59 protein-coding genes (1 of these 59 cut by a window edge) are annotated in these 54,864 nt (G+C 64.4%); 19 read left to right on the forward strand and 40 right to left on the reverse strand.

Translation table 11 applies throughout. From position 1 onward, the window contains the following. A protein-coding gene (locus ACZ50J_RS22325; RefSeq protein ID WP_464301430.1) for a DUF932 domain-containing protein crosses the window boundary here: on the reverse strand, positions 1 to 337 show its 5' portion. The gene continues 734 nt to the left of window position 1, outside the view; the window shows 337 of its 1,071 coding nt (coding positions 1-337); it begins with the start codon at positions 335 to 337; its stop codon lies off the left edge, out of view. A 582-nt stretch (positions 338 to 919) separates the two neighbouring features. On the opposite strand from ACZ50J_RS22325, the gene ACZ50J_RS22330 reads away from it, so the two are divergent. Further along, positions 920 to 1,657: a hypothetical protein gene (locus tag ACZ50J_RS22330; protein ID WP_464301431.1), complete on the forward strand. Its 738-nt coding sequence runs from the start codon at positions 920 to 922 to the stop codon at positions 1,655 to 1,657. Beyond that, complete coding sequence (locus ACZ50J_RS22335; protein WP_464301432.1) at positions 1,647 to 1,874, forward strand: ribosome modulation factor; 228 nt, start codon at positions 1,647 to 1,649, stop codon at positions 1,872 to 1,874. Before ACZ50J_RS22330 ends, ACZ50J_RS22335 begins: the two co-directional genes overlap by 11 nt. A 280-nt stretch (positions 1,875 to 2,154) precedes the next feature. Here ACZ50J_RS22335 and ACZ50J_RS22340 read toward each other — a convergent pair whose 3' ends face one another. The 3 genes from ACZ50J_RS22340 to ACZ50J_RS22350 all read right to left on the reverse strand — a co-directional run bounded on the left by ACZ50J_RS22340 (position 2,155) and on the right by ACZ50J_RS22350 (position 3,636). Continuing rightward, complete coding sequence (locus tag ACZ50J_RS22340; RefSeq protein ID WP_464301433.1) at positions 2,155 to 2,670, reverse strand: SprT-like domain-containing protein; 516 nt, start codon at positions 2,668 to 2,670, stop codon at positions 2,155 to 2,157. Positions 2,671 to 3,016: 346 nt separating this feature from the next. Beyond that, positions 3,017 to 3,253: a DUF6927 domain-containing protein gene (locus tag ACZ50J_RS22345; RefSeq protein WP_464301434.1), complete on the reverse strand. Its 237-nt coding sequence runs from the start codon at positions 3,251 to 3,253 to the stop codon at positions 3,017 to 3,019. A 65-nt stretch (positions 3,254 to 3,318) separates the two neighbouring features. After that, positions 3,319 to 3,636, reverse strand: coding sequence for a hypothetical protein (locus tag ACZ50J_RS22350; RefSeq protein WP_464301435.1), 318 nt, complete (start codon positions 3,634 to 3,636; stop codon positions 3,319 to 3,321). A 145-nt stretch (positions 3,637 to 3,781) separates the two neighbouring features. Here ACZ50J_RS22350 and ACZ50J_RS22355 point away from each other — a divergent pair, with 145 nt between their 5' ends. From ACZ50J_RS22355 to ACZ50J_RS22365, 3 genes are all read left to right on the forward strand, one after another. Next, complete coding sequence (locus tag ACZ50J_RS22355; protein WP_464301436.1) at positions 3,782 to 4,699, forward strand: hypothetical protein; 918 nt, start codon at positions 3,782 to 3,784, stop codon at positions 4,697 to 4,699. Positions 4,700 to 4,893: 194 nt separating this feature from the next. Continuing rightward, positions 4,894 to 6,078 carry an HD-GYP domain-containing protein gene (locus tag ACZ50J_RS22360; RefSeq protein WP_464301437.1) on the forward strand — a complete coding sequence of 395 codons (1,185 nt, stop codon included), beginning with the start codon at positions 4,894 to 4,896 and terminating at the stop codon, positions 6,076 to 6,078. 245 nt (positions 6,079 to 6,323) lie between these two features. Continuing rightward, positions 6,324 to 7,391 (forward strand): HD-GYP domain-containing protein, encoded by a 1,068-nt coding sequence (locus tag ACZ50J_RS22365; protein ID WP_464301438.1) that lies wholly within the window; start codon positions 6,324 to 6,326, stop codon positions 7,389 to 7,391. Positions 7,392 to 7,549: 158 nt separating this feature from the next. On the opposite strand, the gene ACZ50J_RS22370 is transcribed toward ACZ50J_RS22365, so the two are convergent. The 5 genes from ACZ50J_RS22370 to recG all read right to left on the reverse strand — a co-directional run bounded on the left by ACZ50J_RS22370 (position 7,550) and on the right by recG (position 11,994). After that, a complete protein-coding gene (locus tag ACZ50J_RS22370; protein WP_464301439.1) occupies positions 7,550 to 7,858 on the reverse strand; it encodes a hypothetical protein in 309 nt (102 codons plus the stop codon). After that, positions 7,855 to 8,043 (reverse strand): hypothetical protein, encoded by a 189-nt coding sequence (locus tag ACZ50J_RS22375; RefSeq protein ID WP_464301440.1) that lies wholly within the window; start codon positions 8,041 to 8,043, stop codon positions 7,855 to 7,857. Before ACZ50J_RS22375 ends, ACZ50J_RS22370 begins: the two co-directional genes overlap by 4 nt. A gap of 159 nt (positions 8,044 to 8,202) precedes the next feature. Beyond that, complete coding sequence (locus tag ACZ50J_RS22380) at positions 8,203 to 8,529, reverse strand: hypothetical protein (RefSeq protein WP_464301441.1); 327 nt, start codon at positions 8,527 to 8,529, stop codon at positions 8,203 to 8,205. A gap of 174 nt (positions 8,530 to 8,703) precedes the next feature. Next, on the reverse strand, positions 8,704 to 9,228 hold the full coding sequence (locus ACZ50J_RS22385; RefSeq protein WP_464301442.1) for a DUF6927 domain-containing protein: 525 nt from the start codon (positions 9,226 to 9,228) through the stop codon (positions 8,704 to 8,706). A 117-nt stretch (positions 9,229 to 9,345) separates the two neighbouring features. Beyond that, entirely contained in the window at positions 9,346 to 11,994 is a 2,649-nt protein-coding gene (gene recG, locus ACZ50J_RS22390) for an ATP-dependent DNA helicase RecG (RefSeq protein ID WP_464301443.1), read from the reverse strand. A gap of 174 nt (positions 11,995 to 12,168) precedes the next feature. On the opposite strand from recG, the gene ACZ50J_RS22395 reads away from it, so the two are divergent. Continuing rightward, a complete protein-coding gene (locus ACZ50J_RS22395; RefSeq protein WP_464301444.1) occupies positions 12,169 to 12,381 on the forward strand; it encodes a DUF7455 domain-containing protein in 213 nt (70 codons plus the stop codon). Positions 12,382 to 12,459: 78 nt separating this feature from the next. On the opposite strand, the gene ACZ50J_RS22400 is transcribed toward ACZ50J_RS22395, so the two are convergent. From ACZ50J_RS22400 to ACZ50J_RS22460, 13 genes are all read right to left on the reverse strand, one after another. After that, on the reverse strand, positions 12,460 to 13,167 hold the full coding sequence (locus tag ACZ50J_RS22400; RefSeq protein WP_464301445.1) for a hypothetical protein: 708 nt from the start codon (positions 13,165 to 13,167) through the stop codon (positions 12,460 to 12,462). Between the two features lie 494 nt (positions 13,168 to 13,661). Further along, a complete protein-coding gene (locus tag ACZ50J_RS22405; RefSeq protein WP_464301446.1) occupies positions 13,662 to 14,111 on the reverse strand; it encodes a DUF6573 family protein in 450 nt (149 codons plus the stop codon). A gap of 458 nt (positions 14,112 to 14,569) precedes the next feature. Then, positions 14,570 to 15,310 (reverse strand): DUF6011 domain-containing protein, encoded by a 741-nt coding sequence (locus tag ACZ50J_RS22410; protein WP_464301447.1) that lies wholly within the window; start codon positions 15,308 to 15,310, stop codon positions 14,570 to 14,572. A gap of 81 nt (positions 15,311 to 15,391) precedes the next feature. Further along, a complete protein-coding gene (locus tag ACZ50J_RS22415) occupies positions 15,392 to 16,075 on the reverse strand; it encodes a hypothetical protein (protein WP_464301448.1) in 684 nt (227 codons plus the stop codon). A 65-nt stretch (positions 16,076 to 16,140) separates the two neighbouring features. Beyond that, positions 16,141 to 16,452, reverse strand: coding sequence for a hypothetical protein (locus ACZ50J_RS22420; RefSeq protein WP_464301449.1), 312 nt, complete (start codon positions 16,450 to 16,452; stop codon positions 16,141 to 16,143). Between the two features lie 428 nt (positions 16,453 to 16,880). Continuing rightward, positions 16,881 to 18,245 carry a DEAD/DEAH box helicase gene (locus ACZ50J_RS22425; protein WP_464301450.1) on the reverse strand — a complete coding sequence of 455 codons (1,365 nt, stop codon included), beginning with the start codon at positions 18,243 to 18,245 and terminating at the stop codon, positions 16,881 to 16,883. Between the two features lie 404 nt (positions 18,246 to 18,649). After that, on the reverse strand, positions 18,650 to 18,871 hold the full coding sequence (locus tag ACZ50J_RS22430) for a hypothetical protein (RefSeq protein WP_464301451.1): 222 nt from the start codon (positions 18,869 to 18,871) through the stop codon (positions 18,650 to 18,652). A gap of 329 nt (positions 18,872 to 19,200) precedes the next feature. After that, complete coding sequence (locus ACZ50J_RS22435) at positions 19,201 to 19,365, reverse strand: hypothetical protein (protein ID WP_464301452.1); 165 nt, start codon at positions 19,363 to 19,365, stop codon at positions 19,201 to 19,203. 93 nt (positions 19,366 to 19,458) lie between these two features. Further along, complete coding sequence (locus ACZ50J_RS22440) at positions 19,459 to 20,016, reverse strand: hypothetical protein (protein ID WP_464301453.1); 558 nt, start codon at positions 20,014 to 20,016, stop codon at positions 19,459 to 19,461. Positions 20,017 to 20,049: 33 nt separating this feature from the next. Beyond that, on the reverse strand, positions 20,050 to 20,334 hold the full coding sequence (locus ACZ50J_RS22445) for a hypothetical protein (RefSeq protein ID WP_464301454.1): 285 nt from the start codon (positions 20,332 to 20,334) through the stop codon (positions 20,050 to 20,052). After that, positions 20,334 to 20,591 (reverse strand): hypothetical protein, encoded by a 258-nt coding sequence (locus ACZ50J_RS22450; RefSeq protein ID WP_464301455.1) that lies wholly within the window; start codon positions 20,589 to 20,591, stop codon positions 20,334 to 20,336. The genes ACZ50J_RS22445 and ACZ50J_RS22450 overlap by 1 nt, the downstream gene beginning before the upstream one ends. A 111-nt stretch (positions 20,592 to 20,702) precedes the next feature. Then, positions 20,703 to 21,740, reverse strand: coding sequence for a hypothetical protein (locus ACZ50J_RS22455; RefSeq protein ID WP_464301456.1), 1,038 nt, complete (start codon positions 21,738 to 21,740; stop codon positions 20,703 to 20,705). Between the two features lie 42 nt (positions 21,741 to 21,782). Beyond that, positions 21,783 to 22,358, reverse strand: coding sequence for a hypothetical protein (locus tag ACZ50J_RS22460; RefSeq protein ID WP_464301457.1), 576 nt, complete (start codon positions 22,356 to 22,358; stop codon positions 21,783 to 21,785). 230 nt (positions 22,359 to 22,588) lie between these two features. Between ACZ50J_RS22460 and ACZ50J_RS22465 the strand changes: the two genes are divergently transcribed. Together ACZ50J_RS22465 and ACZ50J_RS22470 are read left to right on the forward strand one after the other, a co-directional pair. Then, positions 22,589 to 23,026, forward strand: a complete 438-nt coding sequence (locus tag ACZ50J_RS22465; protein ID WP_464301458.1) for a hypothetical protein — start codon at positions 22,589 to 22,591, stop codon at positions 23,024 to 23,026. Beyond that, entirely contained in the window at positions 23,026 to 23,340 is a 315-nt protein-coding gene (locus tag ACZ50J_RS22470) for a hypothetical protein (protein WP_464301459.1), read from the forward strand. Before ACZ50J_RS22465 ends, ACZ50J_RS22470 begins: the two co-directional genes overlap by 1 nt. Before the next feature lie 305 nt (positions 23,341 to 23,645). On the opposite strand, the gene ACZ50J_RS22475 is transcribed toward ACZ50J_RS22470, so the two are convergent. From ACZ50J_RS22475 to ACZ50J_RS22485, 3 genes are all read right to left on the reverse strand, one after another. Beyond that, positions 23,646 to 25,472 (reverse strand): phage tail tip lysozyme, encoded by a 1,827-nt coding sequence (locus ACZ50J_RS22475; RefSeq protein WP_464301460.1) that lies wholly within the window; start codon positions 25,470 to 25,472, stop codon positions 23,646 to 23,648. After that, on the reverse strand, positions 25,472 to 26,131 hold the full coding sequence (locus ACZ50J_RS22480) for a hypothetical protein (protein WP_464301461.1): 660 nt from the start codon (positions 26,129 to 26,131) through the stop codon (positions 25,472 to 25,474). The genes ACZ50J_RS22475 and ACZ50J_RS22480 overlap by 1 nt, the downstream gene beginning before the upstream one ends. Positions 26,132 to 26,271: 140 nt before the next feature. Next, positions 26,272 to 28,284: a VWA domain-containing protein gene (locus ACZ50J_RS22485; RefSeq protein WP_464301462.1), complete on the reverse strand. Its 2,013-nt coding sequence runs from the start codon at positions 28,282 to 28,284 to the stop codon at positions 26,272 to 26,274. Between the two features lie 309 nt (positions 28,285 to 28,593). Between ACZ50J_RS22485 and ACZ50J_RS22490 the strand changes: the two genes are divergently transcribed. Then, on the forward strand, positions 28,594 to 29,739 hold the full coding sequence (locus tag ACZ50J_RS22490) for an ATP-binding protein (RefSeq protein ID WP_464301463.1): 1,146 nt from the start codon (positions 28,594 to 28,596) through the stop codon (positions 29,737 to 29,739). 1,534 nt (positions 29,740 to 31,273) lie between these two features. Here the strand turns inward: ACZ50J_RS22490 and ACZ50J_RS22495 are convergent. The 7 genes from ACZ50J_RS22495 to ACZ50J_RS22525 all read right to left on the reverse strand — a co-directional run bounded on the left by ACZ50J_RS22495 (position 31,274) and on the right by ACZ50J_RS22525 (position 39,320). After that, positions 31,274 to 31,753 (reverse strand): hypothetical protein, encoded by a 480-nt coding sequence (locus ACZ50J_RS22495; protein WP_464301464.1) that lies wholly within the window; start codon positions 31,751 to 31,753, stop codon positions 31,274 to 31,276. 284 nt (positions 31,754 to 32,037) lie between these two features. After that, positions 32,038 to 33,231 carry a hypothetical protein gene (locus tag ACZ50J_RS22500; RefSeq protein WP_464301465.1) on the reverse strand — a complete coding sequence of 398 codons (1,194 nt, stop codon included), beginning with the start codon at positions 33,229 to 33,231 and terminating at the stop codon, positions 32,038 to 32,040. A gap of 1,886 nt (positions 33,232 to 35,117) precedes the next feature. Then, positions 35,118 to 35,384: a hypothetical protein gene (locus tag ACZ50J_RS22505; protein ID WP_464301466.1), complete on the reverse strand. Its 267-nt coding sequence runs from the start codon at positions 35,382 to 35,384 to the stop codon at positions 35,118 to 35,120. Positions 35,385 to 35,728: 344 nt separating this feature from the next. Then, positions 35,729 to 36,826 carry a ParA family protein gene (locus ACZ50J_RS22510; protein ID WP_464301467.1) on the reverse strand — a complete coding sequence of 366 codons (1,098 nt, stop codon included), beginning with the start codon at positions 36,824 to 36,826 and terminating at the stop codon, positions 35,729 to 35,731. Positions 36,827 to 37,915: 1,089 nt separating this feature from the next. Beyond that, complete coding sequence (locus ACZ50J_RS22515; protein ID WP_464301468.1) at positions 37,916 to 38,401, reverse strand: hypothetical protein; 486 nt, start codon at positions 38,399 to 38,401, stop codon at positions 37,916 to 37,918. Between the two features lie 177 nt (positions 38,402 to 38,578). Beyond that, a complete protein-coding gene (locus ACZ50J_RS22520) occupies positions 38,579 to 38,851 on the reverse strand; it encodes a hypothetical protein (protein ID WP_464301469.1) in 273 nt (90 codons plus the stop codon). Between the two features lie 49 nt (positions 38,852 to 38,900). After that, the gene (locus ACZ50J_RS22525; RefSeq protein ID WP_464301470.1) at positions 38,901 to 39,320 is read right to left on the reverse strand and encodes a hypothetical protein; all 420 of its coding nucleotides are present in this window, start codon (positions 39,318 to 39,320) and stop codon (positions 38,901 to 38,903) included. A 2,052-nt stretch (positions 39,321 to 41,372) separates the two neighbouring features. On the opposite strand from ACZ50J_RS22525, the gene ACZ50J_RS22530 reads away from it, so the two are divergent. From ACZ50J_RS22530 to ACZ50J_RS22550, 5 genes are all read left to right on the forward strand, one after another. Then, positions 41,373 to 42,218, forward strand: coding sequence for a hypothetical protein (locus ACZ50J_RS22530; protein ID WP_464301471.1), 846 nt, complete (start codon positions 41,373 to 41,375; stop codon positions 42,216 to 42,218). A gap of 21 nt (positions 42,219 to 42,239) precedes the next feature. Next, positions 42,240 to 42,530 carry a hypothetical protein gene (locus ACZ50J_RS22535; protein WP_464301472.1) on the forward strand — a complete coding sequence of 97 codons (291 nt, stop codon included), beginning with the start codon at positions 42,240 to 42,242 and terminating at the stop codon, positions 42,528 to 42,530. A gap of 117 nt (positions 42,531 to 42,647) precedes the next feature. Then, on the forward strand, positions 42,648 to 43,028 hold the full coding sequence (locus ACZ50J_RS22540; RefSeq protein ID WP_464301473.1) for a hypothetical protein: 381 nt from the start codon (positions 42,648 to 42,650) through the stop codon (positions 43,026 to 43,028). A 181-nt stretch (positions 43,029 to 43,209) separates the two neighbouring features. Next, on the forward strand, positions 43,210 to 43,416 hold the full coding sequence (locus ACZ50J_RS22545) for a hypothetical protein (RefSeq protein WP_464301474.1): 207 nt from the start codon (positions 43,210 to 43,212) through the stop codon (positions 43,414 to 43,416). Positions 43,417 to 43,563: 147 nt separating this feature from the next. Beyond that, positions 43,564 to 44,529 (forward strand): hypothetical protein, encoded by a 966-nt coding sequence (locus ACZ50J_RS22550; protein ID WP_464301475.1) that lies wholly within the window; start codon positions 43,564 to 43,566, stop codon positions 44,527 to 44,529. On the opposite strand, the gene ACZ50J_RS22555 is transcribed toward ACZ50J_RS22550, so the two are convergent. After that, positions 44,526 to 45,053, reverse strand: a complete 528-nt coding sequence (locus ACZ50J_RS22555) for a hypothetical protein (protein ID WP_464301476.1) — start codon at positions 45,051 to 45,053, stop codon at positions 44,526 to 44,528. The two genes, ACZ50J_RS22550 and ACZ50J_RS22555, sit on opposite strands and share 4 nt — an antisense overlap. A gap of 302 nt (positions 45,054 to 45,355) precedes the next feature. After that, on the reverse strand, positions 45,356 to 45,682 hold the full coding sequence (locus ACZ50J_RS22560; RefSeq protein ID WP_464301477.1) for a hypothetical protein: 327 nt from the start codon (positions 45,680 to 45,682) through the stop codon (positions 45,356 to 45,358). Positions 45,683 to 45,861: 179 nt separating this feature from the next. On the opposite strand from ACZ50J_RS22560, the gene ACZ50J_RS22565 reads away from it, so the two are divergent. The 3 genes from ACZ50J_RS22565 (at position 45,862) to ACZ50J_RS22575 (ending at position 49,060) form a co-directional block, all read left to right on the forward strand. Beyond that, a complete protein-coding gene (locus ACZ50J_RS22565) occupies positions 45,862 to 46,218 on the forward strand; it encodes a hypothetical protein (protein ID WP_464301478.1) in 357 nt (118 codons plus the stop codon). 174 nt (positions 46,219 to 46,392) lie between these two features. Further along, complete coding sequence (locus ACZ50J_RS22570) at positions 46,393 to 47,187, forward strand: helix-turn-helix domain-containing protein (RefSeq protein WP_464301479.1); 795 nt, start codon at positions 46,393 to 46,395, stop codon at positions 47,185 to 47,187. A gap of 64 nt (positions 47,188 to 47,251) precedes the next feature. Then, entirely contained in the window at positions 47,252 to 49,060 is a 1,809-nt protein-coding gene (locus ACZ50J_RS22575; protein WP_464301480.1) for an ATP-binding protein, read from the forward strand. A 26-nt stretch (positions 49,061 to 49,086) separates the two neighbouring features. Here ACZ50J_RS22575 and ACZ50J_RS22580 read toward each other — a convergent pair whose 3' ends face one another. Further along, positions 49,087 to 49,908 (reverse strand): hypothetical protein, encoded by an 822-nt coding sequence (locus ACZ50J_RS22580; protein ID WP_464301481.1) that lies wholly within the window; start codon positions 49,906 to 49,908, stop codon positions 49,087 to 49,089. Positions 49,909 to 50,210: 302 nt separating this feature from the next. Here ACZ50J_RS22580 and ACZ50J_RS22585 point away from each other — a divergent pair, with 302 nt between their 5' ends. Both ACZ50J_RS22585 and ACZ50J_RS22590 read left to right on the forward strand, forming a co-directional pair. Next, positions 50,211 to 50,816, forward strand: a complete 606-nt coding sequence (locus ACZ50J_RS22585) for an HD domain-containing protein (protein ID WP_464301482.1) — start codon at positions 50,211 to 50,213, stop codon at positions 50,814 to 50,816. 648 nt (positions 50,817 to 51,464) lie between these two features. Then, positions 51,465 to 52,502 carry a hypothetical protein gene (locus tag ACZ50J_RS22590; protein ID WP_464301483.1) on the forward strand — a complete coding sequence of 346 codons (1,038 nt, stop codon included), beginning with the start codon at positions 51,465 to 51,467 and terminating at the stop codon, positions 52,500 to 52,502. A gap of 57 nt (positions 52,503 to 52,559) precedes the next feature. Here the strand turns inward: ACZ50J_RS22590 and ACZ50J_RS22595 are convergent, their stop codons facing one another. The 5 genes from ACZ50J_RS22595 to ACZ50J_RS22615 form a co-directional block, all read right to left on the reverse strand. Beyond that, positions 52,560 to 52,829: a hypothetical protein gene (locus ACZ50J_RS22595; protein ID WP_464301484.1), complete on the reverse strand. Its 270-nt coding sequence runs from the start codon at positions 52,827 to 52,829 to the stop codon at positions 52,560 to 52,562. A 373-nt stretch (positions 52,830 to 53,202) separates the two neighbouring features. After that, positions 53,203 to 53,559, reverse strand: coding sequence for a MazG-like family protein (locus tag ACZ50J_RS22600; RefSeq protein ID WP_464301485.1), 357 nt, complete (start codon positions 53,557 to 53,559; stop codon positions 53,203 to 53,205). After that, complete coding sequence (locus tag ACZ50J_RS22605; protein WP_464301486.1) at positions 53,552 to 53,767, reverse strand: hypothetical protein; 216 nt, start codon at positions 53,765 to 53,767, stop codon at positions 53,552 to 53,554. Before ACZ50J_RS22605 ends, ACZ50J_RS22600 begins: the two co-directional genes overlap by 8 nt. Further along, positions 53,764 to 54,153, reverse strand: coding sequence for a hypothetical protein (locus tag ACZ50J_RS22610; protein WP_464301487.1), 390 nt, complete (start codon positions 54,151 to 54,153; stop codon positions 53,764 to 53,766). Before ACZ50J_RS22610 ends, ACZ50J_RS22605 begins: the two co-directional genes overlap by 4 nt. A 91-nt stretch (positions 54,154 to 54,244) precedes the next feature. After that, entirely contained in the window at positions 54,245 to 54,481 is a 237-nt protein-coding gene (locus ACZ50J_RS22615) for a hypothetical protein (protein ID WP_464301488.1), read from the reverse strand. Between the last annotated feature and the right edge of the window lie 383 nt (positions 54,482 to 54,864).

The raw sequence follows: 54,864 nt of genomic DNA on the forward strand, positions 1-54,864 counted from the left end.
GGGACTTGACGACAGCCAGTGGGGTCACGCTGCCGTCTTTGTCGCGGCGCACTGTCCCGAAGTGGCCGTCGAACCCCACGACGCGGTCGTTGTTGAGGTTGTCGCGGCCGAACATGTCGATCAGGGTGACCGTGTAGTCCAGGCCGCTTTTGACGACTGCGTCGCGGACGCTCATCCCCGGCTCGCTGACCACGATCCCGTTTGCGTATCGCGCCCAGCGCATGAACGAGGGCACCGCGGCCGGTGCCGTGGCAGATGATGCCGGTGAGGTTGGGGCTGCTGCGGCGAAGGTGTGCACCGGGTGTGAACTCGGTGCCAGTGTTGCGGTGGTGCTCATGGTGGGTCCTCCACAGGTCTAGGTGTTCCGACACGACCCACAGTAGTGGAGTTATCAGACATGCGGGACCCCTGTTTTCATACCCGCTCAGATCGGTCACTGCGCCTTGTCTTTGAAGCGAAAATGAGACTTACTCTCCAGTTCGGTGAGACTTTGAGACTGATGTCGAAGTCTAGGTGAGACATGGCGGACAGCTGCCTCGTAATGCGTGCGCAGATGCCCTGTGTCTCCTACAGTGCCCGTTGTTGGCCTCCTGAGTTTTACCTTTCGATTCCTCGGCGGGTCAGCACCGAGGGCGCACCCCTGGCCGGTCAAAAGTGGGGTGCGCCCTCACCTCCGAGCAATGCATCCCATCTCGACCAGTGCGCTGAGTGGGTCGTTCCGATATTCCAGACACTATTTGCGCACATCCGCCGCGCAGAACCGGCCGATGGTGCATCCTGGGGTAGGCCAGCATCGAGTTCCGGTCCCCTACGTCGAGGTCCCAGCATGTGTCGCAGCAGGAGTGAGCGCTCGGGTGGCAAACGGTGCCCGTGCCACAGCGATCCCTACAAGGTGAAGGGGTCTCGCATACGGCAGCTGATGTCCCGCTACGCCCGGCAGGCCGACGCGGCAGAAGCTGTCGGCAACGAAGAAGCCCTCACCCACTCGCTGGGGCTATTCCAGGATCAGTGCGACCGGCTGGCGGAGCACGAAGGCGCCGTCCGAACCCGGCGCCCGAAACCTCCGACCCGCGCTGTTGAGTTCACTCCGGAGTCGACGGCGCATTTGTCCGATGAGGAGCTGGTCAACCAGTTGCACTCACTCGACACCGACCCCGAAGCGATCGACGCGGTGTTGGCCGTGCTTGAACACCGCGACCAAGCACGCGACCGTGCCAGAGCCGAAGACGAAGCCCGGCGCGCTGCTGCCGCGCAGCGGACATGGTCCGCTGCCGCCGACAACGACGCATGGGGCGTGACCGCACCCACCGACCCACTGAACAACCCCGCCCGCAGACCGGCGCGTGGCCTCACCAAAGAGCAGCAGACGCAGGAGGAGTACGCGTGCGCGTTGCACGCGAAGTTCCTTGCAGCCGAAGAAGCGACCAACGGCAACATGGTCAACGCCCGTGGCCGCGCATTGGGCATCGACCCCTACACCCTGTTCTCCGGCCCATCCCGGCGCGCCATCGCCTACGGTTCAGACGAGCTGCTGTCATTCTTCCGAGACAACGGCCGCCTCACCTACAGGTCATACCGGTACGCCCGACTCGGATGGGAATCAGACTCAAAGGCAGCACGCGCAGCACAATTGGAGGACTTCGGACATGTCGCCTAATCCCCGCAGACCTGCGCTACCCACGGACCCCGACCAACTCGACACCGCCACGCTGATCGCCGAACAACGTGCTGGGTATGACGCCGGGTGGAAAGGTCAACCCCGAACAGCGTGCCCGCACAAGGGCTCCGACGCAGACCTACGCAAACAGGCAGCGTGGATCGCGGGGTACAACGCTGCCCGCACCGACCTGCGCCTCAACCGCAAACCTGGCTAACTGCCGGAGAGCGCGTCAACGCAGTTACTGCACAACGCTCCCGGCGTTCCTGGCACGTGGGACTCTCGGAACGCCTTGGCTTCATCTACGTTGTAGATAGCCCCGGTGTGCCAGCCTTCGATATCCCGCCCACACAAGGACCGGACGTTGAGCCCGCCGCCTCGGAGCAACGGAACACCGGGTGCGTGCCGGACCAGGTGGCTCGGAGTGATCGGTCCAGCGGTACTCGATTCACACTCGGCATACAAGACATCAGCTGGTCCTGTGCTGCGACCAAATCTCATGAGACACCTTGGTTTTCGTTGCCTGCCAACCGGTTCCGCACTCTTGTCAGGTACAGCTCGAACACGTCTGCTGCGTCCGGCGACAAGTGCTGTCGATAAAGCGCTGCCACCACTGTCTGAAACTCGGGTCCGTGTCCGCCGCCATTCGGGTAGTCGGTGGCGTAGCGCAGGATGTGCGCGCACTCGTGCAGCAACGTCACGTCGTTGGTTTCTTCTCCTGCGAGGCCGATCTTGTTCAGCCCGTCCGTAATCGCCTGCCCCGAGCCGGACTCACGCAAGTCCCAGTCGCACGGCATGACGTGTATGTGCCGCCAGTCGTTCTCGCCGTCCGGGCGAGCTTCGCGCAGCACGTGCCGCACGAACTCGTTGACCGGGCGGTGCACTTCGACTCGTGTGGGGTCTTCCCACCGCAGTTTCGGCACATGCCATGTGCGCCCGACGTGCCCGAGCGTCTCCATGGTCAGCTCTGCGGTAGAGACAGCCATGCTCTCGTCGTCCTCATGCAGGTTCATCGCTCCTCGCCCCTCGGGGTGGTGTAGACGTACACCCACGTCGGGATGAACCGGTGCCTGGCCTCACGACCGAGCATGGTTCTCTGGCCCGTGTCGTCTCCTTCGACTGCGAGGTCCATGTCCCGATTCTCCGTCCTGGTTTGCGCTACTGGGTGTTCCTGTTCCGACAGCTCTTATGCAACCAGGGTCTGGTGATCCGCACCAGAGGGGCGTCTGCTGTGCCAGCAGCAGCCAGCGTTGGTGGCGCAGTTGTCGTGTTCCGCCAGGGACACAGGTGTCCGTCCGGGTGCTCGGGAGTCCAGCGACGCGGGGCCATCACGGGTGCTTGACGGCCCCGCATCGGGACTCAGAGGCCGTGGCAGACGATCAGGAAGTCTCGGCCTCGCCAGTCGGCAGCCGTGACGATTGTGCCGTCTGCTGCTGTGAGCTGGTCGCTGTCGGCTAGGTGGACGGTAAACGTGTCCTGCCCGGCTCCGTCAAGGAACCGGATCGGCTGCGCGAACCGGACCTGAGTACCCGGGCGGATGTTGGCGGCAGCCCACTGCCGCTGGGTGGCCGCCCGGTCGAGGATAAGCGTGTCCATGGGATACCTCCTGGTGCCTGTTGTGGTGCCCGGCCCGCTCCTGGTGCCTTGCGATCGAGCGCGCCTCAATTCGTTGCTGCGGCGTTGGCGGGCTGGTTGGTGATTTCGGTTCCAACGATGCTGCGTTCGGTGACAGCGACCACAGTTGAGTCTCCGATCTTGTCGACCACGCCAGGGTGGTCGCCGTCCCACGTGTCGCGCAGGAAGTCGGCAACCCCGAATCGGTCGTTGGCATACCCGGCCTGCACAGCATTCTTCGCCAGTTCGGGTGTGACGGTGACGGGGATGTGATGCGTGGCGGTCTCTTCCACGATGACATGAACGACGTATGACATTGGTGTTGCTCCGGTTTCGTTGGTTGTGGTGGGTCCGACGTTGTTCACGGTACCCGCGCTCTCTGACAGACCGCACCGCAATATTCCGGGTACAGGGCCGGACAGCTCACGCGCGCCGTGGCTGTCGCACACACCAGTTAGTGTGTGCATGTCGGAACACACGCAACCAATGACTGAGGATGAGGTTTCCGCGATGACGTCTCCACAACTCGCGACCGCAACCGAGCACGGGCGCATGTACGCGCGGACCCGTGGGGGCACCCCGCAGGTGCCATCAATCACGACCGTGATGGGTGTCCTCAACGAGAACATGGACTGGTGGGATGCGCTGTGTGCTGCGAAGGCCGCGATGAAGCACGCAGACCGGCTCGTCGCGATCCAGCAACTGCCCCAAGGTCGCGAACGGTGGTCAACAGAGCGTGTCGCGTCCGACTGGCTGATGGAAGCCGCCGAACGTGACCGCAACCAGCGCGGCCATGAGGGCGACCTGATGCACGACTACGCCGAGCAGGTTGCACGCCACCAGCTCGGCGAGGCCACCACCGCCGATGTCGCAGCTGCCCGGGCGACCGCTGAGGCTGGCGGCGCCGGGAAACTGTTGCCCGCCTTCGACCAGTTCTGGTCCGACTGGAAACCACGAGTGCTCAGCCCTGAGGCCACCGTCTGGGGCCATGAGGTCGGGTATGCCGGGACCACCGACCTGATCTGCGAACTCGACGTCGGCGACACCACTGTGACGGGAATCCTGGACTACAAGGGCAAACGGGCGCTGTTTAAGCGCAACGGGCAACGCAAGGACTCTGACCTGCGTGATGTCACCGGCATGCAGTTGACCGCAGGCGCGCACGCCGACGAACTATGGGTCCCTGGGCCTACCCCGGCCGAAGACTCCTGGGTTCCGTTCCCGTACCGCATCGACATCGGACTCGCTGTCGGGGTCGCCCCCGACGGTTACGTCGTGCGCCAGTACGACATACATGACCCACTGCTGTGGGCCACGTTCACTGCCCTACGGCAAAGTTGGGACTGGTACGGCAACGGTGCAGACCGTATGTCGGGAATCCTTAACTCCCCCACCGATGTACGCCTGTCCACCGCCCAGAGCGTCTGACGATCCGACAACGCCTCGGAACAGGGGGGTGGGCCACCCGTCGTACCGTGTGGTTGCACCTACGCTTCGCGCGTGCCGTTTTCGAGTTTGGATGAGCCAGGCAAATGACTCCTCGCGGCGATCAAAGGCCCTCCCGTTTCTCCCGGGCAGCCTGGGCCTACGCCTTGGGTATCTCGCTGTTGCTGGCAGCGATAGTGACCGTGCTGATCTTGCAGAACATCACGGTTCACAATCCGTGGGCGGTCCTCGTATTCGTCCTCTTGGGCGTCCTATCGGAGTACCACCGGTCCCGAACAACGCGTGAGACGTCGATGTCACTCTCGGGGCTGCTCATGGTTATCGCAATAGCCGTGTCTGGGCCGATCGCCACGATCGTGGTGGGGGTCGTGCCTTCCATCATCATGGGCCGGACCCGGGCCCGTGCCGTGCTCCCCCGCATATTCAACCCAGCCATGTCAGGTCTTGCAGGCGGCGTCGGCGCATTGTGCTACCTCTGGCTCGGCGGACAACTCCCCGTTGGGGCGCACACCCGAGGCGTCGACTTGGTGTTCCTCGTCCTCGTCCCGTTGGTGTTGGCGAACTTCGTCACAATGCTGACCAACTACCTCGTTGTGTCCGGGATGATCCTCCTGACATCGTCGGAGCGTGTGTCCTACACGCTGTGGCGGATGATCCCGGCCACCGCGGTCGTCTACGGCGAATACAGCTTCCTCGCTTTCATCATCGTTGTCCTGTGGGGTCCTGTCGGCCTTGGCATCACCTCTCTGGTCATCGCCGCGCTTCCACTCCTGGCGGCGCAGTGGGACATGTCCCAGATGGCTCACCTGCGATTGTCCCAAGCACGCACGTTGTCAACCTTGCGAGAGATGATTGACGCCCACCAGCCCGGCAACGGCGACCGTGGGCAGCGGGTCGCCGCGACCGCTGTCAGCCTCGCCGAGGCCGTCCACGTTCCAGTCGGTCACATGCAGGATTTGGAACACGCCGCACAGCTGGCCGACCTGCGCTCGGTGACCCCCTATTCGAACCAAGGTGTTTCACCAGAGTCCACGCTCGACCCCACCGCGGCGATCGACTCCGTGGAGTTCTTGGAAGGCGCCAGCGCCTTCCTGTCCAAACAAGATGAATGCTGGGATGGGTCCGGCCCGGAGGGGCTACAGGGTGAGGACATCCCGTTAGTCACCCGCGTCGTCACGGTCGCCCATGCCTACTGGGTGTTCCGAGACCGTTACAGCCCGGAGCAGGCCCTGGGCGCTGTCGATGAATTGAACGGGTCATGGTTCGACCCGCAGTGCGTCGAAGCGCTCCGAGACATACACGACCGTGTGGAGAGCAATCCCGGGCAATCCGACGACACCGCAATCGAGGACAAGCGGTGAAGCTCAAACGCCGCCGTCTCCTCTCCCGTCGATCGCGGTCACTGACTTACTCACTACTCGCAGCCCTCATCACCGCAGTCGTTGCCGGTGCCACTCTGAGCAGCTCCGCGCGCCCAGGCTGGTCGCACCTGGGTGTCCTGACAGTCTTTATCGCTGGAATGGTCATCGGGTCCTACCTTCGGGCCGACCATTCTCACGACACTGGTGCCACCCCGATCACTCTCGCGCTGGCTTACGCGACTCTCTTGAACACCGACACCCCTCGCGGCTCTCACGCACACGATTACGCAGTCGCGTTCCTCACCGCTGTTGCGGGCCTCAGTGCCGCCGCGTTATTCGGTCCTCGCACGCACGGCCTCAGGACGGTGTTCTCTGCTGTCCCACCTGCCGTCATCGGCCTCACCGCAACGACGGTCGCTTACTGGGCGATACCGGTTGGGAGCAGTGATAGCGCCGCAGAGGCATCGGTCAGATGGTTGCAAACACCGTGGTGGACAGCTATTGCGATGGTCGCCGCGGTAGCGATCGGCGTCGCCGTCTACGGAGGGCTGCAAGCCAGCCTCGGTGGATCGCTGATGCCCGGGTTCCCTAGAGGCCGCGGCGAGACTGCAACAGTTGGTGCATCCGTCGTTGTCACTGCTGTCGCGATCGCCCTTGGTTGCGGAGTCCTTGGTGCTCTTGCGATCCCGCTGATGACCGTGCCGCTGATATCAATGTTCGTTGCCATCCGCCGCCGCGTAGACGCCGTGGCAACACGAACGCAAACGATCGTCGCCTTGGCCCGCCTTGCTGAACTCGCCGGGTACATTCCCGTCGGGCACTCGGCCCGGGTCGCTGCCCTCTCCCAGCGGGTAGCAGCTGCGCTCGACCTTCCACGTCACGAACTACCCGCTCTCAACGAAGCGGCTCTCACTCATGACATCGGACAAGTGATGCTGCGACGCCCGGTCCCCGATGGTTCAACTATCGACCTTGCACCCAGTGACCAGCAGGCGATCGCGTCCGAGGGCGCTCGGATCATCCAAGCGGGTGAGGTATTCGAGGACGTCGCTGAGGTTCTCCGTGCGCAAGCAACGCAGTTCCGTCGCGTTCAAGAACTGCACGAGCCGGTTCCGTTGCACAGCCGAATCGTCAAGGTTTGCAGTGCATATGACGACGTGTGTCATGGGGATGCGCGTAACCACCACGTCGCGATTGAACGACTGTCGCTTGGTGTCGGCTACGAATACGACCCCGATGTGCTCAACGCGCTCGAAGCGGTGACACCCGTTGGACCCGACCCATCGTCCACGCGTGAGCGGTCACCGAGGTGAGCGCACCTAAGCCCGGACAGCCGCGCTTTGCGTGCAGACTCGTCGGACGGTGCGGTTCTCACTCGTCGTCCCTGGTGCCTTCATCCGGCATGTTGTCTACGAACGCGCTGACCTGGTCGTTGAGCTTGGCAAGCGCACGCTGCGCCACCCTTTGTGCCTCACTCGGCATGATCTGCGTCCAAGCAATCCCGTCGGTCCACTTGCCGACCATTCGCCCAGCGCGAACCTGCCGCCTCCTGACCACGCGTCACGCTTCCCCTACGAGCCAGGGTGCGTGCGTCGAGCAGTCCGGCCAAGACGCGATCCGGGTTCGTCGCAAGCTGTGCCGGGCTCACGCTGTCCCACTCCTTGCGGCGAGCCCATTTCAGCGGGTGGTTGTTGCTCACGATGAAGTAGCCGTCGTGGACCACCTCGTCGCTTTCGGTGATCTTGTGGGTCTCGACCACGCTCAGGATTCGCGTGCTCACGGTGCGGTCACCTTCTCGACCTGGTCGTGGTGGTCGTCAGCCATGGCCTGCGCAGCGTGCCGGGCGACGTATCCGCGCGAGACCCAGCCGCAGGTCAAGCAGGTCGCGCGGTGCGGGTAGCCGTGCTGGCCCGTGGTGCGCGTCTCGATGGTGACGATGTGCCCCGCGGTGGCCTGCTCGGTCATGGTGTTCCTCCTGGGGTGAGACCTGGCTGTTCCGACACATTCATCATGTCTGCCCTGACAGGCTCCGGGAACTGGGGTTTTTGGTCCCACACGCCGACTGCGCACCCCCGAGCATCCGAGGGGTGCGCAGCTTGTCCAGGGGCTTGTCGCCCCACCTTGTTAGCCCCTCAGGTAAGCCGTCACCCAGATCGCTGCGGCCCAGACTGTGCCCATCACGTAGAGCACGATGCCACCCGCGACGAATCCAGCGACCTCTTGCCATGAGGGATCGTCAAGGGAAAGCACCGCAGCCACCACGACCGCAGCCACCACGACCGCAGCCACCACGAACATGACCCGAAGCGTTCCGCTGATGGCCGGATCGTCGCGCAGAAACCGGAGCGTCTTGCGGAACGACCCGGGATGTTGTGCTCGGATCACCGCTGTTCGCTCGGCGGGCGCCATGTGAGCGGGTGCCCTGTGGGCGGACTCACTGCTCATCATCATGTCTGCTCTCTCCCTGTAGTTGCAATCTTGGTGGATTCCGACGTAACCCACAGTAAGGGCGACTTCATCGTGTGCATATCCCCGTTATGCGGGCCTGTCGAGGCGGACAGGGACACCGCCGGTGAAACGGGCGGGCCCCACCGTGCTAGATGGTGGGGCCCGCTATTTGCGGCGTCAGACGACGGCGGTAACGCGGTCGCGCCAACGAGAGAGGCCGACCCGGTATCCGTCTTGGCTGCGGATCACCTCGCGGCCGTTTTCTCGCGTATAGGTGAAGGTGTCTCGGTCTCGGCCGTCGCTGAACGACAGGGGTTCCGCGATCTTGAAGGTGGTTCCGGGGCGCACGTTCTGCTTGACCCACTCATGGTGGGCGATCTTCTTGCGGCAGGCGGCGCGCCACTCGTTGGCCCACTCTGAATCGGTAGGTGTGAGCAGGTCCAGAACCTTCTTCGGCGCGTCGGTGTAGACCGGGCCCACGGTCTCGTCCATCGCCTTCTCGGTGAAGTTGTAGTAGGAGTTCGGGGTACGCCACAGTTTGATGACGAGGGCCCACACCTCGCCGGGCCTCTTCTTCGACTCCACCGCGGCGTAAAACACGCTGCGAACAGTGCCGTGAGCGTGGATGGTGAACAGGTCAGGCGAGTATTGCCCCGGCTGGGTGAACCACTCGTAGTCGCTGTATCCGGCCGCGCGGTGCATGCTCGTTGCTCCCATTTTGGGTGTTCCTCTCATTGGTGCGGGAAGTCTCCCGCTGGTGTTCCGACACCAATGAGATTAGGTGCGAGCTATGACAGTCCTGCACCTCGAAACGGACCGTCAGGACGCCGTGATTCGGTCTGCTCCATCGTCACCGAGTGCTGCCACGACGTCAGCGAGTAGGCCCGGTCGGCGTAGCAGTCTCGGGTCATCCGACAGGAGCTGCCCCGCGTCTTCGCGAGCTGCGGACAGCAGCCGGGTGTCGGTCGTCAAGGACGCGACGCGGAGGTCACTCATTCCTGATTGCCGGGACCCCAATAGGGCGCCAGGGCCGCGGAGTTGGAGGTCAACTTCGGCGAGCTTGAATCCGTCTGTGGTGGAGCACAAGGCTTCCATTCGGGCCGTGCCGTCATCACCCGTTGCTGGCCCGGCCAGGACGCACCGTGACGGGTATTTGCCTCTTCCTACCCGGCCGCGCAGCTGGTGTAGTTGGGCGATCCCGAACGATTTGGGTTCGAGCACGACGATCATGGTCGCGTTCGGGACGGATACCCCGACCTCGATGACGGTGGTCGCGACGAGGACATCGAGTTGCCCTGCACGGAACTGCTCCATGATGTCGGCGCGCTCGTCCGGCTTCTGCTTTCCGTGGACCAGTCCGACGCGGGCGTCGCAGAGGGCGCCGTTGGCTAGTGCCTGCTCCACATCGGTGGCGGCTGCTGCTGCTTTCGTCTCCGACTCCTCGACCAGTGGGCACACGACGAACCCTTGGCGCCCGGCAGCTACCTGGGACCGCATCGACGCCCAGATCGGGTCCGAGGCATCGGCGAAGTCAGGTACTTCATCGACCCATGCGGTGTGCACCGGGGTGCGGCCGGGTGGTTGCTCGTCCAGCACGGTCACGTCCAAGTCACCAAACACGGTCAGTGCCGCGGTCCGTGGGATCGGGGTCGCGGTCATCACCAACGTGTCCGGGGTCGCTCCCCCGGGGCCCTTTGCGCGCAACTGGGCCCGCTGCTCGACTCCGAACCGGTGCTGCTCGTCCACGACCACGACTCCGAGAGAACGGAATTGGACGTCGTCGGACAGCAGCGCGTGAGTGCCGACTACGAGGTCGATGCTGCCGTCTGCCAACCCTGCAAGGGTTGCCCGGCGGGCTTTCGTGCGGACTTTGTTCGTCAACGTCGCCACCCTCAGAGGGCGTCCGTCTGGGTGAACGAGGTCTTTCGTCAGCCCGACCAGTTCGGCGAACAACTGGGTGGCAAGGATTTCGGTTGGCGCCATCAGCGCGCCCTGGTGGCCGCCTTCGACGCCTGCCAACAGGGTCAGGGACGACACCACTGTCTTGCCGAACCCGACGTCTCCTTGCAGCATCCGGTGCATCGCCGCGGGCTTGGTCAAGTCGTCCCGGATCGTGGCGAATGCCCGTTCCTGGGCACCGGTGAGGGGGTATGGGAACGCGGCCACGAGTGCATCGGTCAACACACCCGTAGGGGTGTGTGCGACAGCGGGGTCGGCGGCCAGTTGTGCTCGGCGCATCCCGATCGCGAGCTGCAATCTCAGCAGCTCGTCGTAGGCGAGCCGGTCACGGGCTGCGGCCTCCCGGCCGGGTTCCAACGGTTTGTGCACGTTGCGGTAGGAAGCGTCGCGACCTACCAAGCCGCGTGTGGACAGAATCTCGTCAGGGATGGTGTCAGTGAGGTTCCCCATCCGGTCGATTGCTTCCATCGCGGCCCGGTGCACCTGCCAGGTGGTGAGTTTCGCTCGTGCACTGTCCTTGGTGGTGCCTGACTGTGGGTACACGGGCACGACGGGTGTGTGCTCGTCCCCTGTGCGGTCCATCAGTGGGCTCACCATCTGCACCGTGGTGGCGTGGTTGCGCGGATCGGTCCAGGTGCTGACCTTGCCCTGCACCACCACCTCATCGCCGATCTTGAAGCGTTTCGCCATCCACGCGGCGTGGAAAAAAGTGCACTCCAAGGTGTCGCTGTCGTCGCGGACGGTGATCTTCGCGTACCTCATTCCAGACCGTGTTGTGTCTGCGCTGGTGTGGGTGACTTTCGCGATCGTGGTTGCTGTCGTTCCTGGGGTGAAGTGCTTGATCGGTGTTCGAGCGGTCCGGTCGATGTATCGCAGCGGCACGTAGCTCAGAAGGTCATACACCGAGCTGATCCCGGCCTGCGTGAAGCCCTCTGCTGCCTTCTCCGAAACGCAAGACAGATGGGTGACTGGGATTCCGCGCAAGCCGACGATGCTGTGTTCGTAGTCAAATGGTTCAAAGGTGGGCTCTTGCGCCGAGGGGGGTGGTGGAGCGTTGTCGAACAGCGCCTCATAGGGCGACTGCTCCGCCACCGTCTGCTGGACAGTCGCGTGGCGCGGCGGGACTGTGGCTTGGTCCCATCCGCCAGTGTTGGAGACGGTGGTCCCGGTGCGCTCAACTGGTGTTGCATCGAACAGTGCTGCGGCGTCAATTGCCCACTGCCGTCTAGGGTTCGGTTCCTGGTTGCCGCTCTTGCTGAGTGCCCCCTGCTGGGGCGCTGGCAGCGTCTGCGGGTCAACTCCGTGAGAGCGCAGCTCGGCCTCCCACCGGCGAAGAGTGGTCGCTGCGGTTGCCACCATCGCGTCTGTCCACACCGGGGCAGGGGTGCCCGCCATACGCATGATCCGCTCCCCGTCTGCGGTACCGGCCGCGGCACCGGTGTCGCGCAGTATCCGGGCGGTCTCGATCAGTTGCGGGACTGACCCGCGCAGCTGACGGGACACGGTCATGATGCGGTCACTTTCGCACTCTTGTGGGACAGGTTGTGGCCAGGTTACCTGCCAGGTCGGACCATTCCCTGAGTCCGTTTGGTCACGACTTACCGGGCTTCCGGTGGCCCCTCGATGCGCCTAACGTGGTCTTTGTCGGATCACCCCCGTATACCCCACCGAAGGAGCAACCCCATGGCCATCACCGCACCTGCACCGACTGATCGTCAACTCACGAACCTCGACCGGTGCGACAGGTGCGGGGCACAGGCATTTGTCGCAGCGACATTTCCGCCTGCCGGGGCAGAGTTACTGTTCTGCGCACACCATTGGTCGCATCACGAGAACCGTGCGGCGGGGACGGCGTTGCACGTCCTTGATGAGCGCGACCGGCTGCTGAACACCTGAGGACCAGCAAGTCGCCACGCGTGAGGAAGGGCCCCGCCAATGAGCATTGGCGGGGCCCTTCCTCGACACGTACGAGTTCTACTTGGTTCGAGCCGGTGCCTTCTTGCCACGGCGATGAGACTGTGCAGCAACGTGACTCGGGCTCATCTCCCATGTCCAACCAGGCAATGACTCGATCAGCTCCACGTCCTCAGCGGACATCGGGTTGTACCCCTCCAAACCTGCATACCGGCGACGGTAATACGTGGCGCGGCGGCCTACTGGGTAGGGATCGTTCTCGCCTCGCATCACTTTCGCTGAAAACGGCAACGAGAACAGGCTGGCGTGATCTGGGCTTTCCGCCAGCCACTGCTGCGCGGCCTCAACGAACTCCTGCACTGGGGAGACCCGCACTGGGTGCAGCATCTCCGGGTAGTCCAGGAACCGTTCCTGCCACGACGGCTGCAACCGCTCGAAGCGCTGCCGCTGCACGGACAGCCACGATCGGTCCGCGTCGGTGAAGCGGTCGGGGTATCGCGTTGCTACATCATCGAATCGAGCGTTCCACTCGGTGTCCCACGGGTTCCAGGTCCACCCTGGGATCGCCTCGAACGCGGTAACGAACTCTGCTGGCACTCGCCCGGCCCGGTGCTGCGTACGCAGCGCGGAGACTCGCAAACCCAGCGGGAAAGCTCGCCCGTTCTGCACTCGCCCCGTCGCGGTTTGCACGATCAGTTTGCCGTCATGCTGCCAGGACCACAGGCGTGCCTCATCGAGCAGCTGTGTGAGGTGCCGTTCGCGACTCATGCGCACACCGGCTGGGGCGGATGGCGGCGGGGAGTCCAATGCCGATGCGTCCCATCGAGGGTTGTTCGTCTTGCCCCGCACGAACTTGGTTGGGGCCGAAACCTTTCCCTTTTCGACGCGTCGGACCAGTGTCTTCTCGGTCACCCCAAACCGGTCCGCGACTTCCTGAATGGTCAACGTTTCCACCAGGGTCACTCCTTGATGATCGGGTTCTTGATTGAGGCGACGGCCCTTGCACCAGTCGGTTGCCCGGACAGCCCCACGGGCCACCGGGCGTTACGCGCGGCTACACGTGGTGCTGTTCGCACACTGGCGACGACACAAGGTCTGTCAGTACATAGTGTGCACGGTCGTCGTATTTGATTTCTACAGGCCCGGCCGTCGACCTTCGGTGCTTTTTCGAACCGTTGCATGACATCCCGGCAGCTACCGGGGAAATCAGGAGGCACCGCACCCCGAATCCGGGGTGCGGTGCCTCCTGGTGTTCGTGCCGCTCAGTCCTCGCTGGGGAGCATCACGGTGAGGCACGGCGCACCGTGCTCGTCCATGCCGAGGTGCAGACTCATCGGCGTCTGTTCTGCTTCGACGCTCTCGCCGGTCGGGGGCACTCGGTACACGTGCGTTTCGATACGTGCCGAGCCGTCCTGCTGTGCCTGTGTGCACAAACGTTGAAGGCTGAACTTGAGGATCGTCAGCACGTCCCAGGCTCTGCCGGTCTCGTCCTGGCACATGTCTTTCTGTTGCGCGGCCTCGTCCCACGCCACCAAGTCAACGTGCGCGGCTGCCGTCAACGCGACCGGCCACTTGATGCCGTACTCCCTCGCAAGCTGCGAGTGGTCGATCAGCTGTCCGTCAGCGATGGCCTGCTCGCGGGTGTGAACGTGGATCGGTTCTCCCCAGAAGTCATCGGTGGTCGTTGCGTTCGAGGGCTGGATGATGCTCATGGTCTGTTCCTCCGGGTGGATGTGCTCTGCGTTCCGACATGGAAGACATTACGGGTCGGCACCGACGGGTGGGAGTGGGGTTTCTGCGACAGTGGGCACCGTTCCGGGCATCTACCTCATATGGGGCACTTATGTGCCAATCACGTACATCATCGGGGAGGCGGGACGCTGCCGCGGCTCGGCGGACAGCCTCCTGGGACATAAAAGGGGCCCGGGCGCCGCGTGCTCACAGGGGAGGGAGCAAGGGCGGCGCCCGGGCCGAGCCAGCAAGTCCCGGCCCCGCACAGGGGGGAGGAGGGCGGAACGGGTGCCTTACTGGCTGCTGTTGGTCCACGTTACGGGGCAGGTGCTGCACCGTGTGAGGACGACACTGTTGAGTTCGGGAACCGCGCACCCTCCCTTGCGCGGGGTCGCATCTTCATCATTGCGGGTAGGGGTGACACCTCGACGGAGCGCTGTCAGAGCAGGTCGAAGCTGTCCACGAGTGCCATGTCGTCCTCGCCGAAGTTGTCCCACGCGTCCGGGCCGTGCATGGCAGCCTTCGTCGCGTACGTCGCAACCAGCTCGGCGCGCGCGGCCTCGTAGTCTTTCTGCCGCTGCGCCCTACCCGGTCGGCGGGCCTCAGTCTTCGTGCTCTTCGCGAGGTTGACGTTGGTTGCGGGGGTGAGCTTCTTCGCGCAGACCGGACCGATCCCCCGTTCCACTGACTTGGCGTCGGTCAGCTCACGACCGCAGACCACGCACACCCCGTAGTGGTGGCCCATGCGGGCTGCCTCTTCGACTGTGAGGGGCGCTAGCCCGTCTGCGGCCATGTCGCGGCCGACCCCGGGCGCGTATGTCCAAGAGCCGTGGTGGTCGGCGACCGTCAGACGTTCGGCGTAGGTGTGCGTCCCTGCCTTGTTGGTCTTGACCCGGTAGACGGTGCCGTCCACGACGTAGAACCCGGGCTTCGCCTCACGTCGACCTGCCTGCTGCTCTCGGCTGTGAGTGCGGCGCGCCGTGCGTGTCGGTGCGGCGGCTGACAGCGCGCTGATCATGCGGGATGCCGTCTGCCCGTCCATGTGCCCATCGCCAGCACGGTAGGTGTTGAGCGTTGCGAGGTCTTCGGCGTCGACAGTGTTCTCCCAGTTGGGAACGCGGCCCATGAGGTCGCTCAGGTAGTTCATCTGGCGGATGCTGGCCGGGTAAGTAGTTCGCATGATGTCCTCCGTTGCTGCTGGTGTTCCGACACCCACAACATTACGGATCATTAGAACTCCCGTAACCCCTGTTTTTGGCGTCTAGAACTGCCCAACCAACATGGCGACACGACGAGCCTGGTCGGGTGTGAGGTATTCGAGGTTCACCGACACCGCGCGCTTCCCTGGGACAAAGTCCGTACCAACCTCGAAGACGGCTCGGCGCCGGGGCACGGTGTCGGACAGGCTTCGTCGCGCCCGGAATCTGTCATGCTCCCGTTGGTCTTCTGGTGCCGCCGTGGCAACGAATCTTCCTGTGGCGGAGGTTCGTTCGCCATCTGGCATCGCGGCCACGATCGTGTCGATGATGTCGGCCCGGGCGTAGTGCTCGGCATCGCGCTCATCTCGTCGCATGTACGCCTCACGCAGCTTCTCGGGAATCTCTGCGATAAGGCGGCGCCTGATCTGCGCAGCGACCTTCTTCGGTCCAGTCGCAACGGTCGCGCCGATTCCACGCAACCTAGCTTGGTATCCGAGGGAGTCGCTGATTGACGGGTCGGTGCTGACCCAGTTGGCGGTAATGCGCCTACCTGCCTGGACTCCCCACCCGTCAATTTGGATCGTGATGGCGCCCAAGTCGTCGTGGGCGAGGACAGCTTCGTATCGGCTGCTGGCTGTCGCCTCCCACCCCGTGAGGTAGCAGGCGACGGCCTGTACGAAACTGGCGAGCTTGTCGGCGTCTGAGAGGACTTCGAAAGTGGTCCCCGAGGCGCTGGTTTTAGTCATGTGAGTCTCATCCGATTTCGACGTGTGGGCATACGCCCTGCGTTGGTGAGCCGCGCGTTCTGGTGTCACCGGTCTGCCACCCCGCAAAGCGTGTGGTGAAGGGCGATGATGTGCCGCGCCAGCGCTGCGTCCGACCACGTGGCAGGGACAGTGAAGGCTTCGCCTCCATCGGGGCCGAAGTCCCGTCCGCTGTAGCACTCTTCGCGCCATGCCACGAAGCCGCCGCCGCGTGCAATGACGGGGCCCGTGAACGTCCCCGTGAATCGCTCTGCGGTTTGGTCGTATTCGCCCGTGGCGATTGCCCAGTTCCCGCCGCCCGTGTGTTCCATGGTCGCAGGGATTCCGGCAGCACAGACTTGCGCGAGCACGGCACTCATGTCTCTCATGGTGATCCTCGAAGATTAGCTGTGGTGTTCCGACAGGAACAACACAACCACCCTCGACACACCCCGACCAGTGGGGTTTATCCCGTAGGAGACTGATTCGTGATGGGGGCGCAGTCCCGCAGATATGTCATCTGGCGGTCGCTGTAGTGCGGGTCGTCAAAGGTCACGGGCACGTATGCGTTCCATCCGCCGACAATGGCTTCAAACGGGACCGGGTCGGCAGTGACGGTGGCCGGTGCAGTCGTAGGTCGGCGCGTGCGCGTGTCATACACACCGGCCATCACGCGGTCCCCAACTCGCACTTCCGGGAGTTGATGCTTCTTCCTCTGGTTGGTCATCGCGGCGCCCTCTTCGTGTGGTGTAGTTCCGACACCACCCACGTTAGGGGCGTTGCGTCGCGGCGTAACCCGGGTTCGTTGCTACTCGGGGTCGAGGGCGTCCTTGGGTAACCAATCTGCCCCGAGCAGTCGCGCGATCTTGGACAGCAATGTGGTGTCGCCACCGACGAGGTCCGTGGCCGCAGCGAACCGCTCGATCATGAGGCGGGCAACCCTTTCCTCGATCGTGTCCTCGGCGTACATCACATGCCACGGCGAGACTTGGTGGTCGCGGTGAGTGCGTCCGCACACCTGACGAGCTTGGATGCCGGAGTACCTGGCTTGGTGGAAGACCCCGACGCGTGGGGTGCTGGTGGCTTGCTGGCCGTCCTGTAGGAGTTCATTGGCGTGCAGGTTGATCGACGCGGTGACTGTGAACACCACAACCGGTGCGACCCCTGTCTGGAACCGTAACCGTTCATGCTCCGGATCGAACCGGCCCTGCCCGTAAATGCGCGCGACCTGCATCCCGAGCCCAGTGAGTGCGTCCACTAGAGGGTCGGCTGCGGTCTCGACATATTGGACAGAGACCGCTACCTGCCGCCCGGCGTCCACCTGCGCCGCGACCCACTCCGCTGTTTGCTGCACGCGCAGCAGCCCCGCCTTCTGCCGGAACCGAAGCACTGCGGCTCGGCCCTTCGCGATGTCCTTCCCGCGACGGGCGAGGTTCATGGCTTCTCTGAACTCGCCCCATTCCTGGTCGTATTGGGCTCGTTGGGGCGGTGTCAACCGGACGGTCATCCCGGACAGGGGTACCGGACCCCAAGGCGCTTCGCGGTGGATCGTTGCGGGGGCGGGGCCCTCGGTGAGCCACGCGTTGATCTGCTTCACATCGGCGCGGCGAGCCCGGGCGTTCTTGGTCCACTCCGACTTGTCGAAATGGAATCCGTGACGACGCAGCTGGCCGGTGTAGTCGTTGTTCCATTCGCGGTGGTCTTCCCCGGTGGCATGCGCGAATGCCGCGCCAAGGTAGCCCAGTTCGAGTGGTGAGTGTCCGGGCGTGGCTGACGCGAGGATTTGGTACGGCCGGTCGGTCTTTCGTGCTGCGCCGGACAACGTCGCCCATTTGGCCCAGCGCTTCGTTGTCTGGTGTCGAACGGCCTGGCATTCGTCACCGATGATGATGTCCCAAGAGTGCTTCTTCGCTTTCGCGAGCCGGTCCCAGGTGATGACGCACCACGTCAGTCCGCCATCGCCCGCTGCGGCGATTGTGCTCGTCCATGCAGGGATGGTGATGGCGGCTGGCCGGTCGGCCACCACCAGGATTCGTGTCCCTTTGCGCAATGAGGCCGCGGTCTTCGCGCCGATGACGGCAGACAGGGTCTTCCCCACGCCAGTGTCGTCCGCCAACAGGAAGATCGGGCCACCAGCTGCGGCGTGCCGGGCGATCGCCCGGGCAGCCTCCACTTGCAGGGTCCTCGGCGACATACTGCGTGCTGGCTCCGGTGGTTGTCGGTCGGAGTTGATGGTGTCCTCCACGAACCGTTCAAACGTGTACTGCCGGGATCGGTACCCGGACAGTTCCACAGGCAGTGACCGGCCGCAGTACATCGTCACGCCCAACGACTTGTTCCATCGAGCACCAGGCGCGGGTTGCCCATAAGGGACGTCGAGCACCCACAGCCTTTCCCCCGGCTCAGGGGTGAACTGGTCTTGGGGTGTCGCGGGCGCTTTGGCGCGGCGACGCGGGCGCGCGCGGCGTTTCATCCGGTCAGACTAACCGCGGCAGCGGTCCACTCTCGGTGATACCTGCGGTGTTACGACGACGGCACCCATGGCGCGCCATGAGTGCCGTTCCGGTCCCCCGTGAGTCAGGGTCGGCGGGGATCGTTCGCCGTCAGTAGGACCGGAAGTCCGGTGTCGCAGGAGAGCACGAGTTGGTGACCGGTCCCGTGACATACGTCGTCAAGGTTGATCGTCACGACCCGGCCTTCACTGCCGATATGCCTGTGATTGGTGACGATGCCGTGGCCGAAGTCGTCCTGCGGGACGATGCGATCCCCGGAGCGCACGCTCCCTGCCGGAATGGTCACGCACTGGTCCATTGCGTGGCCCTCCGAGGGCTGTGATCGGACCGCCCACCGGCGCAGCTCTGCCCGTACTCGGGCGTTGTTGACCCAGTGGTTACCGCCACTGCGTAGCTCGGTGCCGACAATCTCGTGCCCGACGACGCACTCCGCGGCGTGTAGGAGGTCCTTGGGCGCTGGGCTGGTGTCTTCCCCGGTGACGATTTCCCGTAGCGGGTCAGCGGGTCGTACGCCATTCACGGGGGGTATCCCAAGCGACGCGACCGCCGCGTCAGCCAACCGGTCCGTCAAGGCTTGGTGGTCTCGCACGGGGGCCTTGGGTGCTTGGCGATTCATCAGTGCTCCACGTCCCCTCGGGTGACGAGGCGGAGCGCCGTCGCGCCGTCGCGCCGTAGTCCGATCAGAGACTGCATGAAGGCGTGGGCGGCATTCCAGCTGTCGAACTTGTCTGCGACGGTTGCCCATCCGCATCCCCAAACCTGAACCTCGTACTCTTCCATGCCCTGTGCATCCTCTCCTGGTTGTGCTGTCTGTTGTTCCGACAGCTACGACACTACGGAGAGATGTTGGGTGGGGGCAGGGGGGTTTGCGGTCTAACCAACCGGTGGCGGGGGCTGCGTCTCCGGGTCGCCCCCGAGAGTGAGGACGGCTTGATGCGCCAGCGTGTCAGTGACCTTCCCAATGGGTGCTTCCCACTGCGACGCGTCGCGGGAGTTGCCGATCAGTGCACCGCATCGGACAGCTACCCGGATCAGGAACTGCTCAACGTTCTCAACGGTCGGTGTATACCCGTCCGTCAGAGCCGCGCGGAGCGTGTCAAGCGCTGGCCCCTCCCATTGATGGCGATCCAGGACTGCCCAGGTCTTCTGTGGGTCGAACCGTTCTGGTTCGTAGTTCAGCCTTTGCTTCACGCCCTTGTTCGCTCTGATGAGGGGAATGAAGCCCGAGTAGATTCGCTCCGTGTGGTCGAGCTCCACCCACGAATCCTCTTCGTCGTGGCGCTTATTCGACGCGGCCTTTCCGATGTATAGGACATCGTCGTCGCTTGTGTGCCAGGCGTAGAGGTTGCCGCCTTCGGTGCACCGGTCGAGGTCGAGGCCGATCGCGTCACTGGCTGCGAGCATGTCGCGCAGTTTCAACGTCTTCACCATGAGGTATCCCGTCCTTTCAGAGCATGGGTTGATTCAGCGCGGGTCCTCCCACTGCGGACTGTGTGTGTTACGCGGGTCGTACTCGGTGTAGTTCAGGTCGTGCGCTTCGACGTAGTCGACCCACTCGTCCCACGCCCGGTCAACCGCCGGGTCTGCCTCGTCGGCGCCGGAGGCGATGCGTGCGTCCAGCCAGGCGAACCGCAGGCGTTGCAGGTGGTCCCGTTCAGTGTCTGTCGGGGTTCGGTTGTTTCCCGGCCCATAGGCGTTGCCCGGCCCCGGGTCACCGTAGTTGTCCAGGTGGTCATCGAATCCGTCCATCAGCTACTCCTCTCCATGTCGCGGAACGACGTTGCGAGACTCGGCGCTGTGACACCGAGCGTCGTCAGTCGGGCGGTCTCGTCGTCCCTGAGTGGCACTGTGAAGCCTTCGTAGCCTGCGATACTCGCGCCGGTCTTCCATGTGGTCTGAGCGTCCCTCAGGCTCCGGACACTGCCCTCGATGTTGAACAGGGCACCGTCTTGTCGCCACCGGATCGTCAGTCCGCCGCCGGTGGCTGTCACGGTGCCTTCGGTCACGACTTTCACCGTGTGCCCGTGGAAGTGTCGGGTTGTTGCTGGCAGGGCGGGGTGTCCTGATCTGGGTTGGCCAGTGTCGTTGCCGGGTGAGTTCATTCGTGGGTCTCCTCGTCACGTGGCTTTGGGTGTCATGGTCAGCTGGTCGAGGACTGAGCGGGCTGTTCCGATCGCAGCAAGTAGGGCGTGGCCGTTGCCGACCTGTTCGATGCGGTTGTCACGGCGCAGCATGAGCACGTGAGCCCCGGGCCGATCGGTGTGCGTGGGCTTCTTCACGGCCACGTGCAGTGGTTCGACGTTGCGCATGTCGGTCCACACGCGACGGCCGACGACTGCTGATGGTTCGGGCACGGGTTCGGACCCGTCGGATTCGGCAAGGGCGGTTGCTGCGTCGGCGAGCTGGTCGAGAGCGTGCGCGGCGACTGCGGGGTCGTGCCATACGCCAACTTGCATGCTCAGATTTCCGAAGGTAGCGACCAGGGTCAGCAGCGGAATCCCCGACACGTCAGAGGTTCCGGGTCCGATGTTGACCTCGTAGGTGCATCGGCTGCGGGTGTCCGCCATCGGGTCGACCCCATCGGGGTCACGCACGATCAGCCCGTACGGTTCCGCGGCGGTCTCATCATCGGTTGCGACGCGCACGGTGTCCTCGGGGCGGTGTACGTCGATGTATTCCATGGACCCGTGAGCGGTGGTTCGGACGACGACGATGTCCCCTGCTGGGTTGCGGCTGACGTACCGGATCAACCATGTCGCTTCCGGGTCGTATGACGGCGGCTCCTCATCGGCCACGGACCACCCTGCCTTCACTTCGGACCACGGGTGCGTGGTGAGCGTGGCCTCGAACGCGGCACGCTTCTGTGCAGCTCGGTCCTTCGCATCGGCCGCCTGCCGCTGGGTCCGTTCCGCGGAGGTTTCGCTGGGGTCGTAGTCCTCGGCAAGCACCCATCCGCCGTCGGCCTCTTGCACGGCTTCGACGTCATGGCACTCCCCCGCACATTCGGGGCATCCGTCCTCGTCAGCACGGCCCATGAAGCGGTTGCACTGCTCGCAGCGGCGCTCCAAGGACCGTTCGCCGCACGTGCCGCACTCGTAGCACCGTTCCAACTCGTCGGATGCCCAGATGGTGTCGCACTGCTCGCATCGAGCCATGGTCTGCACGGTCGCCAAAGTCTGCTCCTGTCCCATTACCGGTCAGCCCCACGTCACGTTCGCGTGGTGCTCCTGCGCGTACTCGGCGACCCTGTGCAGGTGCGCCAGCACCTCCGTCATGTACGTGTCCCCGCGCTCGGGCGCGACCACAGTGCCACCACCGTGCAACGTGATGCTCTCGGCTGCGGCCCCGTCATTGCTGGGGTAGATCGCTTCGGCGATCAGCACACGGCCGATGAACTCATCCGCCGTGGTGGTACCGCACGAGTACATGTCGGCCATCGCTTGGAACGCGTCTGCGAAGGTGCCGTCCGCTTCACCGACCGGCTTCTCGTTGTCGCCGTAGCCGAGCGCGTTCAGCACACGAGCTGCGTTACTGCACGACAGCCGCACCGACGGTGAATCCTCGGTGGGGTGGTGCAGTTCGATGCGTGCCCCGTCCCCGAAGCAGGCGGTGGGGTCGCAGCCCAGGTCGTGGTTGCCGTCACGAACCTTGACCAGCACCGCGCCCGCACCGGCATAGGTGGCGGTGTGCACAGTGTTCGCTGCTGTCCCGCACACGCAGGTCACCTCGTATCCGGTGACTTCGCCCATTTCGGCGATGAACTCGACACTCATGACGTTTCTCCCTCACTGGCCCGTGCGCTTGGCTGTTCCGACTCACACCACATTAGTGGTTTTTCGAGGGACCGGTACCCCGATATTCAAGCCCCTCAGGACGGAGTCGGACAGCCAACCGCTCACCCGACGATGGCCCTACCCGAGTTGCACGGATGCGAGTATCGTCAGTTTTGTCGGAACATCCGTCGAACAGCGAAACCTCACAATCACGAATCGGATCTACTCACATGGAACATCCACACGAACTCCCCGACGCGGTGAGGGACTGGGTCGCCACCCAACCCTCCCCTGTCGCAGCAATCAAGGCCCTTGCCTCTGCTTATGACGTCGCGATCGCCTACCAAACTGTCGAGAGTCTTACGGCAGATGTGAATCGGCCACTGACCAGCGAGGAGATCGAGAGGCTGGCTGCCGAGTTCCCCGGGTACGACGAGTGGCTCGACAACTCAGGCGCTGCCGAGTCGATGAGCTACTGGCGAGACCTCACCCTCGCCCGCGCGGGCATCCCCGTCGAATGCTCCTCCTGCGGCAGTCCCATGGTCATCACCGACGGCGGCGCCCACCACGTTATTCCTGGCCGTGACCAGCTCCGGTTCGACTACGACGCCGACGACGATCACGCGCCCGCTTACGAGTCGCCGATGACTGCTGAGGGAGCACTCTGATGAGCACCGCATGCCGACCTGCCCCGGGGAGCGTTCACAACATCGGCCCGGTCCGCCTCAGCCGCTGGAACCGTGCCCGCGGAACCGCGATCTGGGAAGCGCACAACGCTCTCACCGGACGCACCGCCACGTTGTGGCGCACAGACGGAGATGACACTGCCTGGCAGTGGAGATTGACCTTGGGTCACCCCTCCTGCGACAAGCGCGAGCCGCGCATCATCTGGGTGGACGAACTGCTCGAATGGGTAAGTACCGACCGTGCGGGGACGGTCTCCACTCGCCAGGTCACTGACTTGCTCGACGCAATCCTCTGAAACAGCCTCAAATGCCGGTATTACCGGTGCTCCGGGACTGGCAGCCCGGTGTTGGGGCAGTGGTCTCGGTGTCCTTGTGTCGGCTCGTGAAACCCGCACATCGTGCACCGGCCCCGGCCTCTCACCAACTCGTAGCCCTCCGGGATCGCCATAAGTCTGCGCAGTCCGCTGCTGGGCGGCCCTTGAAGGAGGGCACGGCTCGTCTCATGCGCCATCGGTTGACCTCCTGGTGTTCCGATACGCACACACGATAGTTGCTTATCGGGTCACCGCCGGTCCTCGCCAGCAGTCGTGACGACGATGAGTCAGAGCGGGGCTCCTCGCTGTGCCATGAACAGCGCTGGGTCAACGGCGGTCTTCGTCGTGGCCTGGCCACTTCCTCGCTGCACTTGGAAATGCAGGTGCGGTCCTGTCGAGTCACCCGATCCGATCGCACCAGCCTTTCCGCCGGACAGCCCGATCTTTTGGCCCGCCTTCACATGGTCACCGACCTTGGCGATGAACTTGGACTGGTGCATATAGAGCGTGTACCAGTTACCGCCGCAGCTGACTGTGGTCACGAAGCCGCCCCACGCCACCTCATCGTTCTCTGACACGACGTTCCCCGTGCATGCCGAGACGATCGGGGTGCCTACCGGGACGGGGATGTCGTCGCCGTAGTGGAAGAGGTGCTTTCCGCCCTGTCCGGGGTTGTTGCGCCACCCGAAGGGCGAGGAGATGGCGTGGTGTGTCTTCAAGGGGTTGACCCACTTGGAGGACGCTGGAGGGGCTTTCCGTCGGTAGTAGTGAGCACCTGAGAAGTTCGCGTACAGGGTGCTGCTGCTCTGCCGAGCCTGCGGTGCGTAGCCAATGATCGAGCCGCCAGCCTGGGATGCCTCCGCGAACACACCTTGAAACCCAGGGATCTTCCCCACGTACACCCACGTGTGTTGAAGACCGCCAGTGGTGGAGATGCCGACGTCGCCGGGTTGCAGGTCCTTTATGGACAGCTGGGAGGCTGCGCCGAGCGGCTTCCAGTTCTTCTTCAACCAGGCTTCTTGCGTGGTGGTGTTGCCAGCTCCCGCGCTGATCTTGGCGCTGTGGTTGTACGACGTGTCCCATCCTGAGTCGACCATCAGCGTGGTGACGAACGCCCCGCAGTCATCGCCGTCCGGGCGGCTGGGCGGCGTTGGGTTGGGCATGTGGCCGACATACCGGCCCTGGATGGTCGCGGTCTTGACAGCCTTGCTGTATCCGGCTGTCTGCGCCAGGTGCCCGTCTGGGTGCGACGTCGGCCACGCGTAGCTCTTCACCGTGGCTTGGAGGGCGCCGACGTCGCCCGCGTCTGATCCGTCACAGACCTTTTCGTCGGCGACGGTGTCTGTGGCCGCCAGGTTCTGCTTGAAATCAGCCGGTTGCACCCCTGCCGCCTGTTTCTTGAACTTGTTGTAGACCGACTCGGCGTTGGCTTGGCGTTTCGGCAGCGTGGAGTCGCCCGCGCCTTCGTACTTGTCGAAGAACACCTTCGCCGCAGCAGCCGGGGTGGAAGTCTTCTTCAAGCTCGCGGTGACTGCCTTGTATGGCGACGGGTGACCAGACCACTTCGCGAACCCCAACTCCCATCCGACATAACGCAATTGGCCGTCGATCGTTGTCGGGCTCTTGTGGATGGTGGCGACGAACGCTTCGAGCTTCGGCCACCGGTCGTTCGGGTCCCATTGCGCGATCCCCTGGTATCCGCCGGAGTTGCGGGCAGTGGGGTCGAGGTTCGGGCCGGACTCCTGCTGGAAGTTTCCGATGATCCCGGCCGCCTGCGGAAGGGACAGCCCGACGTCCTGTAGGTACTTGACCGCGGTCGCGACGTTGCTGCCTTCGTTGCTGACCGGCACGACTCCTGTCGGTGAGCAATCATCCGGGGTGTCGGCGGCCTGGGCAGCTCCGATGCCGCCGATGATCTGACCCATCCCCAGGATCATGTTCAGTGTCACCTGCTGCGCGATGATGCCCAGCACAACCACGCAGGCAGCGACCTTCCACCACGTGCCCTTCTTCTTCGGCTGCTTTGTCGCAGCCTTCTTGGCGGTCTTCTTCACCGCCTTCTTGACGACTTGCTGGCCGATCTTCTTCGCGGCCAGAGCGATCGGGAGAGGCATCAGTCCCCCGGCGCGAACGTCTTAGATGGTCCGTTTGTGCCGATGGCGCCTTCGTAGCCACGCTGATCCAGCTGCATCGAGACCAACCACCCGTAGTCCGCCTTCTCGGCGTACTCCAATACCAAGTAGAACCGCTCCCCATCGGACAGGTCCACGCGCACCACTGGTGCGCCCACTCTCGCCGAGCCCGCGTTGTCGATGACTGGGCTCCCCTTGATAGTCGCGTCCGGGATGACCGACCCAGTCACCATCGCCTGGCTGTTGATTTGGTCCGCGGTTGCAAGTCCCTCGAACGACTTTCGCCGGTCGGCTTCGCCTTGGGCTGTGAGGTACGTGGTCATGAACTCTCGCGCGAGGCCGAGCACGTTTTCACGATCCGATTTGGCAACTCCGGTGGGCGCAGACGTGGCATTCGGTGGCTGCTCTTGTCCCGTCGGCGCAGGAGGCTCCGTGCTGCCTGCTTCTACCCCCGTCGGTTGAGTGGGTCCGGGCGCCGGGACTGTGGCCGTGCTCGTGGGGCTCGTCTTCGCGGAATTGCCGTCGCTTGTGAACTTCCACATGAGCCAGCACCCGGCGATGGCCACCACCAGAAACGCAATGACGATCGCGCGTGTACGCCACGCGGGTTGCTCCTGGCCAGCGTCGACCCGATCACTCATTTGGACAGAACCTCGCTGTTGTTACGACGGTGTGACAGCTATGCGCCAGATCAGCATAACTGCACGTCGGGCCCACCACCTCGATCCCGTCTCTCAGGGTCGAGGTGGTGGGCCCGTGACAGGCGCGCCAGGGAGGTTCCCTACGCGGCAGCGAGCACGCCGCTGATCGCGGCACCGATCACGGCACCGAACTTCGTCGTGCTCGCGAGCACCACGTTCGTAGCTTCTTTGCACAGCAGGTCCGGGGTCGGAGTGACCCACAGCACCGCGACGCCCTGCGCTGTCAGGCGTCGCACCCGGGCAATGACCTCTGCCCGGCTTCCGCCGATAGCACCGTCTGTGACGATCACCAGGACCCGGGCGGCGTGCTCGTTGTAAGACAACCCGAGCGCCGCGTCGAGCGCCGCCACAGCGGCCGGGCATCCGGTGGAGCCACCCTCGCATCGTGCTACCGGGACCCTTGCGGGTATCTGCCCGGGCTTCATCGTCATGTGCGGCGCGGTGTTCCACGCAACGGCAGCGATCTTGCCGTCCAGGTGGCGGGTCGACTGAGCAAGGGACCACGCCAACTCTGCCGTCACCATCTGCCAAGGCCCCATCGAGCCGCTGACGTCCCCAGCGAAGCCGACCAGCAGCGGCGGGTTCGGCGTCTCACGGCGGTGCGTCTGCCGGTACGGGGTGGCGGTCGGCACGGTGTTTGCTGCGATCTGCGCCCGGCGCTGCACTTCGGCTCCCATGCGCATCCGGCCCGGGGGCAGCGCGGTCGCGCGAGTGGTGCGGGTGACGGCCCGGGCCTGGTTACGGCGCAGCACGCGAGTCAACGCACGGGCCTGTTCCACAACTGAGGCGCTGGGCGCCATTTCGTCGTACACGGTGCCAGCTCCGGTGCTGCCGCACGCTCGCCCCCACTGCCGGTTCGCCTCGGATCGGGCAGCGCGCTCGGCTGCCTGCTCGGCCTGGGCACGCGCGGAGGGTGCCACTGGTTTGCTGGCGGAATCCTCACCAAGCTCCTGGGCTGCGGCCTGGGCCGTTTGGTGCGTCGTATCTTCGGCGCTGTCTGCAATTTCGTTGTCCAGCTCGCCGCCGACGGCCGGGGTCTCGTCTGTCGGTTCCAGTCCCCCGTCGAGGTCGCCGTCTGTCCATGATCCGCACGGCATCTGCTGGGCGTTTCCATTGGCGGACCCGTCCTGGTTGGTCCCCGCGGGTCCAGCTGCGGAACCGTCGTCGCTGCTCGGGTCTCCGTGATCACCAGCGGTGGTCGACCCCTGTTCCTGGCCTTGCCCCCCGTCGCTGCCTTCGCCCTGGTCAGGCTCGCCGCCACCCTGCCCCTGCTGCTCGCCGTCCTCGTCCTCGTCCTCGCTGTCGCCTTCTTCCTCGTCTTCGTGTCCCGGGGACCGGTCAAGCAACGCGAGCACATCGGCAGCTGCGGCCAACAGTCCGTCCTGGTCGCCGTCGGCCAGGACGACCGCACGCTCCAACGCCGATTCCAGTTCCAGCAGAACCTCATCGGTGATCACTGCTGCGATGTCTTCGCGCAGTCGCTGCACGTCGCCCTGCGAGAGCACCCCTGCCTTCCAGCGGCCCAAAAGCAGTACCGCGCAACGGAATGCGGACTCTGCTGGGTCAATCTTCGGCTGGGCGCGGAACCGCAGGCTTCCATCAGCCGTGACGAGCTTCTTGGCCGAAATCTTCATGAATGACCGCAGCTCTCGGCGACGCGCGAGCACCTGCCCCTCCATGCGGGGCTCTTCCAGCATCATCGCCCACGAGCACACCCTGCCGTCTGTGCCGTCCGGGAAGGTCACTCGCGTGTGCGCGGCATGCCCGGCCTCGTGTGCAGCGACTCCCATCATCGCTGGGAAGTCGCACTGGTCCGCCCGGTAGCTGGGGTCGATCGTGCCCGGCTCATCAACACCCGGGGCCAGAATCCGGTTCGCTGAGAACCGGATAGTGCCCAGTGCCGGGATGAACATGCCGGGCACCAATGACCGGGCACGGTCGGGGTCCGTGAGGGCGCCCACGTCGGGGGTGACCCGCACGGTCAGGTCTTTACGCTCGGAGACCTTGTTCACAAACGGGCGCATCCGAGACGCCAACCCGGCCCAGTCGTCGTGGTCCGGTGTCTCCCAGACGTTCTGCTCGGTGGTCTTCATTGCGGGTGCCTCTCGCGAGTTCGTGGCTGCTGGTGCGTTCCGACATCCACAAGACTATGAGTGCGTGGTGACAGTTAGTAGCCCCGTTTTCGGTGCCACCCGGGAGGCGCTAAACGGGGGTTACGTCTGTCGTATGGCACCGGCAGTATGGGAACCGTCGGAGCTACACAGAACCAGAAAGGCCCACCAGTCATGATCCTCCACGGATTCGTCAGTCGAAAGAGCGACAGCAGCACGGCCGCCGTGCTCGCCTTCCCTGATGGCTCATACCTGATTGCCACCCTCCCAGCAGACTTTGCCGCACCTGCGTTGACCACTGACTCCCCGTGGAGCTACCTGCCGAACTCGGCAGGTCAAGGTAGTCGCGCGGTCCACGCGTTCACCACGCACGCCACCGAGACGTTCGCGATCGACCCGTGCGCGGTTCCGGTCCCCGATGGGCTGACCGCGAACGATGCCGCCGAAGTCCTTTCCCACTTCCTCGAATCGCACGCCGACGGTTCGATCCACGCGACATACCGAAGCGTTCGCGCTCTGAGCCGCGCGTACGAGATTGCTGTCGAAGACGGCGGGGCACCTGCCCGGCAGCGCGTTCGGGTCGAAGACCGTACGCAGCCATTGGTTTTGGCAGATGGGGAGGTGCTGACTCGACCGAACGGTGAGACCTACCTGCCTCGTGACCTGGTCGGGCACACCGACGCCGCCGCACTGCGCAGGGCACGAGACGGTTCCATGTATGCGCTGCTGCGCGGGGAGCCTGGCACCGGCAAGACTGCGCTGGCTGATGCCACCTTCCCTGACCTGGTGATGTTTTCGTGCACGGGCGACACCACCGTCTCGCACCTCGTCGGATCGTGGATGCCGAACCCCGACGGCACTTTCCGGTGGCAAGACGGGCCGCTTACGGTCGCGATGCGCGAGGGCCGCGTCTTCCTTGCCGATGAGATCGACCGCCTCCCCCACGAAGTGTCGGCCGTGTTGCACTCGGCAATTGACGGCCGTCGCGTGCTCCGCATTGACGACCGCCCCGACATGGAGCCGATCACTGCCGCAGATGGGTTCTACGTCATCGGCACCTACAACCCCCGCAACCTGGGCGGGAAGCCGCTGCCGGAAGCGATCTTGTCTCGGTTCCCGTTGCAGATCGAGGTCGACACCGACTTCGACGCTGCCGAATCGCTCGGTGTCCCGGAGAAGTTCGTTGCATTGGCGCGAAACCTCGCACTCAAAGCTCGCCAGGCTGTTGCTGACGGTGGCGAACCGGTGTGGGCTCCGAACATGCGTGAGCTGCTGGCCGCGAAGCGCTTCATTGACGCTGGGTTCGGCGAGACGTTCGCTCTTGCCTCAGTGATTGACTCCTGTCCGGTCCCCGAGGACCTGCCCACCCTCCGTGCTGAGGCCCGGTCGATTTTCGGCCAGGACGCGGTCTCGATGCGGCTCGGCAAGCACGTCTGACCGGAGCAACCACCACCCGGCGGGCGCCCAGCGAAGCACGTTGGGCGCCCGCCGGGTGCTGTCTCGGTTCGCAATTCCGGCCACCGCCTTCCAGGAACTCGCCTCAGATGCAGGCATCCTGGTGGTGTGACTACACATCGCTCGCACGCCATACGAGCCGCATTCGCCGCAACCGCGGTCTGTCTTGCTGCCGCAGCATGTTCTAGCAGCGGACAGCACGCCAACGGCACCACGTCCGCCGCTCCCCCGGCCTCGTCGGGAGCAAGTTCACCTGCGCCTGCGTCCGATACGTCGGTTTCCATCAACCCGGGCACGCCGCACGGAATGCGACCGAACGGAACGTGGCAGACGGCTGGGTCGAACTGGAACGTGTCGATTCCGGGGCAGGCGCCCAAGGACCAGGTGCAGGCGGTACAGGCGTCGGGACGCGTGTGGTTCCTCGCCTCGCAGAGCGCCCAAGATGACGGGTCACCCAGCAAGCTAGCGGTTGGCTCGTTCGACGCCGCACGCCCGACGGCGACGACGTACACGGCACTGCCCACGAGTATGATTCCCACGACTGGTCAGACGGTTCGACTCACCGTTGTGCAGGATCGCCCGGTCGTTGTCTCCACGATGGGTGGGGTGGACAGCATTGCAGCGGCGAGTGTTTCCACTACCGCCCCATACAAACTCGGCCACGTTGCCACTGAGAAGGCGCTGCCGCTGAACGATGGCAGCCCGGCAGCGACAGACGTCCCGTTCTGGGACTCGCTACTTCCCGGGGAGGTGACCAACTTCAAGCAGGGGGTCCAACGCTCGTTCGATCCAGTGTCGGGGAAGTGGGCGTCCGGTCTTCGACCCAAGCATCCGGGTGCGACCGTTCTTGCGACGATCGGAGCCGATCCTGCATCCGCGACCACGGTTGAGCTGGTCGGCCGGGCGACGGCTGCCGCATCTCGCAAGCCTGGGCACCTGTATGTCGGGTCCACGGAGGTCAAGACCTCGATCCTCCCGGCAGTCGGCACCAACAACATGAGTGGGCCATCTCCGACGTCAGTCGTCACGCCCGTTGCGGCCACGCCCCAGTTCGCCCTCATCTCCGTGCAGGTCTCAAACACGACCGCTACCAGCCCACGAAGCCAGTTGCTGCTGGTGCGGCCTCACTCATCGACGGCAACAGTCGTAGCTTCGGACAGACCAACGGATGTGAGGGTTTCGAGGTCCGGCGCCGTTGCAATGGTGACGTCAACCTCGTGCATCATCGTCTCTGCGAAGGGTCAGCGAGTCGCTAAAGCGGCATACGGTGCGGGCGATTGGACGATCGCTTCGTTCGACGGGACTACAGCGTGGCTAGCTGATTCGAGTGAGCAGCCGACGGCCGCCAGCTGTGCAGCACCGATGAAGAAGGTCGCCACGACCGATCACCCGGCGAGTTCGCCTGTGCTCACTACTGATTCGAAGGCCACCGTGTTCCCGAGCTATGCAGGGACGTCGGCCACGACGTTGGTGTGGCAACCCGCAGAGAAGTAGCACTCGCCCGGGTTTGCTGTGATCACCGTGCTCGATTGATCCCGGTACGCCAGTCGGTGGTGCCGGTTTGCCATCCGGGGAAGTCGGTCGGCATGCCCGTCATCCCGGACAGGCGAGACGCTGCCGCCGCACCGACCAGCTCATACACCTCAGGTAGGGAGTGGTTCGACGTGAGGAATAGGCAGGCGCCCAGTTTCTCCACGCGCGACAGGAGACCTAGCCACACTGCGGTCCGTACCTGCGGGGACGAATACAGCGCCATACCAACCTCGTCCACGAAGACAACCTTGGTCGTGTGCGGCACGATCGACCGCCACGTGCCCTTGGTGTTCGCCGACTGATAGTCGGACACCTTCGAGGCTGGGACCAGCAAGTCCTGCTCGGTGCCGGTCACGATCTGGTCCGGGGTCAGCTTCCGGGTGCGGACCATCTCGATCAACGTCGCCCACACAGCACATGTCTTGCCAGCACCAGTCACACCGATGATGGGGATTGCCCGCATGGGGCCACCCTGTTTCGGAGAAGGGACGTCCGGCCACGAGCTGGCAAACGTTCTCAGCACCCTGCGCAGCAAGTCGTTGCTGATCCGATCCAGCGACGCTTCGCGCGCATCTGCCGGTACTCGGTGCCGCAGGAACAAGTCAGTGCGCGACACGGGTGGCTCATGGTCGACCGGGCCAGAGCAGGCGTCACACCGAACGGCGCCAGGGAACCGGGCAGCTACCAGAGCGATCGTTGGTGTGTCGGCACCGCACCGGGAGCAAGGGACGGTGGTCATGTCCATGGTCAGTGCTCGGTGAAGAAATCGTCGCCCAGCATTTCGCCGAGGGTCTGGTTGCTCGCCTCGTAGTCAGCGGCAGAGATACCAGCTGCCCCAGCATCGGCCTGCGCGATCGTCGCGAACCTGTCCCCTGCTGTCCGGCCGAGGTGAGCCCGGTACTTCTCCGGGAAGTTTGAACGCACTTCCCAATCCTTGGGATTGAGGACACCTGTCTCGTGGAACGCGGCCACGATGACCTCGTCCGGGACACCGTCAGAGTGGAAGTCACGCACCGCGGCGCGCTGCACCCGCCACCATCGGCCGCGGTCAGCCTTTGCGATGGGCACTGACAGCTCTTGCTCTTCGCGGTCGGCCAGAATTTGGCTCAGGACCACATCAGCTGCCTTGTTCTTCTCTCTGGCGGCCCGGGCGGCGCTCTCCTTCTCCGCGGCCTTCTCGGACAACGACACGATCTGAGCCACGGGAAGTGGTTGCTGCTCGTCGGGTTCGTCGTCCGCTACGGCCTGATCCCAGCCGCCCATGTTCAGGTTCCCCTGCTGGGTTGCCCCGGGGTCGAGGTCAGCAACGTCGGTGACGTCCGAGTTGTCTCCGGCGTCGGTTGATCCTTCGGTTCCCGCGTACTTGTAGTCCTCTGGCCCGAACCCAGCAGGCCAGATGTGTGACGGGACCAGCTGTCGCATTGCCTGGACGGGGTCGGAGGGGTAGTCACTCATCCGCAGCCCGTTCGGGGTGAGCGCCTTCATGCTCACCTTGTTCACGAGTCGATATGCAACGCAGTACGCCTCGGGGAGCCACGAGTCGCCGTACTGTTCGCTCTTGGATTTGCCGGTGACTGACGGGTCCACGTTCGAGTTCAGGTAGTAGACGCCTTGCAGGTTGTGGTCGTTCTTCGCGAGGTTGAACCGTCGAAGAATGCGCCGATCCTCTTCGGCCAGGAGCACACCGCACGCCACCAGTGCCTTGATGACGCGTTTGATCGTGGACTTGGACACGAACGTCCGGCGGCTCAACTCCCCCGGCCGCTCGTAGTACATGCCGAATCTGGTGGGAAGTGGCACTCCGAGTGCCCTCACCGTGTGACCGTCTCCGGCTCGCTGTGTCATCGCGACGAGGAGGAACCGGGCGAACGAGTCACCCGTGTGCACGTTCCAGGCCCATTGGTGCGCCTTGTCGTACTCAAATTCGTAGTCGCCACTCATCGGGGGTACCCCCCGGCGGCGGGTGAAGATGTCATGAGACAGAAACCTTCCGGGTCACCGAATCATCAACTGGCACAGCTGTGCTCGTTGATGCGGGTGGCCGTCGCGTGTGGTCATCCGGGTCAACTGCTGGGGCTCCCGACACGAACTCGGGGTGCTCCGACAGACGCGAAGTGTCAGGTAGCCGACCTGGCAATCCGCTTCCGTGTCCCGAAGGTTGGCGACCCATCGAGTCACGGTCACTCCTGCGTGGCTTACGCCACATCAAGCGTGTTTCGGTGACCGTACCAGTTGAGAGCGGCCATCCGTGTGTACGCCGCGCCGTAACCGCCGATCCAGCTATGGCTTCGTTCTCGGTTGTTCCGATGCGGGTGCACGGTATGCACTGTAGCTGTCGGGCCAGGCCACTGTCACGGCCCTCCCCGTTGGGGGCGACGACCAGCATCGGGCGACCGGTGCAGCGGCGGTATTTCCGAGGCTATCTAAAAGACCCTCCCCCACGGAGGGAATTGTCATTGATCCTCATTTGTAATGATCGGGTATTGCCCGCTGACGAGGTGACACGCATGGGGTTTTGCGAACCATCTGCGTGTGGGCAAAAGAAACGGGCCCTCGTGGGGAACCACCCCCACCAGGGCCCGTAACCGGCTATTTCCTATGCACCCGGACGATGCCATCTAGGAAGATGAAGCCGAAGCTTCGATCTGTCAGGTGCCACTCTACACGGTCGACCGTCGCAAGGTCAGCACCTGCGGACGGCAAGTCCGGACGGAGTCCGGGGGTGGCCTGGTTTTGCCAGAGCTGGCGATGGCGCCCCAACCACCCCGGGGCAAGCGAGCGAAGCGAGCGAAGCGCCCGGGGGAACCTTCTTACTTCCCTCTTCTCACTAACCCTTCTTCATAGGGGGGTCCACTGTGAACCACCCCGGGGTGTCAGGGTGAACCCCCCTGGGGGGTCACTGTGAACCCCCGACCGAATCTTGGTTGTCCCTTCCGCCCACGATTGAGGGGTCCACTGTGAACCCCTTCGCTGCTGTGATTTGTCCATCTGTCAGTGGTTGTGCGTCTCTGGCGGATGCCCAACCACTGACAGTCCCACTGGCGCTTCAACCGGCTCACCGTCCACGGGCCCTGCACAAATGTCTTCACCGCCATGCGCCCTCACGCCCCAGGAAGAGTCGACACGGATTCACCTGAGAAGCACCACTGATTCTTTAACAGACGAGCAGGAATGCACCGGTGCTGCATTCTTTAGGCTCGTACAACGCGCAGGTGGTAAGTCCCGACTTTTCGACTCCCTAGAAGCCGTATCTGTGACCGGCATTTGGTGATTAGGCGCGCCCGGCATTGAGCGTCTACGAGCCCGTGCCCACCGACCCCCGGCGGCTCCCCGTGGGAGGCCCCTCCGCGGCCACACGTGGGCATCGACCGCCCGAACTAAGGCAGACGGAGCAAATTTGGTCGGCGTGTCGCAGCCGTGTCTCCCAGGGAGACGGTCGGCGAGGCGGACAGGCCAGGCGCGTCGGAAAGGTCCACGACAAAGTGAAGGGCAACCTTGGGTGGTTAGCCCAGGTTGCCCTTCGGGAGCCGGTCCCTCGTCAACGATGCGGTCGCCACCACGCCGTCTCAGAGTTACTGACTCCGATAGAGAACGGGCAAGTCGCCTGCTGCCTTTACACCAGCCCCAGAAGCGCCTGTTTGTCGGAACATCCTCGGAGAGGAACCACGCACAACCCAGAAGGGCGAAGCAGCGGCACTCAACCAGGGCTGGTGCAAGGAGGCAAGAACAGTCTGACCGTTCCCGTCCTGATCCCAGGGTACACAGCGGACAAGGTCACCTTCCACTCCTCGTCACGCTGTGTCGCCTGGAAACGTATCCGCTGAGCGTCAGCTCCTCCGGCGTCGGTCCGCGGGGATCAGCTTGATGAAGTCAGGGTCGTTGAGGTGTTTCAACCCCATTCGGATCAGGGCCTCCCGGAACGCGGACTCGTTCGGGGAGTAGCCGAACGCCCCAATGTTCTCCGCCGTCCACAGTGCCTGCGCCAGGGCAATCTGGGCCGGAAGCGAGCTGCTGATCTTCGAGCTGGTGTCGCGCACCTTGGGCTCGTCTCCGGTGAGTTCATAGTTGATGGCAGACAGGTCGACCTCACGCACAGGTCCGTGAGCATTCGGCCTATCCGGGACGGGCGCGACTGGTGCCCGGGGTGTGGTTGGTGCCCGGTTTGTGGTGACTCGGCGGGGTGCCGGTGCCCTCGTTTGCTCCTCGGTGGGCGACGCAGCAGGCTGGACCGCTGGCTTCTCAACGACGGGAGTCGACTGTTCGTCAGGGACAGGGGCGGCCGGTGGTTCCTGAGATGGGGCCACTCCCCCGGTCATGTCTTCGAGGTCTACTGCCGACGGGGTTGCGTCCTGCTCGTCCGGCCGAGGCGCGGTCGGGATGCCGAACTTGACGGCCCGCGACGACGATGGCCTGCGTCCCGCAGGATTCTCACTCATGACTACGCCCCTCCTGAGGCATCAACCTGCGCGACCTCAGCCGGAGCGAAGAGTCCGTATTCCGGGTGGTCGGCAATGACCTTCGCAACATCGGCGAACGCCTTGGATTCAGTGGCTTGCAGCAAGCGGACACCGAGTTGCGCGATACCGCGCAGCAGCGGCTGCGCCCCCAACGCGTCCTTGCGGAGAAAGAACGCCGAGGTCGGGTCCGCCAACGCGTGCTGGGACGCCGACAGCGGGAGTCGCTCCTTCGCGAGCTTCGGCACGATCTTTCGATCCGGCAGAATCTCCGGCCAAAGAGCCGCCCCTGATGTCCATTCGGGTGCGCCGGGCACTGGGCCTGGCATGGCAAGCGGCCTGGTTAGCGGAGTCTGGTCCACGCCAGCCAGCACGGACTTGATGTGGTCTACGCCCTCGCCATGAGTGGCCTTGGACTGGGTACTGAACTTGGTGCACACGGCGCCAACGAAGCGCAGGTCGAGGTCGTACGCCTCCGCGATCGCCTCGTTGAGGTCGATCTCGTTCGCGATGCCCTTTGCTGCGGCATCTTCGGGGTTGGCGATGCCGAGTGTGGAGTAGGCGGCGTGAAGGATGATCCAAGCCAGACGGCTGGGCGACGACCCGGTGTCAATCAGGACCAGGTCGAAATGGCGGGCCACGCCGGACAAACCCTTGGCCAGGCGGCGCTCTGACCCTGGGGCACCGGAAATGCCTTCGACAGCCGAATCGATCGCGTTGGACCCCGGGATGAACGCAACTTTCCCGTTGGTTCCGGGCACCGCTCCCCCGGCCTCGTATGGCAGGTCCGTGCGTGGCTGCCAGGCGGGCGGTGCTTCAAGGATCATGTCGGCGGCGGCGCCGGTCTCTGTGCTCTCGATCAGGTCCTTGATGGTGGCATCGCCACCTTCACCCGCGTCGTAGCCGATGTTTGATTCGGTGAGGTGCGCGTTGGAGTCGGCGTCGATCAACAAGACCGTGGCACCGAGACGCGCAAGTTCGTGGGCGCCGTTGGCGACCGTGGTGCTCCGCCCAGTGCCGCCCTTCTGGGTGCCGATGCGGACGGCCGGTTTCCGGTCCGGGTCGACTGCGGATGTCGTCATGACGGACAGCGTACCGGTGGGTGTGGGTCACAAGCGGATAGTCGCGCCAATGCCTCATATGAGGTGTGTGCAGACTACGACGCACATCACTCATATGAGGCACACGTGGTATATGACGAATAAACCGTATATGACTCATGTGGCGTATGTGAGGCGCATGACGTATGTGGGGCGATAACCCCAAATACAGCATGTGAGGTAGTTAGATCAAAATCACGTACAACATGCCGAATGCGCCGCATCTGAGGGATGTGGTGCATGTGACGTACATGCGGTACATGAGGGGTGTCACAGTGAACCCCTGCGTGTGCAAATTTTGTCCCCTATGGGATGCCGATCCAAGATAGGGGCAGGGTCACCTTCGAGCGCGGGGCTCGTGACCCAAAATCCCCTGGCACGACAGGGGAGTCTCGCGCCTGGGCGGCTGCGAGCCAAGGGCGATCGCGAGTCGGTGTTGTACGTCATTGCTGGATATGTGCCCCACTTGCGTCACATGGGGGGTGTCACTGTGAACCCCTTCGCGTGCAGATTTTGTCCCCGTCCGCGAGGTTGACCTGTTGAGCTTCCCGGAATGAGCTACAGACAGCCCCGCAGTCCAACGCTCAGTTCGCCACAGCTCCCCGACGTCACACGCTGACTCACCCGTCGGCGACGCCCAACGGGAAGCCGGGGGAGTGGTCCTGGTGAGTACCAAAGGCGCGCGGCGGCCTTGGGTGGCCACCACCCGGGAGGGTGGCGCCGCGGACAGGTGCGGCGGCGGTTGGCCCCGGGGGTGGGCCCTTCATGGGTTTGCCCTTGGGATGTCCTTGCTGGCCCGCGGGTCGCGCTCGGGGTTGGTTGGCCTGGCGCGACGGGTGTGCCTGGTTGATGCGGTTGCCGCGACGTCGAGGACGACTTGGGGAGGGGTTTGCCTGGATGGGATGACCGGTCGAGGGCAGCAGCGGACGCTTCACCGCGGGTGGCTGGAATCTGTTGATGCCGCGACTGTCGTCATGGCCTGGTCGGCAAGCCCAAGAGGCTGTCTCCCGGGGAGACGGACAGCTGGCGAGGAAAGAGGTGGGAGACAGGCTCTGCTGCCCTGTGCCGGGGTTAGTTGGTTGTTCCGCGAAGGTCGTCTCGGTGTGCTTTCCACGCATCGGCCAGGATGCTGGTGAGCCGGTCGCCGGTGGCGTTGTTGGCGTGGTCGAGCACGGCCCGAAGCGCCGTCTCGCTGTCGGGCACGATCTGCGTGAACCGCGGGCTCCCACGCCGTCCCGCGCCGATGAGGAGAAGCACTGCGGTGTAGAGGGCGTAGAGCGGCAGGACCCACCAACCCCAGACGTAGGTCAGGTAGGCGCCTGCGGCGAACCATGCGGCGATGAGCACGCGTGACGTCGCAGCGACCCGGGCCCGGACGTACTGGCCGACCGTTGGGACCTCGCGAGGGAACCAGGCGATGTGGGTGTGGGTGCCATGCGTATGCGCCGCCAGCTCGAACATGTCGTAGTGGACGGCGGCCGTTGCGCTCAGTCCCAGCCCGTAGGCCGCGGCCATCGCGTACTCGCGTTGGGTCTTTGGCGTCAGGTGCCCCTCCATGTCAGCCATCGTGCCCTAGATCACCGACAGCGGATCGTGCCCGAATCGTGTCCTGTCTCCCGGGGAGACGGACAGCCAAGGCCCCTTGCGATGTTGGGAGACGGGGATGCTGGTGACTCGATGCTGTTGAAGTCTGGCCAGCGTCAGCTACGCGTTTTGTCCCTACCAGTGAGCGGCTTACGCCAGGGAGCGTGTGATCGAGCGCAGTGCTTGGTCCCAGCAGCCTGCGCAGTCGGGGGTGAAACGTCCGTCAGCTCGCGAGAGCCCGTCGCAGACGTGCACGAACGGGTCATCCGCATCTGGCAGCAGTTCGCTGATGTGTGCGGTGACCTGACGAAGGTGGTTGGCATCTGCCAGTAGGGCTCGAAGGTCAGTGGCCAGCAGTTCGGCGGGCTCGGCGCCGGGGTCGGCATGGACCTGCCCGACCCTCTCGCGGTCGATACCGCTCATTTTGTCCCTCTGACGCAGGAACTCGGAGACGTGGTCGTGGGCGGTGCGGTCAGGCCCGGGCATGGTTCCGGTCCCCTTCATTGAGTGCTTCGAGGATGGTGTCAGCGACCAGCCGCTGCTGACGGCCGACGGCCTGATCGCCGAGCACTGGGCTGGCGGTGTTGGCAGCCGCCTGAGTGGTGAGGCGGTCGGCCAGCTGACGGACGTGAGCGACCTGCGACCGCAGCCGCTCGACCTCGCTGACTGGCTGCGCCGGTGCGTCGAGGTGGGCCGTGGTGCAGCCGACGTCTCCGCACCCAAAGTCGGGGTGCGCGGCCACATGCCCGTGCTGGGCGCACGCTTCGCAGTGTCCCGGCAGCCCGACGCTTTGCCGAGCGGAGTTGTTGCCCGCGTACGGATGGGTCGGTGGCGGAGGCTCGCTGAGCGTGATGCCGTCGGCGATGGGTAGGTCGCTGTCTTGATGAGCCACCGGATACATGAGTTTTGTCCCCTAGCTGTCGTGGTCGGTGATGAGTCCAGACAACCACCCGACAGCGGCCCCTGGCAGGGAGGTTTTCTCGAGTTTTCTCGCGGGCCTGGTGTCTCCCGGGGAGACGGACAGCCACGTTGACCCGGCACGGGAGACTCACGGCCTACGAGAACCTGAGGGAGCGACTGGGGGAGCAGCTAATGCCGTCGCCGCTGGCTCTCTGACTGCCCGCCAGAGACCACCTGGGCTCCGTCCCGCCCGGCCCGCTTCACCTCGGCCTGACGGAAGTCACGGTCCGGAGTCCAGGACCGGCTGCGCTGCCGCTCCCCGGGCTTCGGCGCGCACCTGCCACAGATGCGGGCATCCGCGGGCGGTTTCTTGCCAGCCCACGCCCGAGCGCCAGCCAGACTGACCCCGCACAGACTTCGACGGCGGGACGTTCCGAGTTCCCGGTGGTAGACCCGGCCACCGACGAGCAACACCCACATGCGTCTGAGCCTGCCACGACACCGCGCTGCCAGGTCAGCCCCACGCGGCGACCGTCCACAACCGGACTGACACGTTTTGTCCCCTGGCCGGATATCGCCAGGGATAACCTGAGACGGACAGCCCACCACGCCTGTCCCGCCTGGCCGCGCCGCGCGACCGCCACCCGCCCACCGCGAACGCCGCCGCGCCGCACGCCTCCCCCTTGCATCCCCCACCTCCGCCAGGAGGACGCCTTCGGCGTCAGCCCTTCGGGCTGCCCCTTGCGGGGCTGACCCTGCACGGCTCCGGCGCAGCCGGACTGTGTGCCGACTGTTCCGGTGTGTGGCCGGTGACCGGCCGCTCGTGCCGAGTTGCGTGTGTGTGGTGACCACGCCATGGCACCCAGGTGAGTGTGTGCTCACCCTTGAAGGAGAGTTCCGAGACAAATCCCAGCTTCGTGGGTGGTTGACCCTGTGGGCCCGGTGGTGATGCGACGTGGGTCGCGGTCGGTCACCGGCTCCCCTGCGGGGAAGCCCCCGCTGCGCGGGGCTGACCCGGGCCGGTCACGTCGTCGTGTCCCGGTCCAGTTCGTGCCTGGTCAGGTTCCGGGTGTTCCCGGTTGACCCAGCACAGGCTGCCCCTGGTTTTGGGTTCACCCAGGCGGGTTGCCTGCCCGGCCGGTCGTCGACGACAAGTGGTCGGGCGGCGGCAACCCTTGGCCTGGGTGGTGACCCACGGTTACCCAAGGTGGTCGCCCTGGTGGGGGTTTACCCCTGCCAGGTGAGAGGCGCCAGGGCCGCCCCGCCGGAGTGCATCCCGCAGGGATGAGGTGAACGGCAGCCGACCGGGGACACACAAAGACGAGCTTGCGAGACACGTGGACCCGGGCGGAGCCGGAGCCTCACCCGCAGGGTGCACACCGGTCGACGGGGATGCCTGGCACACCCACCACAGGGTTGACCCCGCTGCGCGGGAGCCCCCTAGGGCGACCAAGCGGCGGGGCAACCCGCGGGTGTGCCGCATCCCCGGAGTGTGGGGTATGTGGAGCGCTAGCGGAACATGCCCCACGAGGGGTGGGTCGGCGTGTTGGAGTGGGCGTGTACCTGGCGGTTGTGATTCGGCGTTGCTGCTGGTAGTGGCCCGTTTGGGGTGTGTACGGTGTGTGCTAGTTGTCCGCCGGGTTGACCTGGGTGTTTACCTGGCGGTTTTGATCGTCTGATGTGGTCGTTGTGTCGAGAGTGAAGGGTGGGTTCTCGGGTGCCGGGTGAGTTGGAGGTTTCGCCGCGTTTGGTTGGCCCTGGTGGGGCTGTCCATTCGGGTGTGCCGTTGCCGCCTGCTGGTTCTTCGGTGCGTCGTCGGCGCCGTTTGTCGGAGGGGGAGCGTGTCCGTGCGGGCGGGGTGCCTACCCGGCCGGTGCGTGGTGATGGTTCGGGTTGGGCTGTCACTGTCGAGGATGAAGCGTGTGTCGCTGGCCTGTTGCGGTTTGGTGCTGCGACGTGGCGGCAGTGTGCGCGTACGTTTTACCCGGATCATTCGGAGTGGACGCAGCAGCGTCGGTTGAAGTACCTGCGCGAGGTGGGTTGGGTGCGCTCTGAGGTGGGGGAGACCTGGTACGGGAATGTCATGTGGGCGACCACTGCCGGGTCGCGTGTGTTGGGTGACCAGCTGCGGGTGCCGCTGTCCGCTGGCGGGTTCCCTGGGCATGCTGCGTTGCACCGGTTGGCGGTTACTGACCTCGGGTTCCGCATGCACCTGGGTGGGGAGGTGACCATCACTGAGCGTGAGGTCCGTGCCCTCGAAGGGTCAGGTCAGGCCCGTTCCCATCTGGACCTGTTGCAGGTGCCCCGCCATGACGGGGTCATGGATGGCCGCAACGTGGAACGGTTCCTCGCGACGACTGTCGGCAAGGATGCGACCCTGCACTACCCGGACCTGGTGCACGTGTCACCGGGACGTGGGAAGCGCGGGTTGAACGCGGTCGAGGTCGAGATAACACCGAAGACTCCGCACCGTGCCCGTCAGGTGCTGATGTCGTACCGCGACTCCCAGCTGTATGACCGGGTCTTGTTCTACGTGACAGCTCAGGTGTCGGCACAGTTGCAAGGCTGGTACGACGCTGAGGGGAAGTGGCGTGACGGGTTGTTGCAGCAGATCGGGGAGTACCCGTCCGGGGTCGACCCGACGGAGTTCTTGAAGACCTCCACGTCGATGTTCCGGGTCTACCCGGCGACCGCGAACGATGACGGTGTCGCATTCCGGCTCGACATGCGGCAGGTCTCCGAAGCTGACTGGGTGTCGAAGAACGAATGGCTCGACCTACGGGCCAAGTGGCAGGAGTGGGTTGCTGACCAAGGCACCCGGGTGCCGTTCCTGACTTGGTGGATGGACGTCTACAAGCCCCTGCTGGTCGCCCAACGGGCAACCCGGTAGCTACCCGGGAAGGTGATGTTGGTGAGTCGCGAACTACCCAGTCCGGACCCGGACAGCAACTTCCCTGACTACGCCCTGCACCTGCTGCTGACAGTGCGCGCCATCTGCGCGTACACCGCGGTGATGACAGTGCTGATGGTTGTCGGCAGCATCGTGATCGGCGACGGTCACGCCTTGCGAGACGCCCTGGCCGCATGGGTCGTCGGCGTCGTGTTGCTTGCGGCAGTCGCACTGCGGCACCACGCCGCTGGTACTCGCATCCCGTTCGTGAGCACGTATGACCTCGCTCGTCTCATACGGCGCGGGAAGTGAGACCAGCGCGGAACCGGTGAGCAGGTGGCCGGTGAAAACCCGGGTACCGAGACTCTCGGAAGTCACCCACGATGAAGGGGTCGGAACAAGCACCTCAACCAGTGGAGTGACCAGACAATGGCACCGATCACGAAGACCTATACGCCCGACTCGGCTGTCCTGTATGTGCAGGGGAGGCGCCGCACCGTCGACTTCGATGACAGGGGCGGCCGGGTCGCTGTGCTGACCGATGACGAACATCGTGAGGTGTTCGACGGTGCCGCCGTCTACGTGACCGGTGCACCCGCCGCACCGCACGTCGTCGCCAGCATCATCGAGCACGAGCTGGACTGTGAAGAGCCACACAACGACATCGACTGCACGGTGGCGACCGTCGTCGCGGCACTCCACGAACACGACATGGACGACGAAGCCGTCGAGTTCGTCACCGCAGCGAAACAGCTACTGAACCCCTGGGACGTGCACAGGCTTGCGCGCCGAGCAGTGACCGTGAAGTAGTAGCGGCCGGGAAGACCCGACCGTGCCGACACGGAAAGTCGATCGCCGTATCCGTCGGCATCATCAAGTCCATCCGCGAGGCGTAACAGCCTGCATTGGTTGCGCCTCGCAAGAGCTTGACCACCGGAGCACCTACCGAGCTGACACCAGATCAGCCACCGCCCCGGAAGGAGGCCACCCCATGGCCACCACCCCCGTCACCGACCTCACCACCGGCGACCGCTTCCACCACCCCGCATGCGGAGACCAACCAGCCGTGGTTTTCGGGAAGCCCACCCGAGATGTCCAATACTCGTGGAGGGTGTCGGTGGTGTTTCTCAACCCGTTCACCGGGCTACACCAGCAGCAGTGGTTCGCAGCGACCGCCGCCGTCCACCTGGTCGACTGATCCGGATCATCCCGTCTCCCCGGTAGCTACCGGGGAGACGGGCGTCAGTCCGGCCCGGGCTGACCTTCCACCCTCCTGCTCGCTCGGCTCCCTCCGACCGGCACCGTGTCATGCTTCTCGTCCAAAGAAGGGAAAGGGGGGATCGGCATGGCGAGCACTGCCGCTGACACGGACAGCTGGGCACTCACCGACAGCGCGCTCGACTTCCTGCAACGAGCCGTGACAGAGGTGACGACCGGCAGCAGCGAGTACAAGTACGCAGCACTCGACCTGGCCGTCGCCGTCGAGACCTTGATCAAGGCCAGACTCGTCAGGGAACACTGGACCCTGGTCGTGAAGCCGATCGACAAGAAGACCACGAAGGCGGCATTCCTTGCTGGTACGGGACGAACCATCGGCCCGGAGGAGGGGATTGAGCGACTGGAGAAGGTCGTGGGGCTGGCCATACCGCTGCGGCAGGCCGCTCAGGTGGCGGCGTTGACTGGGTTACGCAACCAGGTGGTGCACTTCGCTCCACCGACCGGACCTGGCGCCGACCCGGCCATGCTGGACAAGATCGGCGACGGGCTGAGCTTCGCGCTCTGGTTCCTTGATCACCACTTCGGGTCGGATGCGCCAGTTGCTGAGGCGGAGAGGATCGTGGAGGTCAAGAGCAGCATCTCGACTGAGTTGGCACAGATAGGTGGGCTGGCCAAGAAGCGCTTGGCTGATATCAGCACAAAACTGGATGCCGAACCACGGCTCTACTGGTGTCCGAACTGCACGCAGAACACGCTCGCCCTGCGCGCTGGGGCAGAGCCCGAATGCCTCTACTGCTACGCGACAGGGGTTGGTGAAGCGGTCGCAGAGGCGTACGTGGCGTACAGCCTGATCAGCCATAGCTCAGTCGAGACCTGCACGAACTGCGGCACCCTCGCCCTCGTCGGCGGCGTCCGACCAGTGAAGGACAGCACAGCAGCCCCCGAACCGGCGCCCTACTGGCTCTGCTTCTCGTGCAGCATGACGGCCGGGCAAGCCGACTTCATCAACTGCCTCATTTGCGGGGAGATGACCACCGAGGTGGCCCTGGGGATGTGCGAGATGTGCAGCAGCGAGCGGTTCGAGAAGTTCTAAGCCAACTCGTCACTGGGGGCATTCGCCTCACTGGCTACCCCTGACTGGGTGACCCGGGCGACCAACTCGCGAAGTGGAATCTGCATGTTCGCGGCGATCGTCTGGGTGACGAAGCGGGCGATGGTCTGTTGGCCGTACCGCGCCATATTCGGCTGCATCGCCATGCCTGTGACGGTGGCCTCGATGAGTCCGGCGAGTACCTGACCGGCCTGGTCCGTATCCCACAGGTGCTCGATGACTGGCATCAGGTCGTCCGGCAGTGGCGGGTACTGGGCGGTGGACGAGCCCTGGTCTGCCAGGAAGGTGTCGATGTCGGGTTGCTGTGATAGCTCGAATCCGGCGCTGTCGCCGGTGTAGCGGATGAGTGTCGTCATGACTGTGGGTGGGACGGCCAGCTGTGGTGCGCAGATCGCGGCGGCTGGGCGCCGGTATCGGCCGATCATGACGGGTCGGGTGTCGTTGGCTTCGCGGACAAGCCGGGGGAGTTGGGTGCGGGCCTCGACAACGCTCAGCGGTTTGGTCATGTCAGCAATCTACTCGAAGGCGTACGACATGACGTACATATGCGTTCGCGCCACGCCACTCTCTCTCGGAGAGCTTCGGCACCGTGGGCTGGCACCCCGGTAGCTGCCCCGGGGATCAGGTGAGCGGTGGCAGATCGTGACCGAGGCTTAGCCGCATCGAGAGACGTGCGTGATCACGTACATGATGACGCCGGGTCAGCCATGAACCGAGCGCGGCAACGCCGTAGCAGTGAAGGATGAGCTGGACCTCGTTGGCGCGTATGACGTACATGAAGAGGTACGTCATACGCCGCCATTGGCCGTCAGGGCAAACGCCACGACCACGAACGCAACAGCTGGGTGTCGCGGTGCACGGTCTCCTCGTGAACCAGGGGTCCACCCTCTCGGGACCGGCCGACGACGAGGGTCAGGTGGACCAGGTCGCCGTCCGCCCAGGCGGAACGCACCCAGCCGTCGACGCCCCGGGCGTGGGGCACGTCGATCACCTCGCCCGGCGCAACGCTGCCTGCCGTCACGACGGCTGCGCGGCACTGGTGCGGGCCCCATCCGTCCCAGCCGGAGAAGACGTCGGCTGCGCGGGGGAGCGGGCCGTCAATTATCGCCGGAATGGCGCGGTTGTTGGTGTGCATGTCCCCTCCAAAGGGGTTGGCCGGGCGGGATGCCCAGCGGGTTCGTTCATGCACGGCGAGCGGTTCTGCTCTATGAACCATGTTCCAGAGGTTCCGCGCCTCCTACAACCCGGGTATTCGGCAGGATCGCGCGGAAAACCCGGGTTCCCTTGCGCGGCGAGCCGGGGGAGGGTGTGGGTATGACGAATGACCTGCCCGAGATAGAGCTGCGCCAAGCGCCGAAGGCACCGGCAGGCGCCCCGGAGGACCTGCTGCTGGCCACGGCGTACTTCTGGCACATGGTGGGCCTCTATTGGGATGTTCCCGAGCCGTTGGGGATGTGGCAGCGCTCGTCCACGGAGGCCCTCGCGGAGCGGCACCCGGCCATCCGAGAGGTCGAACGAGGGCTGGTCGTGACCATGCTTGACGCGGCCGACTCCGGATTCGGAGCTGAGGCGATCGCGGCGAGCACCGGCATGGAGCGGGCGTCGATCGAGGACTACTTGGACGACGATCCCGCGGAATGGCGCGGTATGGTCCCAACAAATATTTGGTGATCTACGAAAAACGCTAGATTTAGGTGATTTCCATACTCGTGTCACCCCCACTGCTGTCAACCCCAGATAAGCGGCACTTATCCGGGAAGAGGGCGGAAACCCCTACTTCCGTCGAGGAGACGTCAAAACACGTCATAGACGTGTAAACACGGCGGTCAGTGTTACGGTCGTTCCATGAGCATCGACGTGAGGGAAGTAGCGACCGTGCAGGACCTCATCACGGCCGCCCGAGAGCACCAGGGGCTCACCAGGGCAGCGGTCGCGGACAAACGAGGGGTATCCCGCACTGCACACCAAGACCTCGAAGCGCGGCACGACCGGTCGCCGCGGTGGACCAGCATCATCAACGCGATCGCCGCGTGCGACGCCACCGTCGTGGCAACAGCATTCATGCCAGACGGCACCATCTACCAGACCTGCGCAGAAGGTTCCCACACCGAGTACCGCGGACTCGCTGTCGACATCGAACATGCTCGACGGATCGGGGCGCCGACCGAGTGCGCCCGGGGGATCGCCCGCAGACTCACCCAAATGCTGTTCCCGGCCGGAGATGCAGACGGATGGGTCACGCTCCGGCTCCTGGAAGCCGTTGAGCGCCTGACAACACGAGGCGTGCCGGGCGAAGCGGGAAACGTCGAAGACATGCTCATGCGCATCGAGACCGGCGACCCGCAGATGCAGATGATGACTGACAGCATCGTGGAATGGGTTGGGGCCGAAACCTACGACCAGTGGACAGCCGACACGCGGTCCGTCGCTGGTTTCATCCTGATGGTCGCGAAGACCCTGACAGCCTGGGAAAGCCCCAGCGGGTTACCCCAGATGGCTGACGCGACGACCGCCATCAAGTCAGCGATCAGCGACCGGCTCAAGACCGCTTTCCACCACGCCGCGAGCGATTTCCGGAAACCGCTGACGGGTGACGCTCCATGGTGGAACGAGGGCACACCAGAACGCTACGAGGGGTGATGGCCCAAGTCTCGCACTATCGTTCACAGCAACGGATCAACCGCGCGCGACGGGAGGAGAGGCGATGACGACCGCTGCGCCCCTGCCGAGCGTCGACACTCCGATCGCTCTCGGTGACGTGGTGAGCATGCCTCGGACGGCAGTCACCGAGACCTTCGCGATCCTTGGCAACCGGGGGGCAGGGAAGAGCACGGCAGCCACGAGATTCGCTGAGCAGCTGCACCTCGCCGGTTTGCCTGTCGTCGTCCTCGACATCAAAGGCGATTGGTGGGGAATCCGGTCCTCAGCGGACGGCACGCGTGACGGCCTCCCATTCGTCATTTTCGGCGGCGACCACGCCGACCTCGAATTACACGAGGACACAGGCGCATTGATCGCTGACGCGATCCTCGACCAACACCTTTCGTGCGTGATCGACCTGTCGCACCTCAGCAAGACGAAGGCACGTCGGTTCGCTACCGCGTTCGCCGAACGGCTCTACCGGAAATGCCGCCAGTCCCTGCACGTCATAGTTGACGAGGCCGACGTGCTGATTCCCCAGCGCGCTGATGCTACGACGGCCGAACTGCTCGGTGCGATGGAGGACATTGCCAAGCGGGGGAGGCAGCGAGGACTTGGGTTGACCCTTGCGTCCCAACGTGGTCAGGAGGTCAACAAGAGCGTCCTGGACCTGGTCGAAACGGTCGTTCTGCTCCGCATGACAGGTGCGAGGACCATCAAGGCGGTCAAAGAGTGGATCAGTGTCCAAGCCGACGAAGACACGGATGCGGACGCCGCTGATGTGATCCGGTCGCTGCCGAAGCTCGCCATGGGGGAAGCGTGGGTGTGGAGCCCAAGCTTCCTGGGCATGTTGCGCCGGACGCGCATCGCCCTGTTCGAGACGTTCGACTCTCACGCGACCCCCGAGCCCGGACAAGCACCAGCGGTGCCGCAGTCGCGTGCGGAAATCGACCTGACCCGGCTGCGCGGCGACATCGCAGCGCTGGCCGCAGTACACGCCAACCGCTCCGGTGGGGTGGCGAGCAAGCCGACCGGGACGGGTAGCCGAGCCAGGCTCGGTGAGATAGAGCATGAGAATCACGCGCAACGAGACACCATCGCCCAGATGACAGAGACGATCGCCCAACTCCGCAACGAACTGCGAACCGCCCAAGCACGAGCCGACGAGCTGGAATCTGCGGCCAAGGCCATTCGGCGCACGCTGGATTCGGTCGGCACCGGCCATCGCGGCGGTCAGAATCACCTGCCCAAGAGCGAAACCCCGAAGATTGAGCCCGATCCCTCTGGGCGTGCGGGCGAGGCGCGCCGCTCCCGCACAACGCAGGAGCCGAACGCAGAGACGTCCTTGGCTGATTCTCCTGACCCGTCCTCGGACCCCGTCGAGTTGAACCAGTTCCGGGCAGGCGCCCAGCGGATGCTCCGCAGCCTCGGGGGCATGGCACCCCTGCGGCTCACTCGGCCGCAGTGGGCGATGGTGTCACGACTGAAAGCAAAGAGCGGAACCTTCACCACCTACATCGGCGATCTACGCAGAGCCGGGCTCGTCCACCAAGACAGCGACGGATGCTTCACCCTCACCGAAGCTGGGTTCGACACCATCGGCGGCCGTCCAGCACCCATGGACGCTCACGAGCTTCAAACCCACTACCTGAGCATCTTGCGATCCGGGGCAGCTCGGATGCTCAGCACCGTGATCGAGGTGCATCCGGACAGCATCAGCAAGTACGACCTGGCCGAAGCTGTGGCACTCTACCCGACGAGCGGAACATTCACGACATATCTGGGCGAGCTGCGCCGCAACACTCTCGTCACCATCGACGGGCAGAACGTCCGCGCCACCGACATGCTCATCCACGGACCCACGACTGCGTAGGTACTCAGCGCCTCAGGTCACGGGCCTTACAGCCCGAGTGCGTGCTGGGCTGTGGCCAGGTCGCCATCGTCTGTATACGCCGATCCGCTGATGGCGAGGTCGAGAAGTTGCCGGGACCGCTCCGGGGTCGGCGCCGGGTCGTCGGGGTGCAGCCGCCCGAATGCCACCCGGTACGCCCACGTAGCTCGGTCATAAGTGTCCTGGTCCCAGCGTGTGCCGTCAGTGATTAGGTGCCTTGCGGCGAGAGCGTTCAGATGTTGGACGGCCTCGTCCACGCAGACTGCTTTATTGAGCGGTGGTGTGAGCCCGGCTCCTTTCAGGGCAGTCTCGCCGTGCCCGTCGGTCTGGGTCGGACCAATCACGTTGAGGATGCTGGCATATGCCGCAAACTCTGGGGTGTCCTGCCGGTCGGGGATGGAGGCCGCCACAGGAAGTGCGGCGATCACGTGGTCCAGGTCTGGTCCGAGCAACTGACGGCACAAACGCTCAGAGTCGGCGACCGGACCAACGAAGTCGTAGTTGCCGTCGCATGCCTCTAGCCGCCACGGAAACCGTCCTTGCTCCGCGACATGCGCGAGCACCTCGACGGATAGTTCACGACATACGTCTTGATCCAGCAGATCGGTGACCGTCGCTAGGTCGGCGACCACATCCCTTTTGTCATCGGAGCCATAGTTGGGCTGAACGTCGAAGAAGCGATCTTCGTCATCTTCGAATCGTGGTGTGCCGTGGTCAGTCTCAGCGGCGTGAGCTGCACGGACGGTTCGCAACGCTGCCGTGTAGCCAGTGCCCGGGTGCTCGGCCATGTAGGCGCGGGCGGCGTCCTTTTCTGCGGTGGTCGCAGACATCGCGTTCAACTCCTGGTCTTATCGGAGCGAGTGTCACGCGGCCACCCGTCCCGCATCGTGAGGAGCTGGCGGCGTGGTCCCCTGCGGGGCTTGGCCCTCGAATGGGTGACCGTCTTGCCGCGTGGCTGGTGGCGGTCTCCGTCGAGCGATGCGCAGCACGTTCTGCGCAAATACCACTATGCCACCGGCATTGGGTCACGTGCGCACACCCGTGTCTCCTGGTGGGATGTTCCGACCACGTAGCAAGAAATCGGCTTGTGTCCACGCATGGTGGCCGCGTGCGCGTAGCTAGGGTGTTCGGCATGACTGCTGCTCTCCCAGCGCTGCTGCACGTCCTGGCCTCGGGTGCGTCTGCGACCGATGGTGTCGTGGTGGCCGCGGCTGCCCGGCTGGTGCAGGGAGCGGACCTGACGCCGGACCGGCGTGCGCACTCGGTGGCTGCCGGGGAGCGGGTGGCTGGGATGGTGCACGGGCTTGATCGGCCAGAGGCGTGGAAGGTGCTCGCGCAGACGATCGGGACATTGCACGACATCGGCTACGCGCACCCTGACACCGGGATGCACGCGATCGACGGGGCCCGATGGTTGGCCGGTGAGGGATACCCCGATGAAGTGTGTCGTCAGGTGGCTCACCACTCCACGGCCAGGTTCGAGGTCGACGCCCGCGGCATGGACCCGCAGCTGCTCGCCGACTTCGGCCAACCGGACCCGTTCCTCCACGCGATCATCTGGGTTGCAGACTTCACCACCAGCCCCCAAGGGCGGCAGATCAGCCTCAGCGACCGACTGAGCGACATCCGGTCACGGTATGACGCGAACTCACCAGTGGTTGCCGCTCTCGATGCGTCCTACGACGAGTTGGAACGTTCCGTAGCGCTGCTGTCCTGCGAAGGCGTGCAGGTCAGCTAATGACCGTGGTCCACTTAACGGTGCCATGTGGGATGTTCCGACGAATAGGACGCACGTAGGACGTGGGCACCGGACCGAACACTGGCACCGGACCGAACACTGGCGCCGAACAGTCCCTCAGTAGGTCGGGGACCTCGATCAGCGCGTGACATAGCCCGGTTTCTGGGGCTCCCGAATCACGTAAGTCCATGCATCCCGTCTGGGCCCGGAAGCTGCCGCAGGGGATACTTCCGGGATGGTTCGCCCCAGTGCTATTCAGCTGACTGCGCCCCTATCGAGCGCGAAAGACTTCACTCCGTTGGCGTCGATCCTGCACGTCCTCGGCACGCGGTCACGACTCGAAACTTTGCAAATGCTGATGGACGGACCGCGACTATCGCCCGACTTACCGGCACGGACAGATGAGCTGCACATGCTCGAAGATATTGGAGTGGTGTCCTCTACGCGGGTAGGAGAGGGCCGCGTGAGCTATCAGTGGGAATTGGTGCCGGACGCACTCGAACGAATCGCACGGTGCTTGGTCGCCCGCCGGTGAACGTGCCGTAGCGCTGCTTGACACGGAAGGCGTGCGACTCTTGGACAGTCAGCTGCCCAGCACAGCGGAGGTACTCAGTGAGCGGGTTCGCGGTCCCTACCGCGTCTGCGTCGTTGCAGATCGCGCAGGCGTACATCACGGAGACGATCGGGTATGAGGAGAAGGCCCTCGACAACCCTGGGCTGCGACCTCTCGCGCAACGAATACGCGATGGGGCGCACGACGCGCGCAAGTTCTCGCTGCGCGACCTAGCCGCAGCCGTCCAACGCCACGGGCAGTCGATCGAGCTACTGACTCTGATTGTCACGACGGCAGAATCAGCCCGCCTATGGAAGCGCCAACCCGTGGCCTACCGGGTGCACCCTGAACTCGCGCACCATCTCGTAGAGATGGACAACGACCGGGAGATTCCCTGCGAAGTGTTCCGGCGGTTGCCTCACGCGAACGCGTTCACCGTGTTCCCCGAACCAGTGATCATGGCCGACGTATCCGGCGCTTTGCCGCAGACACGACCTGGCGAGTATGTCGGGATGTTTGTCACCGGCCAGACCGCCGACGGCGAAGTCTGCTCTAGCGATGATCCGCGCACGGCCTGGTTGAACGTAGCCCTGGCGGGGCGAGTCTTCTACGTCGGGCAGGGCCCGACCTACGAAGAGCACACCGTGCGTGTCCCCGTCACGGGCGTGATGCGAGTCGAGGACATGATCCGACGACAGCGCGCCCAAGCGATGAAGACGCCGGACCCTGATAGCGAGGACTGGGAAGCGTTCCTGCTCGCGGTGAATCTGCTGCTCTACCTGTGCAGCAACCACGCCGACATCAGTGCCCCCGACCCGGCAGTCACATCCCGGGCACGTAAGGAAGCCAAGCGGCGCCGACAGAAGCCACCTCCTGTCGTGGTCGACCTGGGCTTCGACATCGGCCCGAAGCTTTTCGCGGGCAGACACACTTCAACCGGTGCTGGGTCGGCACCTGCGGGTACTGGTCTTGACGAAGGTCGGTCCCGGCGGGCGCACCTGCGACGTGCGCACTTCCACACCTACTGGCTAGGCCCTCGCGACAACCAGCACGCAGAGATTCGGTGGTTGAGCCCGATTCTTGTCGGCGACGGGCACGGTCGGCCGATGGTCATTGACGGCGACGACCGCTGAAAACCTCCCGCGATGGGCTCGTTGAGACCGTTGTTCAGCGCTCATCGCAGACCAACCTCAATCTGCCCGATTGAAAGCAAGGGTGCGGCGAGCCAGGAACACGCGCAGCAGCAGCATGCACACATGAGGTGTAGCGAGTAGCGCGGACAACCACGACTGCCAGCCGAATGCCACTCCCCAACCGAACTGCATCCGCGGTCCGGCGAAGGCTGAGATTATGCCCAACAGCGCCAGCGTCGGGCTGGCGTACCCGGTCCACTTCCACCTGTTGTGCTGTAACCGGTTGATAGCAATCGCTAACGACACGGTCATCACTGCCCAGCCCATCAGTGGTCACCTCCGTGACTCTGACTCCGGACTTCCGTTCGGCCGCACGCGGCGCAGTAACGACCCCCACGTGTGTGTTCGCGCATCTGCCACTCTTCGCATTGGTGATCGTCTGGCACGTCGTTACCCACAAACTGCTGATTGGCGCGGACGTAAATTCCGAACGATGGGCCACGCTCTTGGATATCTGCTAGATCGCCGCCGAGAACCGCTTGGACCAGTGCATCGAAGTCCGCAAGGTCCGTGTCTCCCGCTAGGTCGGATCTAACGGGACCGTTGAGGTATGCGACTAGCTCCTTCGGCTGGCCGGTAGCCTCCCACGGAGCACCGTCGTCGCCGCGGTTGTTTATGTCTCGCAATGTCCATGTTCTGCTCATCGCTGCTCTCCAACCTGCTGCTGATTGAGAGCCCGGTCACGGACTCGGACGATCTTGTCGAACAGGAACTCGATGGAATCTCCGCGGTGCCGACCGAGGTGCTCGGCCGCTCCAAGTGCCGTCACCGCCACATCGAGCAGCTCTTCGATCACATCGTCTTTGCGGTGCGTCTTCCCCTTGCGCGGGTTCTGCCCGGTGTAGCCGATCCATGCTTCGATGACTTCGCCGAACTCCTCGCCGATCTTCGCGAGCCGACCCCACGCGATCGCCTCCGGATCGCGGTGACCATTGCCCGCGTCGATCCACTCGGACAGTTCGATCAGAGCCTGCTGTGCCGGTTCGGAGTCAGGCATCGTCGGTTTCCTTCACAATCTGATGGTTGGGTGCATCGCCCTGATGGTTGGGTGCATCGCCCGTCCCATCGAGCGCGGCAGGGAAACTCTTCGATGCAGCGTCTCGCCGGAGCAGCCGGTCGGTGAGGTCGTCTTCGAGAGGGTCGCCGCCGATGACCAGGCCGCACCAGACCAGCACTGATCCGATCAGCTGGCGGAGCGTGGTCACGACTGCTCACCCCCAACCTGCTGATTGGCGGTGAACTCGACCGGGAATCCCGCCGTGTCGATCCACTCGGCCGGGTCGGCGATCCAGTCGTCCACTGTCTCGACATCCCATGGGCCTTCGGTCCAGGCCGTGGACCAGCGCGTGAGGTCGCCGACCTCGCCGCCTGAGCAGGCGATGTTCAGAACGCAGCTCTCACCGTCGTGACAAGTGAAGTACGCCAGTGCGTGGTCGCCGTTCGCCAGGACAATCCCGCGCGAGGGGGTGACGCCAGCTTCGTTGAGCTTGTGCAGCGCTTCCCAGAGTTGTCCCCGGTCCATTACTGCTCGCCTCCAACCTGCTGATTGCGGACCTGCACCCGGTGTTGGCACGCCCGATCGTTCGAGCATTCCCACTCTTCGGAACCGGCTGGCACGAATGCCTTCGGCCCGATCCGGTGGCACAGGCGGCACTCTTTCGTGTCCGCGTTGCTGGACGTGGTCACTCCGAATCACCGCCCCTAGTCTGCTGATCAGGAGCATCGCGCAGCTCCTGCAGCGCCCAAATAAGTTCGTCAAGGTAGCGCTGGCGATCACCACCGGATACATCGCAACCGATCCAGCGTGGGGGTTCAACGAATGCCTTGTTCTGCACCCTGACCGCGAGCATGTCGAGCTCGACGTTCTTTGCAACCTCGCATGCGTCGCCGTAGCTGAGGATCACCGCCTCGTCTGCCATCACTGCTCCTTAACCTGCTGATTGTGGTGCTGCCAGCACCGCCCGCCATTCTTCGCGGTGCGGTTGCAGTGCCCTATCCACCCAAGCTCTGAGCGGCTGTACTTCCGGGCCGCTGACTGGCCGCCGTAATGGCACGGCCAGCCGCAGATGCCCTCTTTGGCGGCGTAAGCCTGTTCGTGCGGCGTCACTCGGAATCACCGTCCGAAACCTGCTGATTGCGGACCTGCACCCGGTGTTGGCACGCCCGATCGTTCGAGCATTCCCACTCTTCGGAACCGGCTGGCACGAATGCCTTCGGCCCGATCCGGTGGCACAGGCGGCACTCTTTCGTGTCCGCGTTGCTGGACGTGGTCACTCCGAATCACCGCCCCTAGTCTGCTGAT

The organism is Flexivirga sp. G2 (assembly GCF_055397625.1).

What these genes read in the sequence shown, in the direction of transcription:
- ACZ50J_RS22330 (WP_464301431.1), top strand. Translation starts at nt 920, where the DNA reads ATGTCCCGCTACGCCCGGCAGGCCGACGCGGCAGAAGCTGTCGGCAAC.
- ACZ50J_RS22335 (WP_464301432.1), top strand. Translation starts at nt 1,647, where the DNA reads ATGTCGCCTAATCCCCGCAGACCTGCGCTACCCACGGACCCCGACCAA.
- ACZ50J_RS22340 (WP_464301433.1), bottom strand. Translation starts at nt 2,670, where the DNA reads ATGAACCTGCATGAGGACGACGAGAGCATGGCTGTCTCTACCGCAGAG.
- ACZ50J_RS22345 (WP_464301434.1), bottom strand. Translation starts at nt 3,253, where the DNA reads ATGGACACGCTTATCCTCGACCGGGCGGCCACCCAGCGGCAGTGGGCT.
- ACZ50J_RS22355 (WP_464301436.1), top strand. Translation starts at nt 3,782, where the DNA reads ATGACGTCTCCACAACTCGCGACCGCAACCGAGCACGGGCGCATGTAC.
- ACZ50J_RS22375 (WP_464301440.1), bottom strand. Translation starts at nt 8,043, where the DNA reads ATGACCGAGCAGGCCACCGCGGGGCACATCGTCACCATCGAGACGCGC.
- ACZ50J_RS22380 (WP_464301441.1), bottom strand. Translation starts at nt 8,529, where the DNA reads ATGATGATGAGCAGTGAGTCCGCCCACAGGGCACCCGCTCACATGGCG.
- ACZ50J_RS22385 (WP_464301442.1), bottom strand. Translation starts at nt 9,228, where the DNA reads ATGCACCGCGCGGCCGGATACAGCGACTACGAGTGGTTCACCCAGCCG.
- recG (WP_464301443.1), bottom strand. Translation starts at nt 11,994, where the DNA reads ATGACCGTGTCCCGTCAGCTGCGCGGGTCAGTCCCGCAACTGATCGAG.
- ACZ50J_RS22395 (WP_464301444.1), top strand. Translation starts at nt 12,169, where the DNA reads ATGGCCATCACCGCACCTGCACCGACTGATCGTCAACTCACGAACCTC.
- ACZ50J_RS22400 (WP_464301445.1), bottom strand. Translation starts at nt 13,167, where the DNA reads ATGAGTCGCGAACGGCACCTCACACAGCTGCTCGATGAGGCACGCCTG.
- ACZ50J_RS22405 (WP_464301446.1), bottom strand. Translation starts at nt 14,111, where the DNA reads ATGAGCATCATCCAGCCCTCGAACGCAACGACCACCGATGACTTCTGG.
- ACZ50J_RS22410 (WP_464301447.1), bottom strand. Translation starts at nt 15,310, where the DNA reads ATGCGAACTACTTACCCGGCCAGCATCCGCCAGATGAACTACCTGAGC.
- ACZ50J_RS22415 (WP_464301448.1), bottom strand. Translation starts at nt 16,075, where the DNA reads ATGACTAAAACCAGCGCCTCGGGGACCACTTTCGAAGTCCTCTCAGAC.
- ACZ50J_RS22420 (WP_464301449.1), bottom strand. Translation starts at nt 16,452, where the DNA reads ATGAGTGCCGTGCTCGCGCAAGTCTGTGCTGCCGGAATCCCTGCGACC.
- ACZ50J_RS22435 (WP_464301452.1), bottom strand. Translation starts at nt 19,365, where the DNA reads ATGGAAGAGTACGAGGTTCAGGTTTGGGGATGCGGATGGGCAACCGTC.
- ACZ50J_RS22440 (WP_464301453.1), bottom strand. Translation starts at nt 20,016, where the DNA reads ATGGTGAAGACGTTGAAACTGCGCGACATGCTCGCAGCCAGTGACGCG.
- ACZ50J_RS22445 (WP_464301454.1), bottom strand. Translation starts at nt 20,334, where the DNA reads ATGGACGGATTCGATGACCACCTGGACAACTACGGTGACCCGGGGCCG.
- ACZ50J_RS22455 (WP_464301456.1), bottom strand. Translation starts at nt 21,740, where the DNA reads ATGGCTCGATGCGAGCAGTGCGACACCATCTGGGCATCCGACGAGTTG.
- ACZ50J_RS22460 (WP_464301457.1), bottom strand. Translation starts at nt 22,358, where the DNA reads ATGAGTGTCGAGTTCATCGCCGAAATGGGCGAAGTCACCGGATACGAG.
- ACZ50J_RS22465 (WP_464301458.1), top strand. Translation starts at nt 22,589, where the DNA reads ATGGAACATCCACACGAACTCCCCGACGCGGTGAGGGACTGGGTCGCC.
- ACZ50J_RS22470 (WP_464301459.1), top strand. Translation starts at nt 23,026, where the DNA reads ATGAGCACCGCATGCCGACCTGCCCCGGGGAGCGTTCACAACATCGGC.
- ACZ50J_RS22475 (WP_464301460.1), bottom strand. Translation starts at nt 25,472, where the DNA reads ATGCCTCTCCCGATCGCTCTGGCCGCGAAGAAGATCGGCCAGCAAGTC.
- ACZ50J_RS22480 (WP_464301461.1), bottom strand. Translation starts at nt 26,131, where the DNA reads ATGAGTGATCGGGTCGACGCTGGCCAGGAGCAACCCGCGTGGCGTACA.
- ACZ50J_RS22485 (WP_464301462.1), bottom strand. Translation starts at nt 28,284, where the DNA reads ATGAAGACCACCGAGCAGAACGTCTGGGAGACACCGGACCACGACGAC.
- ACZ50J_RS22495 (WP_464301464.1), bottom strand. Translation starts at nt 31,753, where the DNA reads ATGCGGGCAATCCCCATCATCGGTGTGACTGGTGCTGGCAAGACATGT.
- ACZ50J_RS22500 (WP_464301465.1), bottom strand. Translation starts at nt 33,231, where the DNA reads ATGAGTGGCGACTACGAATTTGAGTACGACAAGGCGCACCAATGGGCC.
- ACZ50J_RS22510 (WP_464301467.1), bottom strand. Translation starts at nt 36,826, where the DNA reads ATGACGACATCCGCAGTCGACCCGGACCGGAAACCGGCCGTCCGCATC.
- ACZ50J_RS22515 (WP_464301468.1), bottom strand. Translation starts at nt 38,401, where the DNA reads ATGGAGGGGCACCTGACGCCAAAGACCCAACGCGAGTACGCGATGGCC.
- ACZ50J_RS22520 (WP_464301469.1), bottom strand. Translation starts at nt 38,851, where the DNA reads ATGAGCGGTATCGACCGCGAGAGGGTCGGGCAGGTCCATGCCGACCCC.
- ACZ50J_RS22540 (WP_464301473.1), top strand. Translation starts at nt 42,648, where the DNA reads ATGGCACCGATCACGAAGACCTATACGCCCGACTCGGCTGTCCTGTAT.
- ACZ50J_RS22545 (WP_464301474.1), top strand. Translation starts at nt 43,210, where the DNA reads ATGGCCACCACCCCCGTCACCGACCTCACCACCGGCGACCGCTTCCAC.
- ACZ50J_RS22550 (WP_464301475.1), top strand. Translation starts at nt 43,564, where the DNA reads ATGGCGAGCACTGCCGCTGACACGGACAGCTGGGCACTCACCGACAGC.
- ACZ50J_RS22555 (WP_464301476.1), bottom strand. Translation starts at nt 45,053, where the DNA reads ATGACCAAACCGCTGAGCGTTGTCGAGGCCCGCACCCAACTCCCCCGG.
- ACZ50J_RS22560 (WP_464301477.1), bottom strand. Translation starts at nt 45,682, where the DNA reads ATGCACACCAACAACCGCGCCATTCCGGCGATAATTGACGGCCCGCTC.
- ACZ50J_RS22565 (WP_464301478.1), top strand. Translation starts at nt 45,862, where the DNA reads ATGACGAATGACCTGCCCGAGATAGAGCTGCGCCAAGCGCCGAAGGCA.
- ACZ50J_RS22570 (WP_464301479.1), top strand. Translation starts at nt 46,393, where the DNA reads ATGAGCATCGACGTGAGGGAAGTAGCGACCGTGCAGGACCTCATCACG.
- ACZ50J_RS22575 (WP_464301480.1), top strand. Translation starts at nt 47,252, where the DNA reads ATGACGACCGCTGCGCCCCTGCCGAGCGTCGACACTCCGATCGCTCTC.
- ACZ50J_RS22580 (WP_464301481.1), bottom strand. Translation starts at nt 49,908, where the DNA reads ATGTCTGCGACCACCGCAGAAAAGGACGCCGCCCGCGCCTACATGGCC.
- ACZ50J_RS22585 (WP_464301482.1), top strand. Translation starts at nt 50,211, where the DNA reads ATGACTGCTGCTCTCCCAGCGCTGCTGCACGTCCTGGCCTCGGGTGCG.
- ACZ50J_RS22595 (WP_464301484.1), bottom strand. Translation starts at nt 52,829, where the DNA reads ATGGGCTGGGCAGTGATGACCGTGTCGTTAGCGATTGCTATCAACCGG.
- ACZ50J_RS22600 (WP_464301485.1), bottom strand. Translation starts at nt 53,559, where the DNA reads ATGCCTGACTCCGAACCGGCACAGCAGGCTCTGATCGAACTGTCCGAG.
- ACZ50J_RS22610 (WP_464301487.1), bottom strand. Translation starts at nt 54,153, where the DNA reads ATGCTCGAACGATCGGGCGTGCCAACACCGGGTGCAGGTCCGCAATCA.
- ACZ50J_RS22615 (WP_464301488.1), bottom strand. Translation starts at nt 54,481, where the DNA reads ATGGCAGACGAGGCGGTGATCCTCAGCTACGGCGACGCATGCGAGGTT.